This window comes from Arthrobacter oryzae (assembly GCF_030812315.1).
GTDB classification, from domain to species: domain Bacteria; phylum Actinomycetota; class Actinomycetes; order Actinomycetales; family Micrococcaceae; genus Arthrobacter; species Arthrobacter oryzae_B.
The window spans coordinates 169,760-226,985 of sequence record NZ_JAUSSM010000009.1 but is presented as its reverse complement, the minus strand read 5'-3'; the positions used below and the strand labels follow the sequence as shown (position 1 = coordinate 226,985).

54 protein-coding genes and 4 pseudogenes (2 of these 58 cut by a window edge) are annotated in these 57,226 nt (G+C 61.5%); 27 read left to right on the top strand and 31 right to left on the bottom strand.

From position 1 onward, the window contains the following. The 3 genes in view from J2S97_RS18240 to pdhA are tightly spaced (at most 4 nt apart) and all read right to left on the bottom strand, a layout consistent with a single transcriptional unit that may run on beyond the window. Nucleotides 1-688 carry the start of a dihydrolipoamide acetyltransferase family protein gene (locus J2S97_RS18240; protein WP_307051351.1) on the bottom strand. 818 nt of this gene lie to the left of the window's left edge, so 688 of the gene's 1,506 nt are visible here — the first part of the coding sequence; its start codon is at nt 686-688; its stop codon lies beyond the left edge, outside the window. Between the two features lie 4 nt (nt 689-692). Beyond that, on the bottom strand, nt 693-1,805 hold the full coding sequence (locus tag J2S97_RS18235; protein WP_307051350.1) for an alpha-ketoacid dehydrogenase subunit beta: 1,113 nt from the start codon (nt 1,803-1,805) through the stop codon (nt 693-695). Then, nucleotides 1,802-3,052 carry a pyruvate dehydrogenase (acetyl-transferring) E1 component subunit alpha gene (pdhA, locus tag J2S97_RS18230; RefSeq protein WP_307051349.1) on the bottom strand — a complete coding sequence of 417 codons (1,251 nt, stop codon included), beginning with the start codon at nt 3,050-3,052 and terminating at the stop codon, nt 1,802-1,804. Before pdhA ends, J2S97_RS18235 begins: the two co-directional genes overlap by 4 nt. 159 nt (nt 3,053-3,211) lie before the next feature. Here pdhA and J2S97_RS18225 point away from each other — a divergent pair, with 159 nt between their 5' ends. After that, on the top strand, nt 3,212-3,676 hold the full coding sequence (locus tag J2S97_RS18225) for an Lrp/AsnC family transcriptional regulator (protein WP_305942003.1): 465 nt from the start codon (nt 3,212-3,214) through the stop codon (nt 3,674-3,676). Between the two features lie 313 nt (nt 3,677-3,989). Here J2S97_RS18225 and J2S97_RS18220 read toward each other — a convergent pair whose 3' ends face one another. Next, a complete protein-coding gene (locus J2S97_RS18220) occupies nt 3,990-5,288 on the bottom strand; it encodes a glycosyltransferase 87 family protein (protein ID WP_307051348.1) in 1,299 nt (432 codons plus the stop codon). A gap of 958 nt (nt 5,289-6,246) precedes the next feature. Here J2S97_RS18220 and J2S97_RS24045 point away from each other — a divergent pair. The 5 genes from J2S97_RS24045 (at nt 6,247) to J2S97_RS24040 (ending at nt 11,928) form a co-directional block, all read left to right on the top strand. Further along, complete coding sequence (locus J2S97_RS24045) at nt 6,247-6,798, top strand: acyltransferase (protein ID WP_373460587.1); 552 nt, start codon at nt 6,247-6,249, stop codon at nt 6,796-6,798. 243 nt (nt 6,799-7,041) lie between these two features. Next, nucleotides 7,042-8,652 (top strand): polysaccharide biosynthesis tyrosine autokinase, encoded by a 1,611-nt coding sequence (locus tag J2S97_RS18215; RefSeq protein ID WP_444875935.1) that lies wholly within the window; start codon nt 7,042-7,044, stop codon nt 8,650-8,652. A 319-nt stretch (nt 8,653-8,971) separates the two neighbouring features. Beyond that, a complete protein-coding gene (locus tag J2S97_RS18210) occupies nt 8,972-9,643 on the top strand; it encodes an alpha-1,2-fucosyltransferase (protein WP_307051346.1) in 672 nt (223 codons plus the stop codon). Nucleotides 9,644-9,657: 14 nt separating this feature from the next. Further along, nucleotides 9,658-10,986: an oligosaccharide flippase family protein gene (locus J2S97_RS18205; RefSeq protein ID WP_307051345.1), complete on the top strand. Its 1,329-nt coding sequence runs from the start codon at nt 9,658-9,660 to the stop codon at nt 10,984-10,986. 63 nt (nt 10,987-11,049) lie between these two features. Then, nucleotides 11,050-11,928, top strand: a complete 879-nt coding sequence (locus J2S97_RS24040; RefSeq protein WP_373460583.1) for a glycosyltransferase family 2 protein — start codon at nt 11,050-11,052, stop codon at nt 11,926-11,928. A 354-nt stretch (nt 11,929-12,282) separates the two neighbouring features. On the opposite strand, the gene J2S97_RS18200 is transcribed toward J2S97_RS24040, so the two are convergent. The 4 genes and pseudogenes from J2S97_RS18200 to J2S97_RS18185 form a co-directional block, all read right to left on the bottom strand. Further along, nucleotides 12,283-12,519, bottom strand: coding sequence for a transposase (locus J2S97_RS18200; RefSeq protein ID WP_373460582.1), 237 nt, complete (start codon nt 12,517-12,519; stop codon nt 12,283-12,285). Between the two features lie 363 nt (nt 12,520-12,882). Beyond that, nucleotides 12,883-13,628 (bottom strand): annotated as a pseudogene (istB, locus tag J2S97_RS24155) (IS21-like element helper ATPase IstB); the annotation flags it as partial. Between the two features lie 88 nt (nt 13,629-13,716). Continuing rightward, on the bottom strand, nt 13,717-13,893 hold the full coding sequence (locus J2S97_RS24035) for a hypothetical protein (protein ID WP_373460586.1): 177 nt from the start codon (nt 13,891-13,893) through the stop codon (nt 13,717-13,719). 145 nt (nt 13,894-14,038) lie between these two features. Beyond that, on the bottom strand, nt 14,039-14,614 hold the full coding sequence (locus tag J2S97_RS18185; protein ID WP_307051342.1) for a hypothetical protein: 576 nt from the start codon (nt 14,612-14,614) through the stop codon (nt 14,039-14,041). Between the two features lie 399 nt (nt 14,615-15,013). Between J2S97_RS18185 and J2S97_RS18180 the strand changes: the two genes are divergently transcribed. Both J2S97_RS18180 and J2S97_RS24030 read left to right on the top strand, forming a co-directional pair. Then, the gene (locus tag J2S97_RS18180) at nt 15,014-15,463 is read left to right on the top strand and encodes a helix-turn-helix domain-containing protein (RefSeq protein ID WP_307051341.1); all 450 of its coding nucleotides are present in this window, start codon (nt 15,014-15,016) and stop codon (nt 15,461-15,463) included. Nucleotides 15,464-15,528: 65 nt separating this feature from the next. Next, nucleotides 15,529-16,298: pseudogene (locus J2S97_RS24030) on the top strand (ISL3 family transposase). A 36-nt stretch (nt 16,299-16,334) separates the two neighbouring features. On the opposite strand, the pseudogene J2S97_RS24025 reads toward J2S97_RS24030, so the two are convergent. The 4 genes and pseudogenes from J2S97_RS24025 to J2S97_RS18160 all read right to left on the bottom strand — a co-directional run. Further along, nucleotides 16,335-16,482: pseudogene (locus J2S97_RS24025) on the bottom strand (helix-turn-helix domain-containing protein); the annotation flags it as partial. A gap of 360 nt (nt 16,483-16,842) precedes the next feature. Continuing rightward, nucleotides 16,843-17,622, bottom strand: a complete 780-nt coding sequence (locus J2S97_RS24020; protein WP_373460580.1) for a glycosyltransferase — start codon at nt 17,620-17,622, stop codon at nt 16,843-16,845. Next, the gene (locus J2S97_RS18165; RefSeq protein WP_307051339.1) at nt 17,531-18,793 is read right to left on the bottom strand and encodes a putative colanic acid polymerase WcaD; all 1,263 of its coding nucleotides are present in this window, start codon (nt 18,791-18,793) and stop codon (nt 17,531-17,533) included. The genes J2S97_RS24020 and J2S97_RS18165 overlap by 92 nt, the downstream gene beginning before the upstream one ends. Nucleotides 18,794-18,799: 6 nt before the next feature. Then, nucleotides 18,800-19,756, bottom strand: a complete 957-nt coding sequence (locus J2S97_RS18160) for a colanic acid biosynthesis glycosyltransferase WcaC (protein WP_373460579.1) — start codon at nt 19,754-19,756, stop codon at nt 18,800-18,802. Between the two features lie 1,061 nt (nt 19,757-20,817). On the opposite strand from J2S97_RS18160, the gene J2S97_RS18155 reads away from it, so the two are divergent. The 8 genes from J2S97_RS18155 to J2S97_RS18120 all read left to right on the top strand — a co-directional run bounded on the left by J2S97_RS18155 (nt 20,818) and on the right by J2S97_RS18120 (nt 30,352). Continuing rightward, nucleotides 20,818-22,062 carry a glycosyltransferase family 4 protein gene (locus J2S97_RS18155; RefSeq protein ID WP_307051338.1) on the top strand — a complete coding sequence of 415 codons (1,245 nt, stop codon included), beginning with the start codon at nt 20,818-20,820 and terminating at the stop codon, nt 22,060-22,062. 39 nt (nt 22,063-22,101) lie between these two features. Next, nucleotides 22,102-23,130, top strand: coding sequence for a GDP-mannose 4,6-dehydratase (gene gmd, locus J2S97_RS18150; RefSeq protein ID WP_307051337.1), 1,029 nt, complete (start codon nt 22,102-22,104; stop codon nt 23,128-23,130). Further along, complete coding sequence (locus J2S97_RS18145; RefSeq protein ID WP_307051336.1) at nt 23,130-24,101, top strand: GDP-L-fucose synthase family protein; 972 nt, start codon at nt 23,130-23,132, stop codon at nt 24,099-24,101. Before gmd ends, J2S97_RS18145 begins: the two co-directional genes overlap by 1 nt. Before the next feature lie 51 nt (nt 24,102-24,152). Next, entirely contained in the window at nt 24,153-25,589 is a 1,437-nt protein-coding gene (locus J2S97_RS18140) for a sugar transferase (protein ID WP_307051335.1), read from the top strand. Nucleotides 25,590-25,636: 47 nt separating this feature from the next. After that, nucleotides 25,637-26,950, top strand: coding sequence for a UDP-glucose dehydrogenase family protein (locus tag J2S97_RS18135; protein ID WP_307051334.1), 1,314 nt, complete (start codon nt 25,637-25,639; stop codon nt 26,948-26,950). Nucleotides 26,951-27,102: 152 nt separating this feature from the next. Continuing rightward, the gene (locus J2S97_RS18130; protein ID WP_307051333.1) at nt 27,103-28,851 is read left to right on the top strand and encodes a DUF4012 domain-containing protein; all 1,749 of its coding nucleotides are present in this window, start codon (nt 27,103-27,105) and stop codon (nt 28,849-28,851) included. Nucleotides 28,852-29,022: 171 nt separating this feature from the next. Beyond that, nucleotides 29,023-29,628 (top strand): LPXTG cell wall anchor domain-containing protein, encoded by a 606-nt coding sequence (locus J2S97_RS18125; RefSeq protein WP_307051332.1) that lies wholly within the window; start codon nt 29,023-29,025, stop codon nt 29,626-29,628. Nucleotides 29,629-29,959: 331 nt separating this feature from the next. Next, entirely contained in the window at nt 29,960-30,352 is a 393-nt protein-coding gene (locus J2S97_RS18120) for a VanZ family protein (protein ID WP_307051378.1), read from the top strand. Nucleotides 30,353-30,382: 30 nt separating this feature from the next. Here the strand turns inward: J2S97_RS18120 and galU are convergent, their stop codons facing one another. Continuing rightward, the gene (gene galU / locus J2S97_RS18115) at nt 30,383-31,276 is read right to left on the bottom strand and encodes a UTP--glucose-1-phosphate uridylyltransferase GalU (protein WP_307051331.1); all 894 of its coding nucleotides are present in this window, start codon (nt 31,274-31,276) and stop codon (nt 30,383-30,385) included. Between the two features lie 141 nt (nt 31,277-31,417). Between galU and J2S97_RS18110 the strand changes: the two genes are divergently transcribed. After that, nucleotides 31,418-32,446, top strand: a complete 1,029-nt coding sequence (locus J2S97_RS18110; RefSeq protein ID WP_307051330.1) for a hypothetical protein — start codon at nt 31,418-31,420, stop codon at nt 32,444-32,446. A gap of 15 nt (nt 32,447-32,461) precedes the next feature. Here the strand turns inward: J2S97_RS18110 and J2S97_RS18105 are convergent, their stop codons facing one another. The 7 genes from J2S97_RS18105 to J2S97_RS18075 all read right to left on the bottom strand — a co-directional run bounded on the left by J2S97_RS18105 (nt 32,462) and on the right by J2S97_RS18075 (nt 38,456). After that, nucleotides 32,462-33,244 carry an enoyl-CoA hydratase/isomerase family protein gene (locus J2S97_RS18105; RefSeq protein ID WP_307051329.1) on the bottom strand — a complete coding sequence of 261 codons (783 nt, stop codon included), beginning with the start codon at nt 33,242-33,244 and terminating at the stop codon, nt 32,462-32,464. Nucleotides 33,245-33,268: 24 nt separating this feature from the next. Continuing rightward, complete coding sequence (gene paaE, locus J2S97_RS18100; RefSeq protein ID WP_307051328.1) at nt 33,269-34,495, bottom strand: 1,2-phenylacetyl-CoA epoxidase subunit PaaE; 1,227 nt, start codon at nt 34,493-34,495, stop codon at nt 33,269-33,271. 10 nt (nt 34,496-34,505) lie between these two features. Next, nucleotides 34,506-35,057 carry a 1,2-phenylacetyl-CoA epoxidase subunit PaaD gene (paaD, locus tag J2S97_RS18095; RefSeq protein ID WP_373460585.1) on the bottom strand — a complete coding sequence of 184 codons (552 nt, stop codon included), beginning with the start codon at nt 35,055-35,057 and terminating at the stop codon, nt 34,506-34,508. 8 nt (nt 35,058-35,065) lie between these two features. Continuing rightward, the gene (gene paaC, locus J2S97_RS18090) at nt 35,066-35,962 is read right to left on the bottom strand and encodes a 1,2-phenylacetyl-CoA epoxidase subunit PaaC (RefSeq protein WP_307051377.1); all 897 of its coding nucleotides are present in this window, start codon (nt 35,960-35,962) and stop codon (nt 35,066-35,068) included. A gap of 32 nt (nt 35,963-35,994) precedes the next feature. Continuing rightward, nucleotides 35,995-36,486: a 1,2-phenylacetyl-CoA epoxidase subunit PaaB gene (gene paaB / locus J2S97_RS18085; RefSeq protein WP_307051326.1), complete on the bottom strand. Its 492-nt coding sequence runs from the start codon at nt 36,484-36,486 to the stop codon at nt 35,995-35,997. After that, the gene (paaA, locus tag J2S97_RS18080) at nt 36,483-37,502 is read right to left on the bottom strand and encodes a 1,2-phenylacetyl-CoA epoxidase subunit PaaA (protein WP_307051325.1); all 1,020 of its coding nucleotides are present in this window, start codon (nt 37,500-37,502) and stop codon (nt 36,483-36,485) included. The genes paaB and paaA overlap by 4 nt, the downstream gene beginning before the upstream one ends. 72 nt (nt 37,503-37,574) lie before the next feature. After that, entirely contained in the window at nt 37,575-38,456 is an 882-nt protein-coding gene (locus J2S97_RS18075; protein ID WP_307051324.1) for a helix-turn-helix transcriptional regulator, read from the bottom strand. Nucleotides 38,457-38,593: 137 nt separating this feature from the next. Between J2S97_RS18075 and J2S97_RS18070 the strand changes: the two genes are divergently transcribed. Beyond that, a complete protein-coding gene (locus J2S97_RS18070) occupies nt 38,594-39,829 on the top strand; it encodes a multidrug effflux MFS transporter (protein WP_307051323.1) in 1,236 nt (411 codons plus the stop codon). Between the two features lie 12 nt (nt 39,830-39,841). After that, nucleotides 39,842-40,573 carry a signal peptidase I gene (lepB, locus tag J2S97_RS18065; RefSeq protein ID WP_307051322.1) on the top strand — a complete coding sequence of 244 codons (732 nt, stop codon included), beginning with the start codon at nt 39,842-39,844 and terminating at the stop codon, nt 40,571-40,573. Here lepB and J2S97_RS18060 read toward each other — a convergent pair. The 6 genes from J2S97_RS18060 to J2S97_RS18035 all read right to left on the bottom strand — a co-directional run bounded on the left by J2S97_RS18060 (nt 40,515) and on the right by J2S97_RS18035 (nt 46,330). After that, a complete protein-coding gene (locus J2S97_RS18060; RefSeq protein WP_307051321.1) occupies nt 40,515-41,459 on the bottom strand; it encodes a nucleotidyltransferase family protein in 945 nt (314 codons plus the stop codon). The two genes, lepB and J2S97_RS18060, sit on opposite strands and share 59 nt — an antisense overlap. Nucleotides 41,460-41,463: 4 nt before the next feature. Next, nucleotides 41,464-43,074, bottom strand: a complete 1,611-nt coding sequence (locus J2S97_RS18055) for a polysaccharide biosynthesis tyrosine autokinase (protein WP_307051320.1) — start codon at nt 43,072-43,074, stop codon at nt 41,464-41,466. A gap of 94 nt (nt 43,075-43,168) precedes the next feature. Beyond that, nucleotides 43,169-44,383 carry an ATP-binding protein gene (locus J2S97_RS18050; RefSeq protein ID WP_307051319.1) on the bottom strand — a complete coding sequence of 405 codons (1,215 nt, stop codon included), beginning with the start codon at nt 44,381-44,383 and terminating at the stop codon, nt 43,169-43,171. A 43-nt stretch (nt 44,384-44,426) separates the two neighbouring features. Then, nucleotides 44,427-44,708 carry a pyrroloquinoline quinone biosynthesis peptide chaperone PqqD gene (gene pqqD / locus J2S97_RS18045; protein WP_307051318.1) on the bottom strand — a complete coding sequence of 94 codons (282 nt, stop codon included), beginning with the start codon at nt 44,706-44,708 and terminating at the stop codon, nt 44,427-44,429. Next, a complete protein-coding gene (locus J2S97_RS18040) occupies nt 44,705-45,232 on the bottom strand; it encodes a hypothetical protein (protein WP_307051317.1) in 528 nt (175 codons plus the stop codon). Before J2S97_RS18040 ends, pqqD begins: the two co-directional genes overlap by 4 nt. Before the next feature lie 513 nt (nt 45,233-45,745). Continuing rightward, nucleotides 45,746-46,330 (bottom strand): hypothetical protein, encoded by a 585-nt coding sequence (locus J2S97_RS18035; protein ID WP_307051316.1) that lies wholly within the window; start codon nt 46,328-46,330, stop codon nt 45,746-45,748. Between the two features lie 247 nt (nt 46,331-46,577). Here J2S97_RS18035 and J2S97_RS18030 point away from each other — a divergent pair, with 247 nt between their 5' ends. From J2S97_RS18030 to J2S97_RS18005, 6 genes are all read left to right on the top strand, one after another. Then, nucleotides 46,578-47,204, top strand: a complete 627-nt coding sequence (locus J2S97_RS18030; protein WP_307051315.1) for an arsenate reductase/protein-tyrosine-phosphatase family protein — start codon at nt 46,578-46,580, stop codon at nt 47,202-47,204. Between the two features lie 52 nt (nt 47,205-47,256). Further along, nucleotides 47,257-48,390 (top strand): LCP family protein, encoded by a 1,134-nt coding sequence (locus tag J2S97_RS18025; protein WP_307051314.1) that lies wholly within the window; start codon nt 47,257-47,259, stop codon nt 48,388-48,390. A 77-nt stretch (nt 48,391-48,467) separates the two neighbouring features. Beyond that, nucleotides 48,468-48,614: a hypothetical protein gene (locus tag J2S97_RS18020; protein WP_307051313.1), complete on the top strand. Its 147-nt coding sequence runs from the start codon at nt 48,468-48,470 to the stop codon at nt 48,612-48,614. 8 nt (nt 48,615-48,622) lie between these two features. Then, the gene (locus tag J2S97_RS18015; RefSeq protein ID WP_307051312.1) at nt 48,623-48,826 is read left to right on the top strand and encodes a response regulator; all 204 of its coding nucleotides are present in this window, start codon (nt 48,623-48,625) and stop codon (nt 48,824-48,826) included. A 654-nt stretch (nt 48,827-49,480) separates the two neighbouring features. Then, nucleotides 49,481-50,458, top strand: a complete 978-nt coding sequence (locus tag J2S97_RS18010; protein ID WP_307051311.1) for an arsenic resistance protein — start codon at nt 49,481-49,483, stop codon at nt 50,456-50,458. Nucleotides 50,459-50,812: 354 nt separating this feature from the next. Continuing rightward, entirely contained in the window at nt 50,813-53,047 is a 2,235-nt protein-coding gene (locus tag J2S97_RS18005; RefSeq protein ID WP_307051310.1) for a S9 family peptidase, read from the top strand. Nucleotides 53,048-53,130: 83 nt separating this feature from the next. Here J2S97_RS18005 and J2S97_RS18000 read toward each other — a convergent pair whose 3' ends face one another. The 5 genes and pseudogenes from J2S97_RS18000 to J2S97_RS17980 form a co-directional block, all read right to left on the bottom strand. Continuing rightward, entirely contained in the window at nt 53,131-54,315 is a 1,185-nt protein-coding gene (locus J2S97_RS18000) for a metallophosphoesterase family protein (RefSeq protein ID WP_307051309.1), read from the bottom strand. A 166-nt stretch (nt 54,316-54,481) separates the two neighbouring features. Further along, nucleotides 54,482-54,937, bottom strand: a complete 456-nt coding sequence (locus J2S97_RS17995) for an SRPBCC family protein (RefSeq protein ID WP_307051308.1) — start codon at nt 54,935-54,937, stop codon at nt 54,482-54,484. A 122-nt stretch (nt 54,938-55,059) separates the two neighbouring features. Continuing rightward, nucleotides 55,060-55,357: pseudogene (locus J2S97_RS17990) on the bottom strand (DsbA family protein); the annotation flags it as partial. Further along, a complete protein-coding gene (locus tag J2S97_RS17985) occupies nt 55,354-56,175 on the bottom strand; it encodes a cation diffusion facilitator family transporter (RefSeq protein WP_307051307.1) in 822 nt (273 codons plus the stop codon). The pseudogene J2S97_RS17990 and the gene J2S97_RS17985, both read right to left, overlap by 4 nt. Continuing rightward, on the bottom strand, nt 56,172-56,498 hold the full coding sequence (locus J2S97_RS17980; protein ID WP_307051306.1) for an ArsR/SmtB family transcription factor: 327 nt from the start codon (nt 56,496-56,498) through the stop codon (nt 56,172-56,174). The genes J2S97_RS17985 and J2S97_RS17980 overlap by 4 nt, the downstream gene beginning before the upstream one ends. 141 nt (nt 56,499-56,639) lie before the next feature. On the opposite strand from J2S97_RS17980, the gene J2S97_RS17975 reads away from it, so the two are divergent. Beyond that, nucleotides 56,640-56,846, top strand: coding sequence for a hypervirulence associated TUDOR domain-containing protein (locus J2S97_RS17975; protein WP_307051305.1), 207 nt, complete (start codon nt 56,640-56,642; stop codon nt 56,844-56,846). A gap of 4 nt (nt 56,847-56,850) precedes the next feature. Beyond that, nucleotides 56,851-57,226, top strand: the 5' end (the start) of a protein-coding gene (locus J2S97_RS17970; protein ID WP_307051304.1) for an NAD(P)/FAD-dependent oxidoreductase. 827 nt of this gene lie beyond the right edge of the window; the window shows 376 of its 1,203 coding nt (coding positions 1-376); it begins with the start codon at nt 56,851-56,853; its stop codon lies off the right edge, out of view.

Here is a 57,226-nt window from a genome sequence, read left to right as displayed (position 1 = left end):
GATGCGGCTCTACCGCAGGGGCGGGAGCGATCGCCGCCTCGACATCCTTGCGCATGATCAGCCCGCTTGCACCCGACCCCTGGAGTCCCCCCAAATCAACTCCATGGTCACGAGCCATCCTGCGGACCAGCGGCGAAATCACCGCACCGAGTTTGCCTGGAACACGGGTGCGCAGAAGCAGGAGGTCATCGGCCGCCTTCTCCGCATCGCTGACCTTGGTTGCGACGGCACCAGTCTCGGCGTCCCCGTCAACCGGCGGCTTACGTGCGCGAGTGCGCCGGGCGACGCCGTGTCCTCCTGGTGTTCCATATCCGATGAGGACGTTGCCAGAGCCGGCCTTCTCCTCATCACGATAAGTTTCTGCCGCGACAGATGCGGAAGGCTCGGTTTCGACAGACTCCACTACCGGGGTCTTGGAATCGGCAGGCTCAGCAACCGGGGAGCCGATGGGCGTGACCGAGATCAGCGGCTTCCCGACGTCAAGGGTCTGGCCCGGTTCCCCGTGAAGCACGGCAACGGTACCGGCGTACGGCGATGGGACCTCCACCATGGATTTCGCGGTCTCAACTTCGGCGATGGGCTGGTCGACGCGGATTTCGTCGCCCACGGCCACGAGCCAGTTCACCAGTTCGGCTTCCGTGAGGCCTTCGCCCAGGTCCGGCAGCAGGAACACTTTCGTTTCGCTCATCTGATCAGTCTTCCCACTGGAGGTCGTCAACGGCGTCGAGGATGCGGTCCACGCCGGGCAGGTAATAGTGTTCAAGCTTCGGTGCCGGGTAGGGCACGTCGAATCCGGTGACGCGGCGGATCGGCGCGGCCAGGTAGTGGAAGCAACGCTCCTGCACCCTTGCGACGATCTCCGAAGACACCGATGCGAAGCCATGGGCCTCAGCGATGACCACGGCACGGCCGGTCTTGCGGACCGACGCGCAGACGGTCTCGTCGTCGAACGGCACAATGGAGCGGATATCGATTACTTCCAGCGAGCGGCCCTCCTCTGCCGCCGCGGCAGCGGCGGCCAGCGCGGTCGGCACGGACGGGCCGTAGGCGATCAGTGTGGCATCGGTGCCGGGACGGGCGACGGCGGCGCGGCCTTCCGAGGAAGTCCCCCGCTCGGCGTTCGCGGCGTGCTCGGCGCGGAGCCCTTCAAGGTCCACCAAGTCCTTGGACCAGTAAAGCTTCTTCGGCTCCATAAGCATCACCGGGTCGTCGGAGTCGATGGCTTCGCGGAGCATGCGGTAGCCGTCGGCCACGGTGGCCGGGGTGAAGACCTTCAGGCCGGCGGTGTGGGCGTAGTAGGACTCGGAGGAGTCGCAGTGGTGCTCCACTCCCCCGATGCCGCCGGCGTACGGGACGCGGATGACGATGGGCAGCTTGACCGCGCCCTTGGTCCGGTTGTGCATCTTGGCCACGTGGCTGACGATCTGCTCGAAGGCCGGGTAGGCGAAAGCGTCGAACTGCATTTCGATCACCGGGCGCATGCCGTTCATGGCCATCCCCACGGCCATGCCGACGATGCCGGACTCGGCCAGCGGGGTGTCGAAGCAGCGGGACTCACCGAAAGTCTTGGTGAGGCCGTCCGTGATCCGGAAGACGCCGCCGAGCATTCCGACGTCCTCGCCGAACACCAGCACGGAGGAGTCGGCGTGCATGGCGTCGGCCATGGCGGTGTTCAGTGCCTTCGCCATCGTGATCATCTGTGGACCGGTTGATTCGGCGGTGGCGGCCGCCTTGGCGGCGGCGCGGGCAGTTGCCGCACTGACGTTGCCGTTGACCTCGGAGGAGGTGGTGACAGTGGGGCTCATTTTGCGGCCTCCGTATCGGATGATGCGCCGGCGCCGGCGTCGCGGGCCAGTTCGTCGGCAAGCAGGGCGGACTGTTCCTTCAGCTGCGGGGTGGGGGTGGAGAAAACGTAGCGGAACAGATCCTGCGGGTCGACCGGGACGTCCTCACCTAGGCCTTCACGAAGCTGCGTGGCAACTTGCTCCGCTTTCTCCGCGATCCGCGCGGCGCCGTCGTCGTCCAGCAGTCCGCGGTCCGTTAGATAGGTCTGCATCCGCTTCAGCGGATCCCTGGCCACCCACTGGGCCACTTCGCTGTCCTGGCGGTAGCGGGTAGCGTCATCGGCGTTGGTGTGCGCCTGCATGCGGTAGGTGTGGGCCTCCACCAGGAGCGGGCCGGAGCCTTCGCGGGCCAGCTTGACCGCCCGGCCCAAAACGGCGAGCAGGGCGACGACGTCGTTGCCGTCCACACGTTCGCCGGCCATACCGTAGCCCACGGCTTTGTGCGCGAGCGAGGGCGCCACGGACTGGTGGGCCAGCGGCACCGAAATGGCGTACTGGTTGTTCTGCACGAAAAAGACGACAGGAAGGTGGAAAACGGCCGCGAAGTTCAGGGCCTCGTGGAAGTCGCCTTCGCTGGTGGCGCCGTCGCCGCACATGGCCAGGACCACGGTGTCCTCGCCGCGGAGCTTCGCGGCGTGGGCAACACCGACGGCGTGAAGCAGCTGGGTGGTGAGCGGTGTGCACTGGATGCCCACCTTGTGTTTGGTGGGGTCGTAGCCGCTGTGCCAGTCCCCGCGGAAAAGGGTCATGGTCTGGACAGGGTCCACACCGCGGGCCATAACGGCCACGGAGTCGCGGTACGTGGGGAAGATCCAGTCGCCGTCGGCGAGGCTGAGCGCGGCTGCCACCTGGCATGCCTCCTGGCCGTGGCTGGAGGGGTAGACAGCCATGCGGCCCTGACGGACCAGGGCGGAGTTCTGGTCATTGACGCGGCGGCCGACGACAAGCTGCTCGTAGGCAGCCAGCAGTTCGGCGTCGCCGGGCAGCGCGTATTCGTGGCCGGGCTGGGCGCCCTGCTCGGTGTGGGGGTTCAGGGTGCCGTCCTGGTCCACCATCTGGATCTGGTGGCGGGCCGGCAGCATGTAGTCCTCCACCGTGATGCCGAACTTGCGTACAGCCTCAGCGGCGGCGCCTTCAGTCACACGGTTCTCGGCCGGCTGTTCCGGCGCGTCCTGCCCGAGGGCGGTGTGGTCCGCGGAGATCGTCATTGGTCCGTCCTTCTGTAGCCACTATTCGTTTCCAGTATCGCCCTGAAGGAATATTCGTATCCAGTCCCGCGCAGAATCGTGGAGAAGTAGGGAATTCTGGCCTAGTCTGAAAGACGAATCGTAAGTGTGAGCTGGGTAACCGACTGGAGTTGTGGACAAATGGCAGGGACAGAAGCGGACCAGGTGGCGGTGCCGCTGGATGACGTGGACCGGAACATCATCGCGGAGCTGACCCGGGACGGGCGGATGTCCGTCACTCAGGTGGCGGAGAACGTCCATATCTCACGGGCGCACGCCTATACGCGGATCGCGAGGCTGACCGGCGAGGGCGTGCTGACCAAGTTCACTGCGCTTGTTGATCCTATTAAGGCGGGGCTCAAATCCTCCGCCTACGTGACGCTTAAGGTGCGGCAGCATTCGTGGCGCGAACTCCGCGAGCTCCTGCGTGCCATCCCGGAGGTGCACCACATCGCCCTGGTGGGTGGGGATTTCGACGTCATCCTGCTGGTGCGGGCGGTGGACAACGTGGACCTGCGACGGGTGATCTTCGACCAACTACAATCCATGCCTGGGGTGCTAGATACGCAGACGTTTTTGGTTTTTGAGGACGTGGATACGAGGTAATTTGGCCTTTGGCGCGGCTGCTCCCAGCACCCGCGGCTTCCATCAACCCGTCATCGAAACTAGCAGCGGTCTGCAAATGTCGCGCCGCCGCTGCAGTAAGTGCGTTACATAAAGTGGAGCTCTGGAAGCCAGTCCACGACATTCCTAGACGTTCCATCGACCGGATGACCGATGGCTTAGCTGTTTCCCCGTGCCGCATGAACAAGGGGGCCCTCGCTCACTGATGCACTCCCTTCGCAACATTTCGGGACACAGGACGGCGGTAACGATGACACACTAGCTCGGACCACCGTAAAGGAAGAGCAAGTTCAGGTCAGGCACTTTCGTTGAATGCTGCGGACTGCCGTACGGTGGCGCCCGGGCGCCGCGAGGCGTCGCGCCCGGAACACGTGGGCGACAAAGCAAACCAGCCGAGGATAAGCATGCCCCCGAACATGCCGAGTTCAGCTGCCACTTCCGATAATGTCGAGACGCCTACCAAGCGGTTCTCAGTGCCTGTTAGTTGAGCGGCCAGCGCCGACCCTAATGCAAACCCTCCGACCGTGAAGAGGGTCAGTACCCCTGCCCAAGATCTAGCAAATTCGCGCAGATGAAATGAGCGTGGTCTGGCCAGCGACCAACTGCCCATCACAGCGGGAATTATGACTGCCAGCCACACCCAATGGTGATCCCACGAAACTGGGGAAACTAGCAGCATTACCAATGCTGTGGCGGACACTGCAACCCACTGATTATCCGATTCCCGCTGGCGGTGGATAGCAAGTGCTCCCAGACTAATTGCCGCCACAGCCCCTATGACCCAAAGTGCAGTAGAAGTTCCATCATCAATCCTAAACCGAGCTACAAACCCGCGGATTGAAACATTTTCGTACATCAGAAGTGAGCCGACTCGGTTCGTGTCGAGAAGGGAAGATAACCAGTACTGAACTGAATACGAGGGCGTGAGTACCCACATCAGCGTTACGGTCGCGAGAAAGGTTCCCAGCATTCGCGCTGCACTCTTGAAGTCTTTTCTGATCACAAAGTAAAGCAGGAAGGTCAGCGGCGTGAGCTTGATTCCAGCGGCGATTCCCGTGAGGATACCTTGGGGCAGGAAAGCCTTTGAATGGCCCCGTGTTGGCCGAATGAGGTCCAGGACGACCAACACCATCAGCAGTGGGTTGATCTGGCCGACAGACAGAGTCACGCGCCAAGGCCCGAGCATGAGTACCAAGCCAGTGATCAACCCGACGGTCAATAGGAATTGCCCCCGAGTGTGCTCACTTCGCAGCACCCTGCAATAGACTAAAAATCGAGTAATAAGCGTGCCTAGTGTGCACGCCATCGCCAAACTCAATAGTGCTTGGCTGATCTTTACCAACTCAAACGGCAAGAAGGCCATCGGGGAAAAGAGTGCGGCCGCGAATGGAGGATAAGTGAACGCCATCCCGCCATTCAAGGTCTCTTGCAGCCCTCGGGCGTATAGATCATCACCGTTTACAAACGCCCTGGCCCCGGCCCAGTAGACCCTCAGATCGAGCCCGTTCTCCCAGGCCTTTCTCAATAAGTAGGCCGAGATAACGAGTGGGACAACTATGCGAACAATGTCCCATAACTGAATCTTCGGCTTCAAATTTCCCCCATTAGTTTTTCAATACCCGCGCCAACATTATAGGAGTGAGCAGGCAGATTCATACGCACGTGCCGTGCTCTACTTACAAGGACCTCCAGCAGCCTCACCAAGCCGGCGGTCCGACCCCTCGATCACGACCGTTTGTCCTAGCCCTGGTGCACTGCCAGAAATACGTCGATGCCGGCTCGTCAAGGCGCCGGAAGATGAAAGCCGGAACGTCGCAGTGGTTCTTTCCACAAGAACGTGTAACACACGTCCGTATGCACCGACCATCGGGAGTTGCACTTCGCACCTTAACATACCAAGAGTTTGCACGCCGAACCCGCGAACGGGGACTCGCTCAGGATGACATCGGAGGGGCAATCGCCAGGTCCATCGCGGATTGGTCCGTCCCGATCAGATGTCAGGAGGGAGACATCAACGTACGAGATGCTAGCCCGGGCAATCTTGGCGATCGCCGGTGGACGGCGTGAGTGGAGCCGGCCAGGGAAGGTAGCGGCTGTAGATGCTAGATCGGCTAACTTCATACACGGAGTGACAACTCCTTAGACCCGGAACGCCGAAGGAATAGGCTCGGATGACCGACCAGTGCTGGCTTAGTGCCGGATTCAGAATAGACGTGACAAATACGGCAGACGAGCAGTGACCGGAAACCCATCCCTGACCCAGTCAAGAGCGATCGGCGCGATGGGTAGGGCGGAGCCCCACCCAAGTACAGTGCCGGCGCCATGCGTTTCCCGCACGCTCGGGGGCCGTGTTGGTCCTTTGCTGGTGCGCGCAAAGGAGGGTGGAGTCGAGTTCGCCGGACACTCGCGGCGGCCAGCAGTCTCGCGTGTATTCTGAGGCGAACCGTCGGCAACACTTCCGCCCGCTCAGCCAAGCACGCCAACCGAATGCAACAGTAAGGATCGGCAAGCTGAGCGGGCTTGGGCCCACGTCAAAGCGCGCTGCGTTGGTCATGTACGTTGTTCATGGACCGCGGAGGAGCCCGCAGGTAATGGATAGGTTGATTCGTATGGGTGTATTGACGGAAAAGATTGCAGGCCGACTTCGGGGCTTGGTACCGAGGACGAACGTTCAGCACGCACCGAGATTTCGGCTGGGACCTAACGCGACGTTTGAAGGTCCCGTATCTATTGGTCGAGATGTCTTCGTCTCGCGAAACGCCGACATCCTGGGTCCCGTGACGATTGGAAACAACGTATTCATCAGCCGTGACTGCTACATAAGAAAAGAAACCACCATTGCAGACAAAGTCTCTATTGGCCCATTTGTTCGCATCATTACGGATGGCCACGAAATAGGATTCCCAGAGCAGCGGGCAGGAGATAGCAGGGTGGAACCAATCAGCATAGGCGAAGGCACTTGGATTGGCGCATCCGTGACTATTCTGGGGGGGGTAACCATTGGGGCCGGCAGCGTCATTGCAGCAGGAAGTTTAGTTCGATCAAATGTGGCACCCAACACACTTGTTGGTGGCGTTCCAGCGCGGTTCATCCGGAGCCTCTGAAAAGAACAAGATCTGTCCGATGCGAAAACCAGCATGCGCAACGGTGGTCAGGTCCAACTTTCGGGTGCAGCACCGCCTTAGCGCCGGGGGACGCTAACGCGTTGGATTCAGCCTTCGACCCGCCCATCTATGGGTCATGCATACACAGCCCGGATTGATGATATCTGACCTTGCACTCCCCGAAACACTGTGCCGGAACTCTCGAGATCATGCGCCGGGTACAATTGGCTAAACGCACCAACGTTGCTGACTGCTGGCAGGCCGTCTGGCTGCCCGAAGCAAACGACTCAGGGGGACCCCGGTTTGGACATACGCGATTACTTGCGCCTATTACGCCGCAATTGGATGCTGATTGTAGCGGCGACGCTAGCCGGGCTACTTCTTGGTGGAGCGACCTCTACGCTTGTGAAGCCCACTTATACATCTAAGACTCAGTTGTTTGTTTCGCTCCAAAACTCGGGGTCAGTGAGCGAACTCCAGCAGGGAAACACTTTCAGCCAAGCGCGGGTGCAGTCATACGTGCGGACGGTCACGGCGCCCGTTGTTCTCCGGCCAGCAATTGAAAGCCTCGGTCTCGATCTGACGCCAGATCAGCTAGCTGGCCGCGTGACCGCCAGCACAGAGCTCAACACGGTCCTGATCAACATCTCAGTTGTAGACCAGTCCCCGGTTCAGGCTGCCGCAATTGCACAGGCCGTTGCTAACAGCCTGATAAAAGCCGTTGATTTCCTGGAAAAACCGAAGAACAGCGACTCGTCTCCCGTGAGCCTCTCCGTCATCATGCCAGCGGTGGCCCCCGATTCCCCCTCTGCACCGAACACTCAACTCAACCTTGTGCTCGGGCTGCTCATTGGCCTAGCTGTAGGCATCGGGGGTGCCATCCTCCGCACTGCGTTGGACAATCGGATCCGCACCGAAGATGATCTACGTCAGGTAACAGATGCCTCCCTTCTCGGTGGCATCGCCTTCGATCAAGATGCGACTAAAAAACCGCTTTTGACACAAGCCGCACCACAGAGCCCTAGGGCAGAATCTTTCCGGCAAATTCGGACCAATCTTCAGTTCGCGAACGTATCCGGCCATGCTAAGTCCGTTCTAGTGACGTCATCATTACCCGGAGAGGGGAAGAGCACGACGGCTACAAACCTGGCGATAGCACTTGCGCAAGCCGGTCAAACTGTGTGCCTTGTGGACGCCGACCTTCGCCGACCGATGGTTAGTGAATACCTTGGGCTCGACAGTGGCGCAGGCCTGACTACAGCACTCGTTGGGCAAGCGGACGTCAACGACCTGCTGCAGCCTTGGGGCGAAGATGACCTGTACGTACTGGCCTCCGGCAGGATTCCCCCAAATCCAAGCGAATTGCTCGGATCCGAGGTAATGAAGAATCTGATCTCTCGCCTAGAGCATGCCTTTGATACGGTCATCATCGATGCTCCTCCGCTATTGCCGGTCACGGACGCTGCCGTGCTCGCCCAACACGTCGGGGGCGTGGTTGTAGTCGTCGGTACGCAATCGGTTCGGCGGCAAGATCTGGAAAAGTCACTGGGAGCCCTGCAGATGGTTGAAGCCGAAGTGCTCGGCGTGGTCATGAACCGACTGCCGGCCAAAGGGGGCGACGCTTATGCATACTCCTACACCTCAGAGCTCGCAGATGGGACCAAGAGCACGCGAGCCGCTGGAAAGGCTCTGTTCCATCGAACCCCGCTCTCAGCAGATGCCCGCTACCGGAATGGCAAGGCCCAGGACGCAGGCACTGACGACCCGGGTTTGACGGACCTATTCGGCAACGCCCTCAGCCCGGACTCCCGGCCACCGAACAAGTTCCCTGCTGACCGATTCACGCGCGGCTAGCACATCCGTTTGAGGGCTCAGCGCCCCATCGTTCTTTAGTGAGGCACCTTGGTTTTCGATCAGCGATCGAAATCCACCGAAGATTTTACTTGAGATCAACATGAGCTACTACTGCGCTGGCTCATAGTTACCTAGATAGAAGGCCACAGATTTGAATCGTTTGAAAGAATCTACGACGCTTTGGCTACAAGGTGGTTTGGGCAATCAACTATTTCAGTTGAATGCGGGTCGCCACATGGCTAACGAAGCCGCTACTCCATTTCTGATATCAGCTGCGAGTTTTCGGAGAAACCGCTTGCGCGATCTTAGTCTCCACGGCTTGAGTGAAACATTGCAATTCACTTCAGCTTGGGAGAATTTTATAATTGGTCCTCCTCACAATCGTCGTGGAGTCTTACGGCACCGACTCGGCCCTCTTAATCTCAGTGTCACTCAATTCATCTCGACAAATCTTGGCCCTGGTCAAGTTTTGATAGGGTACTTTCAGGATGAAGCGAGCCTTTCGTTAGACACCTGGTCAGTACGAGCACCGCTTATAGAACTGCGAAAACTACTCGAATCGTCGCGTCTTGCCGAGATGATAAAAGACCGTCCAGTGGCGCATGTTCGCCGTGGAGACTACTTGACGGCTCCAGCAGCGGTTCACACATTCGGTTCCATTCGACCCGCCTACTACCATGAGGCCTTCGAGCAGCTAAACTCACGCACCCAAGATGCCGTTTTCTTCACAGATGACCCTGCCTATGTGATGGATACGTTCCGCGTCAGGCCCGAACAAGTCGTAGGGCCAGGTCAAACGAGCACTGACTTGGAAAGCCTTCTATTCATGTCCCTGGGGAAAGCCTTGGTGATTCCCAATAGCACTTTTTCTTGGTGGGCCGCTGAACTCATGGAGAACCAAAATACGATCATTGCTCCCCAGGAATGGTTTAGAGACGACCGGAGTGAGTTTACTTTGGCGCGTAGTTCCTGGAAAAAACTCCCGAACTAGAAGCGAGAATCTTAATGAGGGATTTCTTGCGGCTAGTAAGAAAGTTCGGCTGGCTGCCCGCATCACAGGCATGCGTATTTATTCTGTCAACGTCGGGCTTTGCAGTGTTAGCCCACATATTGGGGCCGACCGAGTTTGCGCGCTTCGCCACGGTTATTTTACTCTTTTCGGTCTCTGCCCTTGTAACTGATCTGTCGCCACAAAGTTACACGCTGGTCCATGGACCTACTGCCGACGTCATTAAAACCGCAAGACGCCTTGCAACGATTTCTGGATTACTAGGAGTATCGTTCATGTCGTTCGCCGTGTTGGCTGCCGCATCCCTCATTCCTGGCGGGCCTTTGTCAGCAATCGAATTTGCTTTCCTAGTAATTGCCCTGATTGCTCAGATTGGAATGCAGGTGCAGCGTGCGGTTCTCGTTTCCAAGGCACGTTTTGGCGCCATCGCATTGAGCGACGTGGGCTCAACGCTTGTGGGCATTGCGATGGCACTGATCCTGGCCGTAAGCCCATTCGAAGAACTAGCTCTAGCTGGCCAACTAGGTGCGACAGCCGTGGCCAAAGTCCTAGGCATTTGGCTCGCTTCCAGGGAAATTGCCCAGCCCCCCCAAACGGACAATGCACGTCGGCTCTGGCCAGCTGTTCGCTATGGACTCCGGGTGGTTCCTTTGAACATCGCGTCGTACCTCGGGCGAGCGCTTGATTCCGGGATTCTTCCATCACTCGTTCCGGCTGCGGCTGCCGCAGGATACGCCCGAAGTTACCAGATCGCAGTCGTGCCCATCACGCAACTGCAGCTCTCGCTTGGCCCCGCTATCCTGAACCATCTATCTAATGCAAAGCGCGAAAACCTGACTGACCGAGAGCCGCCAAACAAGGCTTTGTGGATGTGGATGTCGAGAATCATCTTCATATCAGCTCTTAGCATTTGCGCTTCCGCGATGGTAATTGAAGTGGTCATCTTCGGCCCGAAGTGGCCCATGGTCCACGTCACCATTGTGGCCATGGCAAGTTGCCTGCCTGGTATCGCAATGGCAAGCTACGGGTCCTTGACTCTTCAGTTAAACGGAGGGCGGCGCAGGACAGTCGCTCACTTCTGCACCGTTGTCGGGACACCAATCGCCGTGATTCTTGCCGCAGCTCTCGGATCTTTTGCCGAAGCGGTGTCAACTCTGGTGGTTGTTGGCGGACTCGTTCAGCCTTTGTTATTGTCACTAGTTCATAACAAGGAATTCTCTGCTCCCATCAAGACAGCCGTCACGGTCGCCGGCCAATGGTTTGCGCTTGCCGCAATATTCTACTTTGTCGCGCAGTCTTCGTCTTTTTGGACGACAACTTACTAGGACTGCGGTCGTCATGTTACTGCACTTGAAGCAATTAACCGCTTTGAATTGAGGATACGAAAGATGATTAGCCAAGAAGTTTCCATCGTAATACCAGCGTTCAATTCCGCCTCGCATATTCGGGAGTCAATAGAGAGCGCTAAAGGAATTGCCGCGAAGGAAATCATAGTCATAGACGATGGTTCCACAGACAATACGGCCGCGATTGCTCAAAATCTTGGCTGCACCGTCATCTCCCAAGAGAATTGCGGCACAGCCCGAGCACGCCGGGTCGGCGTCGGGGTGGTTTCGACGCCGCTGACGATCATGCTCGACGCCGACGATGCTCTTGTTCCGGCCGGAGTTGCAGAATCGCTGCGGTTGGCTGCGGAGCATGAAGATTCGGCCGTTATTGCGGGGTCAACTCTGTTCGTTGGTGGTGCCACATCTCGAAAGACTCGCGCTTGGCCCGAAGGAATTTCGGTGGCCACGTTACTCGAACGGGGAATTGCACCGGGACCTCCGGGGGCCTTCCTCTGGAAGACGAGTGCCCTTCGACTGGCTCTTGACGATCCGCTGCCCGCCCTCAGTCCCCGGTACGCCGAGGACTACGAATTGCTCATCCGCGGGGCTAGAGTCGGAAAAGTGTTGTCTCACAACGAAGTCGCTTGCGCCTATGCATCAGAAGGTGGCAAGTCGGCTCTTGCTCCGCTTCGCTGTAACACCGCTGCGGAGGAAATCCGGAGATATTATGCGAAGGTTAGCGGGGCGCCAATACGCGAGCGAAGCAACGGCGAGTTACAAAGTATGGCATACCTACGGATGGCCTATTCCAGTAGAGGCGAACCGTTGAAACACCTAACTTTGCTAATGAAAGCCGCATTGCGGACACCTTTGCTAGTCCCTAGGCTTCTCGGAAGGAAACTTCGTCGGGCTTTTTTCCCACAAAGTTCAGAACTATGACGATGAACCGGATCTAAGGATATCCATTCATCCCTCCACGAAAGCACGTTTGAAACTCTTCATTTTGATAGGAATGGCTTCCTGGCTTCTGTATGCCGCTGAGCCCCAATTGCGGACTTCGCTGGCAGCCCGGCCGGTAGTTTTGTAGGGTCGTTGATCGCTTTTGTGGGTCCATCATCTCGACTGGTGTCAGATTAGGCCAGCACTTTGGTCCGGCACCTGATGTCGGCGACGGTCGAAAAATGAGCCATTATGGCGGCGGCGGATTTCAGCGGTCACTGCAACGGTCTATGAATCTGTCCTGGGGCCAATTGGTGTTCTCATTCGAGGGCGTTGCCAAGGGCTGGGGGGATCTCAGATGTAAACCGGTATGAGAGTCCGCGGGGTGAAATCCTGAGGGCAAGCCATTTCAGTACCTTGATCCCAGGTGAGGGAACGGCGCAGATGGGCCCGAAGGGCACCCATCGCTTCCACGAGCCGGGCGCGCAGATCCTCAGCTCCGCGGTTGCCCGCAAGATGCACCAGGACGATGAAACGCGTGGTCCGCTCGACCAACGTCCCTATGGCCGAGCGACTGCCCTTGCCGATCATGAGATCCTTGCCAGACCAGTCTGTCCGCCACCTCTGCGGGCCTGTCACGGATCATGACCGTGTCCGGGAAGCGCTTGGTCCGGGTGCTCCTTCCGGCGACGTAATCGGCGACCGGTCCGTCCGGACCGCAGTGAGACGGCAGGATCCGCGCCCGTACAGCGCCTGCTATGCGTTCTCAGGCACGACTTGCATTTCCGGTGGTTCAGGGAAATCAGCGCGTAGCCGGTTGCTGATCTGGCGAGGGCTTCAGCGTTTTTCCAGGTGTTCCCGCACGAACTCCCGCGCTCCGGATTGCCGGCTGTTAACGCCACCCCAAATAGGGCAAAACGGGGGCCACGGGGTTGTGTTTCTATTGTGCCGTACTGGCGGTTGGTTGGTGTTTCTTGACCGGTAGCTGTTGCCTTTGAGGCTGATGACGTCGGCGTGGTGCACGATTCGGTCGATCATGGCCGAGGAGATGGTCAGGTCTCCGAAGACGTCGCCCCAGCGGGCGAACGGGAGGTTGGACGTCAGGATCATCGAGGCATGTTCGTAGCGGCTGGAGACCAGCTGGAACAACAGGTTCGTGGCGTCCTGGTCGAATGGAATGTAGCCGACTTCGTCGGTTACCAGGAGGCTGTAGCGGCGCAGTTTGGTCAGTTCCTGAGTGAGTTTCCCGCGGGAGTGGGCTTTCCTAGAGGCGGGCGACCCAGCCGTTGGCTGACTCGAAGAGGACCCGGTGACCGGCCTTGGCAGCCTTGATGCCAATGCCGACCGCGAGATGCGTTTTGCCGGTGCCGGGACGTCCGAGCAGGACCACGTTTTTGGCCTCGGAGAGGAACACTCTGAGGCCCAGATGCGCGATGACGTTCCGGTCTGCGGAGGGCCGGTGATCGAAGTTGAACTCCTCCAGGTCCTTGTCGGCCGGGAACCGTGCGGCCTTGATCCGGGTCGCCGCGCCGGAGGCTTCGCATTCGGAGACTTCACGGGAGAGGACCGCGGCGAGGTAATCATCATGGGGACCAACCGGCACCCCGAGCCTGGTCCCCGAGCCGGCGGAACCCAACACTGATCCGCGCTGCGCGCAGGGCCCGGGCGTAATACTCGATCTGGGATGGTATACAGGTCATGAAGCCACCTCCAGAAGGCCCGGCGCCTGGCCGAGGTCGACGCCGAAGATCTCGTCATAGGCCGCCAGAGCCCGCACCTGCACGGACTCTATCGGTTCAGGACGACGCATCTTTGGGTCCGGAAGTCCAGGCGAATCACTGCCGCACGGGCCACGTGGACCGGATCAGTCACCGCCAGGTGCCAGGCCCAAGCCCGGACGTGAGTGGCGTTGATGACAGCCTCATGAGTAACCCTGACGGTGTCCAGGTCAGCGATGACATCCACGATCCGTCCAATGAACGAAGGGTCAACGGAATAGTCGTTGGAGAACACCCCACGAAGTAATCCCGCGGCAGCCGCACTGCGGTGCGGAACACGGCCTCCGGTGTCACCGGCGGCAGCTCCCGCATCTTCTCCCGGTCCAGGACAATCAGCTCGTCCGGCGACCGTGGCGGGACCTGGAATACCGGTGATTAGCCTTAGGCAGCCAGCCCTCCAGCTGGCCGTTCAAATCCGCTGGTGAGCCGAAGTCCCGGCCCGGTATGAAGCGCTGGCGCAAGAACCTGTTCATCCGCTCGACCATCCCTTGGACTCCAGATCCGCGGCACCGGTTCCGTCGGCCGGCCCTGCCGATGCCGGATTCGTTGTCCCACAACAGCCCGGACGGAACCGCCTGCGCGTCCTGCGGCAGGGTCCACATTCCGCCCAGAAGGTCCAGCGTCGTCCGGGACGGCAGCATCCGTGCCTGGATGAAACCCGAGAACGCCGAGGTCATCACCAGCACCGGAGACGTGTCGCTCTGGCCCTCGCCAACGGGCAGTGGATCATGCGGGAACCACAGGTCGCACTGGACCAGGAATCCCGGCTCGTGGACCAGACGGTCGGCCGGCTCAGGCGGGGCGTATTCCAGCCGGATCGCGGCGACCTTCGCCCGGAACAGCGACGCGGAACCGGACCAGCCAACCCGCTCTGCGAGCGTCGCGACCGGCATCGTCGGCGTCTTCACAAACAACTCCCGAACCCTGGGAGCAAACGCATCAAAACTCGACACTTCCGCTGCCGCTGATACTTCGGCGCCGGTCCGACTCCAGCGCCCGGTCGACCGCGGGAAACTGCCACGATCCTGCCGATCTCACGCTTCGAGTGCTTGCCCGTCGAAAACAGGTGGCGTATCTCCGCCCAATCGTCCCAAATGTTCACCTTCCATAGTGGTCGGTGGCCCTGTTTTCAGTTGGCGCTTCTGGCCCTATTTTCGGGCTCTTCGCAGATGAGCATGGATAGGGCGCGCTGAGGCCGGCGCCGCTGTGGTGGATCGTTTGGTTGCGGCGTGGTGCCGTGGGATAGAGGTCAGGGCCTCTTTGAATTGGTAGCGACCAAGCAAACCAATCCACAAAGAGACCCTGACATGAATAACTCTATGTCGTGTTCTTCGGATCGCTGGTGCATGCGTGCGGACGCGCTGCTCGGTGTCGAGGGCATCCACGTTAGCGCCGTCGCGGAGACCACGAAGGCCCTGGTTCTGCGGGTGGAAACCGGGGAGGACATCACGGGCTGTCCGGAGTGCGGGGTGGTCGCGGTCGGCCACGGACGCCGCCTGGTCCGTCTGCTCTGGGCCAAGCGCCTCTGGCGCTGCCTGGATCCTGACTCCCCGCGGGCCACGTTCACCGAGGACCATCAGCTGGCAGGTTCCCGGGCGAAACTCACCACCAGAGCCGTTGCCTGGGCGGCTGACGCCTTGGCCCGGTTCGACACCTCGGTCTCGGCCCTGGCCCACGAGCTCGGAGTGTCCTGGCACACCGTCTGGGACGCAGTCAGGGCAGAAGCCAGCCAGCGCACTGTGCCCCGGACCGGTTGAAAGGTGTGGACGCGCTCGGCGTGGACGAGCATGTCTCGTCCCACACCGGCCCGCCAGGCACCGGCATGGTCACAGGCATCGTGGACCACACCCGTGACGTGAACGGGGTCGTTCATGCCCGGCTGCTGGACCTTGTCCCGGGACGGTCCGGGAAGGCCTACGCCGACTGGCTCAAAGAACGCGGGACCGAGTTCACCGCCGGCATCAGAACTGCTGCCCTGGATCCGTTCCGCGGCTACGCGAACGCGACCCATGACGAGCTCCCCGAAGCGGTCACCGTGCTGGACGCGTTCCACGTTGTCAAACTGGGTTCGGCCATGGTCGATGAGGTCCGCCGCCGGGTCCAGCAGGACACCCTCGGGCACCGCGGCCGCAACGGCGATCCGCTCTACGGGATCCGTTGGACCTTCAGATCGGCGCCGAACACCTCACCGGAAAACAGGCCACCCGGCTGGACGCGAAGCTCACAGCCGGGGACCCCGGCCACGAAGTCACCCTCGCCTGGCAGTGCTACCAGAAGCTCCGCAACACCTACCACGCCAGATCCGAGCGGGGCCGTGAGCTCGTGACCGAGGTGATCGCCTCATTCCCGTCCTGCCCGATTCCGGAAGTCGCCCGCCTCGGCCGGACACTCAATCAATGGAAGATGGCAATCCTGGCCTACTTTGATACCAACGGGGCCTCCAAAGGACCCACGGAAGCAATCAACGGCGTCATCGAAACCACCCGCCGCATCGCCCGCGGCTTCCGCAACTTCACAAACTACAGACTCAGATGCCTACTCGCCGCGGGCGGCCACCGGCCGTACCGGATCAGACAGACCAACCATGCTTAACTGCGAAGAGCCTATTTTCGGTTGGAGTTAACAGCCTGCGATTTTCCCGGTTCGCTGACGGTTCCTTCTGCGCTCGGCGCTGCGCTGGGCCGTCCGCGGACGGTAGTTGAATGTTGCGGCGGATCTCCCTGGTCACGGTCGACGGACTCCGCCCAAGCTCCATAGGGATGGCACGGATGCTGCGCCGTGATGCAACGCCTACCACAGGTCAGACAGCCGGGCGGCTGGGCGTACACGACAATGACCCGGCACCTGCAGTCGTCCAAGATGGTGGCTGAGATGACATGGTAGTCGGCCAAGTTGAAGATGCTAGTAACAGCGTCGGCCGGTGGGCTCAGCCAAGGCTCATGGTCCGGTTCCTGGTTGGATACATAGACACACTCACCCCAACAGGGCCACGGCTACCATTTTTACGACGAGGGATCAATTCCGCACCCACTGAGAGCCCCTTGGGGAGCGACTCGGAGCGGTAGCGGACGCGGTAGGGGTGAGCGAATGTCCCTTGCCATCGGCCAACACGGAGTATCCGAAAACCACTATTGCATCAAGAAGTGCGCTCCGGTTGCGGCTTAGCAAGAAGCCTGCGCCGGATCCTGCTGGCAAGATGCAGTATTCGGCTAATCGTTCTTGGAACCCGTCCAAGCTGTAGAATGTGGGCTTGAACGTGGCTGGCTTCGGATGCAATTACCTCTGCATGCGTATATGACGTACCCCCAACGCGAAACGTCGCAAACGGACGTTGCGTGGTCACGACACCGCACCTTTGGCTCATTTTCGCGGTGAAGGCATAGTCGCCGGCAACTTTATACCGAGTGTCGTATAGCGTTGATCTGGCACAATCCCCGGGATAGAGAATCGCTTGGTGCGAAGTCGGCAATGCGTGCCAGATATATGACATTCTGCGAGGAAGCCTCAGTACCCGGCTCAGCCCTAGGTCCAACCAGTAAGCGCCCAAAACCATCGATCCGGGATCCGTCGCAAGAAGCTCGGCGAGGTCACGCCACTGCTTGATGGTGGACTCGTCCCCTCCATTCAGGAACCAGATGTAGGAACCCCTGGTTCTGATCAGGCCCCTATTCATTGCATCGTAAATTCCGTTGTCGGCTTCAGACTTAAACTCGACCCAATCGCCGTAGGATTGTTGAAGCCCCCCCAACTCCCCCGAGCTGAGTCCATCTTGGACCAAGACTTCCATCTGGCCGTTCGACGACGAGTAAAGTTCAAGGAGCGAATCAAGGGTTCTGGCGAGACCAACTGGGTCGTTGTAGGTAATCGTGACGACTGAGAGCGCTGGCCTCTCTGGGTTCTTGGACAACTCTCGCACCTTTCGCAGGTTCAAAATAGTTAAAGGCAACGACCACAAACCACGTCATTAGAGCAAACTCGGGCAACATAATGCCACCGCTGAACAAGAATGATCCTGCTAGCCAAATTGGGGCAATCCACGAGATGCCCCTATCAATCCTGGCTCTTCTGATTGACAGGACCAGCATAGCTATCACAAATGCTACTAGTGCTACAAGCCCGATCCAGCCGAAGTAAAAAATGAGCACATAGAATCCATTGTCTAATGATGTACCCTGCGTCGACCCATTTTGGAGACCGTACCTTTCGAGAACAGTCGCGATTGAACCCAGCGGCTCACCCAATGGTGTATTCAGAAGTACGTCAGACAATACATCCAGTGGCGCAACTATTCTATAGTTCGCGCTAGTCCCGGTTTCGTCAAGCGTACTTAGTCTCACCAATAGATATGGTCCCGCCAATCCACCAACCAAGGCAAGTATCAATACAGAGACAGCTCCGGTAGCGGGTCGTGCACGAAAGACGACAAAGATAAGGGCTAAAGCCAGAAGCAGTAGCCCAGAGGCGGACTGGCATGCCAACAGCCCAAGTGTTACCAGTACGGCAGCAAGTTTGCGTGATTTGTTAAGGCAGAAAAGAATTACCGACAAAGCACAAATAACAAAGGCATCGTAGGAAGGCTCCAAGTAGAAACCTTGGGCGCGCGGAAATTGCACAAACTCAAGATGCGGATTGTACTGGTAAAGGTATTGAAAACTTCCAAAAGGATTAAATAGAACGAGGGACCCCATGGCCCCAAGGATGACCTGGCCTACCGATAATGTAACTATAAGAAACAGAGCTAATAAAACGGCTCGATGGAAGGCGTTTGACTTCAGAAACTCCAAGTCTGTTCCCGACCAGCCCAGAGCTACAACTGAGAAAGCCAGAACAAAGAGTGTGAGTGTTCTGACATACTGAACGAGATCCGCATCAGCTGACGAGAACATTGCTGCAGTACTGCTTACAGTAATCACGGCGCAAGAAACACCAATAACACCCGTGAAGCCGCGCGGTCGGGAGACAAGAATCAATAATGCAATTCCACATCCGGCTCCCAGCGTGACAGGAAATCCAAAAAGGGACATTAGCTGTAGATGCTGGCCCACAAAAAATACAAAAGCTAGAATGCCCGCAATTTTAATTCTCAATGGAGATCAGCTCATTCCCTCGTATAGTTCGAGGTATTCATCAACCATACGATCTGGATTGAAGAAATCGATGCCGGGCCGGAGCGCATCATCCTCCTGCTGCGCACCGGTCAAGGATCGGACACTCTCCAAGAGCGAATAGCCCGTGTCGAACAACTCCACTAGGTGACTCGTTTCGAATTCTTGTGATGCGCGCGAACTAATTGCGAACACTTTCAATCCGGCAGTGAGAGCCTCGGCAATGGTCAACGGATAGTAGTCGACGGTAGACGTGAAAATAAGTCGGTCGTGGTCCGACAGAATCTGGGCCAATTCAAAACGATCAGACGTCGCAGGAATGTATTCAACGCCTGGAATAAGCGTTGGAGCATGATCACCCACGATCGTAAGACGCTGTCCCGGAATCCCGGCAAGGCGCTCCAATAGCTTCCAGTCGACTTTAGATCGGTCTCGAAGATCTCTGCAAATAAATATATTGCCCTGCCCTACATTCGAGCGTGGGCGGTTAGGACTTTTCGCAATGGAGCGCGTTGCCTCCCAGTACGTCCTGTCGACGGAGTTCTTGATGACCTGGATATTTCGCAGACCAGACTTTTCAGCGTCGATTGCAAGCCAATCAGCACAAGGAACTATTGCGGTCGGCACGCTGGCTTGAAGTCGAGCAATACCGTCCCGTCGCTCCTCCCACCTCTTTGAGGCCAAGTCGAGCTTCGCCGGAGGATAAGCCCGCAGATTCGGGCAGGAGGGGCAGCCCTTCGCCCACTGTGTGCAGTCGTCCGGCTGTGCGCACCTTCCAGTCATCGCCCAGTGGTCGTGAAGCGTCCACACTAAGGGCTTTTTCAACCTCACTATTAGGTCGAAGAGATAACTGGTCTGTAAGAAGTAACTGTGAATAACATGGAGATGAACTACGTCACTCTCTAGCATTACCGCTTCGAGTTGCTCGGCCGCTGAACCAGCCATGAGGCGAGTTTCCCTGCCCGCCAGCGAGTAGCTGATCCGGTTAGCAGCCGCTATGTGCTTTGGTGTAAGTCGGAAGCTGTCGGAGTTAGATTCCAACGGCGATGATCCGCCATGCGGGCCATATCCATAGGCGAAAGGGGACCTGATGCCGCGCACGGCCAGCTCATCGGCTAGAGTGCGTGCCACTCCAGCGGCCCCCCCCTCGGAGAGCCGTACATTAATCTGAAGTACTTGGGAAATACCCACACTCACCCTCGGCGTTTCTCTGAATTCGCAAATATAGCGAATGTTGTTCGTTTGGCTAGTAATGCCCGTAAAGTGCCTCAGCCCGCCGAGGGCGGCCACTCGGAGGCGTGCGGACGCTGGGACAAGCCACACTGAACTTGGCCCGGACGTGTTATTATCCCTCGGGATATATCAGATCTCGTCGAATCTTCTGCCGATGGGCCCGGCTTCAGGTTGCCCCCACACCGTATTTTCCGGAATTTGGGCCCTGACTACCGTCCCGGGCGTGACAATGGAGCTCCGACCGATGATCGAGCCACCCAGCACTATACACCGCGATGTTACCCAAGCCCCATCGCACACCACCACGGGCCTCGTCAGGAGCCCCATGTCAACGCGATGCGCGTGCGTCCCGGTCGTAACGAATACCTCCTGAGAAAGCACTGAATTTGCGCCTATGAGAACTGAGTTCTGATTGTGGATCCACACGCCTTCGCCAATCCAGGCGTTGTCGCCGACTGTTAACTTCCAAGGAAATTTAACCCGAGTCCTAGGGCGAAAAATGACGTTGGCACCGATCTTTGCACCGAAGATGCGAAGCACTGCGACGCGCAGACCTGAGCTAATCTGCCATGGATTGGTTATGAACAGGAGCTCCGCAATTGCCCAAAGATAGACCATGCCTCTAGGCCGATCCCAAGCCTGCTGTTCCCCCGGGGCCTTCGACAGGTCGACGACACGCACTCCTGTAGGCCCGCCGCGTAGGTCATCTAACGGATTAGTCACAGTAGTCCCCTGAAATGTAAAAGGTGCTCTCAACACCTATTCTTGCACCTGTGACCAACCCTAAACTTCGAATAACCATACTGGCCATCAACTACAGCCCTGAGCCGACGGGAAATGCGCCGTACACCACAAGCCTCGCTGAAGGGCTCGCGGCCTCCGGTCACTCGGTGCGCGTTATCGCAGGGTATCCTCACTATCCGGAATGGAGGCTGCAGGAAGGGTATACGGGGTGGACTAAGACCGAAGTCGTCAACGGGGTTCGCCTGAAGCGTCTGCGCCATCATATTCCTCGATCGCCGTCATCTTGGTCCCGGTTACACATGGAACTGAGTTTCGGCCTGAGGCTGATGTTCGCGCGTTGGGGCTCTCCCGATGTCGTCTTGGTGGTGAGCCCCGCCCTTTTCTCGAGTGCGCTCGCGATCTTACGCAACCGGCTGCGGCTTCGACGACCCCCAGTAGGGATTTGGGTGCAGGACATCTATAGTCGCGGGATCGTCGAAACGGGAACAGGTACCGATGGGCAGGCTCAGGCAGCGGCACACCTAGAGTCTCTTGTGCTTCGGTCAGCTGACGGCGTAGTTGTGATACACGAGCGCTTTCAGCAATTCGTAGTCAACTCACTGCAGGTACCGTCCACAGCCGTCGAGATTATTAGGAATTGGACGCATCTTCCCCCCTCGCCCACTTCAGATCCTGCTGAAATGAGAACGCAGCTTGGCTGGTCCGAAGACGACATCGTGGTCTTGCACGCCGGAAACATGGGCAAGAAGCAAGGCCTTGAGAACGTCATCGAGGCCGCAAGGCTAGCCCAGGAACGCCAAAGCAAAGTGCGCTTCGTTCTCATGGGCGATGGTAATCAGCGACGTACATTAGAAGCCATGGCAGGTGGCCTTTCATCAATCCAATTCGTATCTCCTCTCCCTGGGGAGGCATTCATGATGGCTCTGGTGGCCGCTGACATACTGCTGGTGAACGAACTTCCAGGGGTGAAGGACATGTCTGTCCCAAGTAAGTTGACCTCTTATTTTAATGCCGGAAATCCGGTGATTGCGGCCACGGATGATGGCAGTGTGACCGCCGCAGAGCTGAACGCCTCCCACGGAGGCATTCGCGTGAATGCCGGCGATCCGAGCGCCCTCCTTGAGTCCGCTGAGGTTTTGGGGGCCGATAAAGAGAGGGCAAAGGCCATAGGTGCGCGGGGTCTCAAGTTCCGGCACGAAACATTGTCCAAGACTGCTGCCGTTGGCCACTATGATGATTTCATCACCAGTCTGGCAATGTCGCGCGGCCGCTAGGTTGCGCGATTCTTCTTTTCACACTAATGGGGGGGCACTTTGACTAAGCGCGCACTTATAACAGGGATCACTGGGCAGGACGGCTCATACCTCGCGGAGCTACTGCTAAGTAAGGGCTATGAGGTTCACGGACTGATCCGACGCGCATCGACGTTCAATACATCAAGGGTGGACCACTTGTATGTGGATGCACATGATCCAAATGCAAAACTTTTCCTGCATTACGGAGACCTGAGTGATGGCGCACGTCTGGTCACCCTGCTAGCCCAGATCAGGCCAGATGAGGTCTACAACCTCGCCGCTCAATCTCACGTTCGCGTTTCGTTTGACGAACCGGAGCACACGGGTAACACGACTGGCGTTGGGACAATTCGGCTTCTGGAAGCAGTCCGCATGGCAGGTATCGAAACCAGGTTCTATCAGGCTTCATCCTCCGAAATGTTCGGTGCTACTCCCCCTCCCCAGAACGAGGAGACGCCGTTCTATCCGCGCTCGCCCTACGGGGCGGCTAAAGTATACAGTTACTGGATAACCAAGAATTACCGCGAGGCCTATGGAATGTTCGCGGTAAATGGAATTTTGTTTAATCACGAGTCGCCGCGCCGCGGTGAAACCTTTGTGACGCGCAAGATTACCCGAGCCGTTGCGGCCATCGCCGCCGGCAAGCAGGACTTGCTGTACATGGGCAACCTGGACGCTGTCCGCGACTGGGGCTATGCAGCCGAGTACGTCGAGGGCATGTGGCGCATGCTCCAAGCGGATGAACCGGACGACTTTGTACTGGCAACAGGCGGCAACTACACGGTTCGAGACTTCCTCCAGATCTCCTTTGAACACGTTGGCCTCAACTGGGAAAACCACGTGCGTTTCGACGAGCGTTATCTCCGCCCCACTGAGGTCGATGCACTTGTCGGCGATGCGTCGAAGGCACAGGAAAAGTTGGGTTGGAAGGCTTCTGTTCACACGCCTGAATTGGCACGAATCATGGTTGATGCCGACGTTGAAGCCCTAAAACATGCAGGCAACCACTGGATTGACACTGTGAATCTTGAGAGCTGGAAGAACTAGTGGGAGACACAAATTTCGCGCTTGGCAGGCTTGATCGTGCGTCCACTTTCTACGTGGCCGGCCATCGGGGACTTGTGGGGTCAGCGATTTGGCGCAACCTCGAAAACGAGGGCTTCAAAAACCTCGTTGGGCGGTTGTCATCTGAGCTCGATCTGAAAGATCGCGAAGCTGTCTTTGCCTTCTTTGCGGAGACGAAGCCGCGCTACGTGGTGCTGGCCGCCGCAAAAGTCGGCGGGATTCTGGCAAACAGCAAGTTCCCTGTCGACTTCCTGAGCGATAATCTCAGAATTCAGGTTAACGTGCTCGACGCTGCGCGCGTTCACGGAGTTGAAAGACTTCTCTTCCTCGGATCCTCATGCATTTACCCCAAATTCGCGGAACAGCCGATCCGCGAAGACTCGTTGCTCACTGGCCATCTGGAACCGACCAACGATGCTTACGCTATCGCCAAAATCGCAGGAATCATGCAGATCCAGGCCGTCCGTCGGCAGTACGGGCTTCCCTGGATCTCTGCGATGCCTACGAATCTCTACGGGCCTGGCGATAACTTCTCGCCGGAGGGGTCGCATGTCCTCCCCGCTCTGATTCGTCGATACGACGACGCTGCAAAGAACGGGTCGGACAGCGTGACTAACTGGGGCTCTGGATCACCCCGGCGGGAGTTCCTGCACGTCGACGACATGGCCGCGGCGTGCCTTCACCTGATGGAAAACTATGACGGGCCCTCGCAGGTAAATGTAGGGACGGGGTCCGACGTCACGATCAAGGAGCTCGCTTCAATGGTTGCCGACGCCGTGGGTTTCAAAGGAAACATAGAGTGGGATGCAAATAGGCCTGACGGAACACCTCGCAAGCTCCTCGATGTTTCAAAGTTGGCCAAGGCTGGTTGGTCATCGTCCATTGGACTCGAAGAGGGCATTCGGACAACAGTAGATTGGTACCGGGCAAACCTCGAGTCCATTCGACACTAAAAGCCCCTTGCTGTTAGTTCGTATATATCGCTTCGAAGTGGGGGAACTTTTGTGACTGGGGGAAGCGATTGGCGCACGCGCTCTTCCCGACTACTCAGGGTAGTAGACGCGTTTGTAGTAGTTTGGGCTGTCTCAGGCGCCTTCATCGTTAGATTCGGATTGGAACCTGACTTTGTCGTCGCTGGCCAGGAATTCACCTACGCTTGGCTCTCGGTGGCTCTGGCCATCGTTTGGTGGTTAATGCTCGGTGCATGGAACAGCAGACAGACCCGGGTATTGGGGGCTGGACCGGACGAGTACAAACGCGTGGCCGCGGCTTCACTTTGGTTATTTGGCTTAGTCGCAATCGTTTCATACGTGCTTCGCGTTGACACAGCCCGAGGATACGTAGGGGTAGCCCTTCCCGCTGGTTTGCTCGGCCTGCTCCTAGGCCGGTGGCTGATTCGCCAGCATCTGGGGATAAATCGCCAACAGGGGCAGAGCATGTCGCGACTGCTCCTCTTGGGTGGGCCCAGCGCGGTTGCACACCTGGCTGCTTCTCTGGAGAGAGCCAAGCATGCTGGCTACCTTCCGGTTGCCGCCTACACTCCTGGATCGCATGAAGGACCCGCCGTGGAACCGGAGTCCGGATTGCCAATTGTAGGCTACCGGCCTGATGCTCGGTCGATCGTCGACGCCATTACTTCATGCGGCGCAGATGCCGTCGCAGTCTCGGCTGGGGTGCAACTTCATCCGCAAACGCTAAGACATCTTGGCTGGGAACTGGCGTCCCGAAACATTGGACTCATCATGGCCCCTGCACTGACGGACATCGCAGGGCCACGCATCCACACGCAGCAAGTAGCCGGCCTGCCACTGATACACGTAACAACGCCAACTTTAGAAGGCGGCCAACGCGTCGCGAAGCGACTCTTTGACGTTTTGGTGTCGGGGCTTCTCATCGTTCTTTCGTTGCCGGTCATGGCACTGGTGGCAACACTCGTGAAGGTGGATAGCCCGGGACCTGTACTGTTCAGACAGGATCGAGTGGGCATTGAGGGTAAGCACTTCAGCATGCTCAAATTCAGGTCGATGATGGTCGACGCTGAGCAACAACTCGCCGGTCTAAAGAATCGCAATGAAGGTAGCGGACTCCTCTTCAAAATGAAGAATGATCCTAGGATCACGCGCGTTGGCGGAGTCCTGCGAAAGTTCAGTCTGGACGAGTTGCCGCAACTTTTCAATATTTTCGTGGGGTCCATGAGTTTGGTAGGCCCACGCCCTCCGCTCCCCTCAGAGGTCGCAGAATACGAGCACGACGTACGACGGAGACTTCTCGTCAAACCCGGTCTCACTGGACTATGGCAGGTTAGCGGACGTTCCAATCTCTCTTGGCAGGACTCTGTGAGACTGGACCTTTATTACGTCGAGAACTGGTCGTTGGCTGGCGATCTGATCATCCTAATGAAAACCTTTCGTGCCGTCTTCCACGGCGCCGGCGCCTACTGACCCCGTTACCTCCTAGTCAATTTGCCCTTTGGGGAAGGAACATAATCATGCGAATATCTGTCATTGGCTGCGGCTACCTGGGTGCCGTCCACGCCGCATGTATGGCGAAACTTGGTCACGAGGTTGTTGGCATCGACGTGGACGAGCGAAAAATTGATGAACTTGCTAACTCCACGGCCCCGTTCTACGAGCCTGGTCTCGATGAACTCCTGCGAGACGTCCAAGGCACAGGCCGGTTGTCCTTCACCACAGATATGTCTGCGGCGGCTGGCAGCGACGTACATTTCATCTGCGTCGGCACGCCGCAGAAGAAGGGTGAGAACGGCGCTGATATGACCTACGTTGACGCGGCGACGCTTGCGCTTTTGCCGCACATTTCGCCGGGAAACGTAGTTGTCGGCAAATCGACTGTTCCCGTCGGAACTGCATCGCGTCTGGCTCAACTGGTAAGCGTCCAGGAACCTTCGGCCCACTTAGTATGGAATCCGGAGTTTCTGCGCGAAGGCCATGCGGTGTCAGATACTCTGAGCCCGGACCGTCTTGTGTACGGCGTCGCCGGCGGCTCAGAGGAGCACCCGGCCGTCTCTGTGCTAGACGAAGTCTATGCGCGTTCCCTATCTGTCGGGACGCCACGATTGGTGACGGACCATCCGACCGCTGAACTTGTAAAGGCCGCAGCCAACTCCTTTCTGGCCACAAAAATTTCTTTCATCAACGCGATGGCTGAGGTTTGCGAGGCTACAGGGGCAGACGTCACCCAACTCGCCGACGCCATCGGCATGGACGACCGGATCGGCCGCAAGTTCCTCCATGCCGGTATCGGCTTTGGAGGAGGGTGCCTCCCCAAGGATATTCGAGCATTTATGGCTCGGGCCGGCGAACTCGGTGCCGACCAGGCACTTACATTCCTGAGGGAAGTCGACGCTATTAATATGCGCCGCCGTTCTCGGGTAGTCGAACTGACACGCGACATCTGCGGAGGCATTCTGTTAGGGAAGCGAGTTACCGTTCTCGGCGCGGCATTCAAGCCTGAAAGTGACGATGTCCGTGATTCACCAGCCCTTAGCATCGCTGCTCAGCTTCACCTTCAAGGTGCCGTCGTCACCGTGACCGATCCTAAAGCCGTAGCAAACGCTGCCAAGCGGTTCCCCGAGCTGCAGTATGAAGTCGACGTAGAAAAAGCCATTCACAACGCCGATGTCCTGCTACTTCTGACGGAATGGCAGCAATACCGGAGTCTGGACCCATACGAGCTAGGATCCCGGGTGGCGACCTTGCGCATACTTGACGGACGCAATGTACTCGACGCGGCCAAATGGCGCGCCGCTGGCTGGACATACCGCGGTTTGGGGCGACCCTAACTGTGGCGGGCACTGAAGCAGAGTCAGAGACGGAAACGACACCTAACAAGAAGAGCGGCGACTCCTTGAGCTCAGTTGAGAGGCAAACTCGCCGTATCCAGAAACGTGGTCTGAAAATCGCGGCAGTATGGCTAGGCGCTACAGCAATCCTGATGATTTCTGCTGTCCTTTGGCTTGGCGCCAAGGCAAACGTCGTCAAGTCCGAACTTGAAGCCGCAACACAGTTGATTCCGCTTCTCAAGGAAGACGTTGCTGGCGACAGGCCGCAAGACGCCGCCAAGACAGCCGAACGGCTTCGTGCTCACACGGGGGCGGCCCGCGAAGCGGCTGACGACCCCCTGTGGACATTGGCCTCAGCTGCGCCCGGAGTCGGTCCGAACTTTAGTGCAGTCGCAGAAGTTGCCCGCTCGGCAGACGACGTGTCCACCCTGGGTGTGGGTCCGCTGGTCAAAGTATTTGGCTCTCTTGATTGGGACAGCCTGCTACCCAATAGCGAAGGAACGAACTTGGAACCCATCCAAGATGCGTCTCCTAGTGTGACTTCCGCAGCTCATGCGGTTAGAGTCTCAGCCGACAGGTTGGCGAGAATCGACACCAACGGCCTCTTGCCTCAGGTAGCGGAACCACTAGTCCGGGCACGTGAGCAATTGGAGTCGGTGACGGGGGCATTGGATGCAGCCGCCAGCGCTTCACAGGTCGCCCCCGATATGCTGGGAGCGCAGGGCACTCGTAACTACTTGCTCATGATCCAAAACAACGCCGAAGCACGCGCCTCCGGTGGCATCCCAGGCGCGCTTGCGGTCTTAACGCTCGACCAAGGGAAACTTTCGCTCGGCCTACAGAGCAGCGCCGGAGAAGTTGGCGTAATGCAACCCCCTCTGGCCGTTGACGCTGAACAGCAGCAAATCTATTCTGTTCGGCTCGGTAAGTACATGCAGGACGTAAATCTGACGCCAGACTTTCCGACATCGGCTACTAGCGCCCAAGCAATGTGGGAGAAAAAGACTGGACAGCGTGTTGATGGTGTGATTTCAGTAGACCCAGTTGCGTTGAGCTACATACTGAACGCGACGGGATCGATCAAGATCAGCAATCCTGAGTTAGACGCGTTAGCCAGCGGCGGTCTGCCAACAGAACTGAACGGCAACAACGTTGTTGCAACCCTTTTGTCAGATGTCTACGCCAAGATCGAGTCACCCCGGCTTCAGGATGCCTACTTTGCCGGAGTAGCGCATGAAATCTTCTCGGCACTTTCGAGTGGCAAAGCCGATGCCAAGGGGCTTCTAGAAGGCGTCACACGCGGAGCATCAGAGGGTCGTGTACTCATCTGGTCCAGCAACCGAGATGAACAATCAGTTTTAGGAAAGTATCCCCTTAGTGGTTCCATCGCGGGTCCCAGTGTCTCCCCCGCACAATTCGGCGTTTATTTCAACGATGGCACCGGGGCGAAAATGGATTACCACATGAAGCGGTCTGTACAGCTCATTGAGGAATGCACGGGTGACGAGTATGGACAGGTCAGGGTACGCATCACGAGCACCAACAACGCTCCGGCGGACGCGGCGACTTCGTTGCCTGCCTATGTAACTGGGGATGGTGTGTTCGGCGTCCCGCCAGGAATGGTCCGAACGAACGTCATAGCCTACGGACCTGTCCAAGCCAATGTAGAAACAGTCATGGTCGACGGCAAGAGGACGGACTTTGCCGCGCACCAGCACAGCAACCGGCCGGTCGGATCGGTGACCGTCATGTTGGCGCCGGGGCAGAGCAGCACCGTGGAACTGACATTTGGGAAAATTGTTCAGCACACGGAACCTAACCTGGTTGTTACACCGACCGTTCAGCCTGTCAAAGACGTGGTTCTAGGCAACAAACGAGCCGAATGCGCGCCAGAGAAGTAGACATTGCGTTAACAGTATGTAAAGCGACTTGATTCACTTTGGTAACATCCGTCACGGGATGCTAACGTCTACTTGGGCACAGCAAATGAGATTTCAACCTACGGTCACTCGGCGGATCGGAATCTCCACCAATCACGTGACACATCGTAATTACGGTCTCAGGGGGACACATTGAAGAAAACACTTGCAGCAATCGCACTCGCAGGATCCATTGCACTCATTGGGGCGGTCCCGGCAGCCGCCGACAGGCTTTACCCGCCGCGGCCGTCCCAGGCCGCCGTATCTGACGGCACTGTAGGCCCGGGCGAGCAGTTTGTCTTCCGTGGTCAGGGCTTCCTTGCCGGTGAAGGCCTCACCATCTCTGTCACTCCTGGCAACCCGCCGGCTGCAAACGGTTCCAGCGTCTCTAACGGTAGCCGCACGGTACCGACCAAGATCACGCTGCCGCTTGCACCTCAGAGTATTCCCGCGACGGCAGACGCAAATGGCGCCTTCGCTGTCACCCTGAGCATCAACGAACCCGGGACCTACAACCTGACTGCCACCGGCACTTCCGGCCGCACCGTTGGCCCCGTCACCGTTGTGGTTGTAGCCTCGGCTGGTGGGACCAACACCGCTGGCGCTCCGCTGGCTAACGCCGGCGGTGCAGGCCTGGCCAACACCGGTGCAGACGCCAGCCTTGTTCTCTGGTCGCTGGTGGGCGCAGGCGCACTGGCTGCCGGAGCAACCTCCGTAGTTGTGGTTCGCCGCCGCGCCAAGGCTGACGCCGCAGCGTAAGGCTAAACCAGCAAGCACCAAAGAGGGTGGGCGGTTCTCCGGGAAACCGGAGAACCACCCACTCTCTGCTTTAACCAGAAACCGCGGGCCAGACTTCTGAACTTTGTGGTATTCATAAATGTTATGGGGAGACATTGGCGCCGACCACGCTGGCAATTCGACTTTTCTTTGCCTTCGCTCCCTTTGGACGCGTTCCCCTACATCCTCTTGACGCTCCTGGCGATCGCTGCTCTCGGTGTGTCCTTCGTAGCCGTTCTGAAGACATCCTGAGGCCTGCTTGACGCGCCTGGAGCAACCCCAGCTTTGGCGGGCAGTCCTCGTTGCCCTGTTGGTGCCGCTGGCGCTGGTGGCTTTCTGGCCGAGCCCGGTGGACAAACCCGTTCAGGGTGAACTCGAGGGATTTCTATTTCTGATCCACGCAGTGGGAATTCCCCACTGGATTAATTACTCCGTCGTAGAAGCCGCAGCCAACATTGTCCTCTGCGTCCCTTTGGGGGCCGTCGCATCACTGGCCTTCCCAAGCAAGCGATTTTGGCAGCTCGGCGCGTTAGGATTAGCGGTCTCTGGTTGCATGGAGCTTGGCCAGCAGCTTTTTCTTTACGAGCGCTTCGCGAGCCCTCTGGACCTTGTCACAAATACAGCCGGCTGTGTCATTGGTGCACTGGCCGCCCGGACCAGTATCCGTCGACTTAGCGGCAGACAGGCTCTACGCCGGCCGGAGTAGAGGCTGTCTGAAAATTGACCGTGAATTGACCTATTCGTTCACGAATTCCTTCATCCACGCCTTCAGGTCTTCGCCGAAGTCCACGCGCTCCGACGCAATGGAAATAACGGCCTTGATGTAGCTGAGCTTGTCTCCCGTGTCGTAGCGGCGGCCACGGAACACCACGCCGTACACACCGCTGCCTTCGCCCTCCGAAGTCGCGAGGGTCTGCAACGCGTCCGTCAGCTGGATCTCTCCGCCGCGGCCGGGCTCGGTCTCCTCCAGTACGTCGAACACGGCGGGGTGCAGCACGTACCGGCCGATGACGGCCAGGTTCGAGGGAGCCTCGTCCACAGAGGGCTTCTCCACCAGGCGGTTCACCTGGAAGTAGTTCTCGCCGTCCACGGGCGTGATGTCCGCGCAGCCGTAGGCACTGATCTGCGCCGGATCCACCTCGATCAGGGCAATGACAGAGCCGCCGGTCTTGGACTGGACGTCAATCATGGTGCTCAGCAGCTCATCACGAGCGTCGATGAGGTCGTCACCCAGCAGGACAGCAAACGGCTCGTCCCCTACATGCTGACGGGCACACAGCACTGCGTGGCCCAAGCCCTTCGGGTCTCCCTGACGCAGGTAGTGCAACGGGGCAAGGCTGGAGGCGTGCTGGACGGCCTCCAGACGGTCCAGGTCGCCCTTGAGCTCCAAGGTGCGCTCCAGGTTCGGTGCGCGGTCAAAGTGGTCCTCCAGGGCCCGCTTCTGGCGCCCCGTGATCATGAGGAGGTCCGTCAGGCCTGCCTTGACGGCTTCTTCCACTACGTACTGGATTGCTGGCTGGTCAACAACCGGCAACATTTCCTTCGGCATCGCCTTGGTGGCGGGCAGGAAGCGAGTTCCCAATCCGGCAGCAGGAATGACGGCTTTTCGCACTGATTTCCCCAGAGTCATAGCTGAACCATACAAATCCTTGGAGGAAACTGGCAATTCACGGCCTAGATTACGCGGCTGATGGGGACCCCTGCCCATCGCTGGCCGTCGGTTTTCAGGACATACTTCTGGTTGCACCATTTACAAATATTGGGGGACAACTTGAACAACGATCAGCAGCCCGGAACTCCGCAACAGCCAGACCAGCACGGATGGCAGCAGCCCGACGCTCCGGCGCCGGGACAGGAAGGCCAGCAGCAGCCGTTCCCGCCCTACCCGCCGCAGCCCGGCCAGCCGTATCCGCCGCAGCAGGGGCAGCAGAACCAACAGGGCCAGCCGGAGTTCGGCCAGCCGCCCTATCCCCCGCGAGCGGACCAGTACAACATCGGCCAGCCGCCATACGGCGAGCCCGGACACGGACAATACGGGCAGCCCGGACCGGGTTCGTTCGGCCCGACCCCGCCGAAGCGCGGCATCCCGGTCTGGGGCTGGGTTGCTGGCGGCGTTGGCGTTGCGGCTGTCCTGGCACTGGGCGGCGTGATGGTCCTGGGCGGCATCGTCTCGGCCAACGATCGGAAAATAACTCCGGCGCCGACGAAGACCGCCGGAAGTACAGCGTCTGCCGGGGCTACCGAGGAGGCCACCACCGACGAGTCCTCGGCCGCAGCCTCCGGCGAAGAAGACCTGTATCTCTTCCAGACCGCCGACTTCACCTCGCCGCCCGTCTGGTCCGTCCAGATACCCGACGGCTGGACCATCTCTGAAGTCAAGGACGGCACCACCAAGTACCGCAACAGCAACAACCCCTGCCTGTTCACCACGCGCCAGATCGTCATGCCGCCCAGCAGCGCCATCTCCGATGAAGATGCAACGAAGGCCTCCATGGAGGGGGAAATCGCGGGCATCAAAAAAGCGGTCGGATCCCCGGTCACCGTAGTGACGGATAGTGACTCGCTCTACGCAAAGCTTCGGAACGCGGATGGCCGCGTCATTGAACTGCAGGAAGCCGAAATGCGGTTCAAGAACAAGAGCGACGTGGACCTCGTAGTCCGGCTGGCCCTGCGGGCTGTGCCTTCCGCAAACGCCCTGATGGAACTCGACCTCGCCTGCCCTGCCAACTTGCCGACAGAGTCAGACGTCTGGATGGAACTGGCAGACAGCGTCACCATGGTTGACGATCCCGCGGTCTGATTTCAACGGGCTCGGTTACCGGCCTTTGAACTCCGGCGTCCGTTTCTCCTGGAACGCCTTGAAGCCCTCTGAGTAGTCCTCGGACTTGCACAGCCGGGCCTGCTCCGCGTTTTCCTCCTCCATGGCCTCCCAGAGGCCAAGGCGCTGGTCGCGGATGTGGGCCACCAGGTCCTTGCTGGCATTGAAAGCACCCGTGGCGCCCGTGGCAACCTTCGCCACGATGCCGCGGGTGTTTTCCAGCAGCTCGTCCTTGGGCATGGCCCGGCTGAACATGCCCTGCGCCACTGCCTCGGCGCCGGTCATCAGCTCGGCTGTGTAGATCAGGTCCAGCGTGCGGTGCATGCCCAGCCGCTCGGTGAAGTACCAGTGCCCGCCGGAGTCCAGCGTGGCGCCCAGCTTGGCGAACGGCGAGCCGAACTTGGCGTCCTCCGCCACGTACACCACGTCCGTAGCTAGCAGCAACCCCAGCCCCACGCCCAGGCACGCACCCTGGGCCGCCGCGAACGTCGGAGCTGGGAAGGCTGTCATCTTCTTCAACAGCGGCTGCAGCAGCCCGCCCAGGTACCCCTGGACGTCATCAGTCTCCGGCGTGACGCCGGCAATGTCCCGGCCCGCGCAGAAGGCGCGGCCCTCTCCCCTGAGCAGCAGCGCCCGCACCTCACCGCGCGAGGCGGCGGCAGCGGCGTCGTCGTACGCCTGTGTTAAATCCCTGAGCGCCTGCTCGTCCAGTGAGTTCAGCTTGTGCGGTGCGTTCAGCACAACCTCGGCGACGCCGTCGGTAATGGAGAGCGAGATCATGGGGCTCCTTGCTGTTCGAAAGACTTAGACGTCGAAGTCGACGGTGACTTCAGGGGTGGTGGGGTGGGACTGGCAGGTGAGCACGTAGCCCTTGTCCAGTTCATCCTGCTCCAGGGCGTAGTTTTCGTCCATGGTCACCTTGCCCGTGACCACCTTGGCGCGGCAGGTCCCGCACACTCCCCCGGCACAGGCGAACGGCACGTCCGGGCGCACGCGCAGGGCGGCGTTGAGGATGGACTCGCGGGCGTGCGTGGGGCTGGCCACCTTGCCCTCGAGGCCGTCCAACTTGAACGTGATCTTGTACGTCTCCTTGGATTCGTCATCGATCACCGGCCGGCCGATGTTGCCCTCGGGGCGGTCCGGCTTGCCCGAGGTGAACAGCTCGAAGCGGATGTGCTCCGGCTTCACCCCGCGGGATGCCAGGGTGTCACGGCACAGCTGCACCAGCTCGAACGGCCCGCACAGGAACCACTCGTCCACATCGTCCGCGTGGATGGCGGTGCCCAGCAGCTGCTGGAGCTTCTCGGCGTCGATCCTTCCGCTCAGCAGCGGCGCGATGCGCTGCTCGCGGGACAGCACGTGGTGCAGCGCCAGGCGCGACGGGTACTTGTCCTTAAGGTCCGCCAGCTCCTCCAGGAACATCACGTCCATGGCTGCCTTGTTCGCGTAGATCAGGTCGAAGCGGGTGTCCGGGTTCGCGGCCAGCAGCGTGCGGGCAATGGCAATCACGGGGGTGATGCCGGAACCCGCGGCGATGGCCACGAAGCTGCCGGGCTCCCCCACCAGGTCCTCCGGATGGTTCATGGAGTTCATCACGTTCTGCTCCACGGCCTTGCCGTCCCGGCCGTGCTTGGAGACGAACGCACCCATCGGGCTCATCACGTCCAGGACGTCGCCGGCCCTCAGCTCGGCGTTGGCCCACGTGGAAAACTGGCCGCCCAGGTCTTTCTTGATGGCCACCCGGATCTCGCTGCTGCCGTCCGCGAAGCTCCGCGGCTCGGCGCAGATGGAGTAGCTGCGGCGCACCTCGTGCGGCTGGCCGTTCTCATCCGGCATGGTGGTGCGCAGGGCCACGTACTGGCCCGGGAGGTAGTCGTACTGCCCGGCCAGCTCGGCCGGGACGCCGAACGTCACCTCGATCGCATCGTCTGTGAGCCGGCGGACTTCATCCACCGTCAGGGTGTGGAAGGACGCACGACGGCGGCCGGTGGCTGCCGCCTGCTCGGCGGCGGTCTGGCGGACAACAGGCATGGGGGCTTCCTTACAGGACTTTGAAGTAGTCGAACGGTTCCTTGCAGTCCTGGCAGACGTACAGCGCCTTGCAGGAGGTGGAACCGAAGCGGGTGAGTTCCTTGGTGTTCAGCGACGAACACTGCGGGCATTTGACGGCCATGCTCAGGCGGATGGGGCCGGCGTGCCTTGCAGCATCGGAGCGGCCCGTGGGCGGCGCAATGCCGTACTCCTCCAGCTTGGCCTTGCCGGACTCGGTCATCCAGTCCGTGGTCCACGCGGGCGAGAGCACCAGCTCCACGTGCACGGTGGGGTAGCCCTCCTTGGCGAACGCCGCGGTGAGGTCGTCGCGGATGGCGTCCATGGCCGGGCAGCCCGAGTACGTGGGCGTGATGGTGACCTGCACAGCGGGCACCATCCCGCCGTCGTCGAACAGCCTGACATCCCTCAGGATGCCAAGGTCAGCGATGGTGAGCACCGGGATCTCCGGATCGCACACCGTGGCGGCGAGGTCCCAGGCTTTTTGCTCCGGACTTCTGCTGTCCGCGCGGCTGGTGGCCGCAGTTGGGTGGCTGACGTACATCGGCATGGCTACCAGCTCGCTCCGGGGAACTGGCGGGCCAGGACCTGCATTTCGGCCAGGAGGTAGCCCAGGTGCTCCGAGTGCTTGCCCTGGCGTCCGCCGCCGCTGGCGGCCGGCACCTGCGGAACGTCCAGTTCCGCTTCGGCCAGGACCTCGCCGGTGAGGCGGTCAAAGTCCGTGCGCAGGCTGGAAGGCTCGACGGCGGCGCCCGCCGCTGTGAGGCGGGCGGTGAGTTCATCGTCGCGGAACAGCTCATCGACGTAGGGCCAGATGACCTTGAAGCCGTGGATCATCTTGGCGCGCGACTCGTCCGTGCCGAGGGCCAGGCGCAGCACCCATTGGGTGCTGTGGTCCCGGTGGTAGTCCACTTCCTTGACGGCCTTGGCGGCGATGCCGGCCAGGGTGGCGTCCGTTGACTCGGTCAGCCGGCGGTAGAGCTCGAACTGGTAGTAGCTCACCACGAACTGCCGGGCGATGGTGACGGCGAAGTCCCCGTTGGGCTGCTCGAAGAGTTCAACCGAGCGGAATTCCTCTTCGCCGCGGAAGTAGGCGAGGTCGTCCTCGCTCTTGCCGTTGAGTCCGCCGGCGTAGCTGAGGAAGGAGCGGGCGTGGCCCAGCTGGTCCAGGGCGATGTTGCCCAGGGCCACGTCCTCCTCCAGCTCCGGGGCGCGGGAGATCCAGTGGCCCAGGCGCTGTGCCAGGACCAGCGCGTCATCGCCGAGGCGCAGGGCGAATTCGGCTGCATCCTCGCTGGGCTTGGCTGTGCCGCGGCTGACGGCGAGCGCGATGTCCTCGGGCCGGAGGGCGTTGCCCGGCGTGATGCGGGTGGCGCTGGCGTTGGCGTCTCCGCTGGTGCCGGCAGTGGCGACGCCGACGGAGATGTCCCCGTGGCCGCCGTCGTGCATTTCAGTGGTGTTTTCTGTTTCAGGTGTGGTGCTCACAGGTGCTTCACGCCCTCACTCTTGGTGTAATACGTGGCGTGCCGGTAGTCCTTGCCCTGGGGCGACTCGAAGAAGGAGCCCTTGGCGTCCGGGTCGCTGGAGGCGATGGCGTCCGCGGGGACAACCCAGATGGACACGCCCTCGTTGCGGCGGGTGTACAGGTCACGGGCGTTGCGCAGCGCCATCGCGGCGTCCGGCGCGTGCAGGGATCCGGCGTGCACGTGCGACAGTCCGCGGCTGGAGCGGACAAAGACTTCCCAGATGGGCCAGACGTTGCCGGCGGGGCGGATCTCAGTGGCTGCGGGCGCGGAGCGTTCCGGTGCCGGTGCCGGTGCCGGTGCCGGTGAGGCAGCGACTGCCTTGTCCGCTGCCGGGACGCCCGTGGGCGCGTTCGCCTGGTCTGCTGACTGGTCTTCCGCCTTGTCAATGGAGCGGGAGCCGCTGTCTGCGGTACTGGCCGGGAACTCCGGGTTGCCGTGAGGGCTCATGCTGCAAATTCCTTCTTTGCTTGCTTGCGGGCGTACGCGGCTGCTGCTTCGCGCACCCAGGTTCCGTTCTCGTGGGCTTCGCGGCGGCGCTCCAGGCGCTGGGCGTTGCAGGGGCCGCGGCCTTTCAGGACCTCGTGGAACTCGTCCCAGTCCAGCGGGCCGTGTTCCCACTTCTTGGTTTCCTCGTTAAACCGGATGTCCTTGTCCGGGAGGGTGAGTTCCAGAACCTTGACCTGCTCCATCATCATGCCGACGAAGCGGCTGCGCAGTTCGTCGTTGCTGAAGCGCTTGATGTTCCAGGCCATGGACTGCTTGGAGTTGGGTGAATCGTCATCCGGCGGGCCGAACATCATCAGGGCCGGGGCGTACCAGCGGTTCACGGCCTCCTGTGCCATCTGCTTCTGCTCAGGGGTGCCGTGGGAGAGTTCCAGCAGGATCTCGAAGCCCTGGCGCTGGTGGAAGGACTCTTCCTTGCAGACGCGGACCATGGCTCGGCCGTAGGGACCGAACGATGCACGGCAGAGCGGCACCTGGTTGGCGATGGCGGCGCCGTCCACCATCCAGCCGATGGCACCCATGTCCGCCCAGGTGCGTGCGGGGTAATTGAAGATGGAGGAGTACTTGGCCTTGCCGTCCATCAGGTCCTGCATCATCTGGTCGCGCGGCTGGCCCAGGGTCTCGGCGGCCGAGTACAGGTACAGGCCGTGGCCGGCCTCGTCCTGGACCTTGGCCATGAGGATGGCCTTGCGCTTCAGGCTGGGGGCGCGGGAAATCCAGTTGGCTTCCGGCTGCATGCCGATGATCTCCGAGTGCGCGTGCTGAGAAATCTGGCGGATGAGGGTCTTGCGGTAGGCAGCCGGCATCCAGTCGCGGGGCTCGATGCGCGAGTCCTCCGCCATGACGCGGTCAAAGTACGCCTGACCTTCTGCCTCGTGCCGGGCTGCCTCTGCAGCGCTGATTTCTTGCCGTCCCGGCGTACCTTCAGCGGGCACTGACTGCAGGGTCTGCGATGCCATGGTTGCTCCTATGCATATCCGATAAATAATTACCGACCGTTCGTTCAGGATATGCGGAAGCCGTGAGATGCGTCAAGAAGGCTGGGCGACTGCCATCTCTTGGATTCGTTCGGTTGCGCCCCAGCTGGCGAGCAGGCGGAGCCGTTCATCGGAGGGGGATCCGGGCACCGCCGGGTAGACAGTGAGCGTGAAGCCGGGGTCTTCCGCCAGTTCCATGGCTTCGTAGGCGAGTTCGAGCTCCCCGACCACCGGGTGGTGAAAGACTTTTGTGCCGGCGTAATGGCGCCGCACGTTGTGCGCCGCCCAGCGGGTCCGGAACTCTTCGCTGCGCACTGACAGTTCACCGACGAGGTCGGCCAGGCGTTTGTCGAACGGGTTGCGCCCGCTCTGCGTCCGCAGGATGGCCACGTTCGTATTGGCCGCCAGCTCCCAGTTGGGGTAGAAGTCCCGGGCCCTGGGGTCGAGGAAGATGAAGCGGGAGTGGTTGGCGGGCCGTGCCGGGCCGCGGTACATCTCCGAGTACAGGGCGTAGCCCAGCTGGTTGGCCGCCACGATGTCCATCTGGTGGTTGCCGATGAAGGCCGGCGCGGTGGTGATGGAGTCGAGCATGAACTGCAGGGTGGGGCGGACGGTTCCGCTTTGGAGCGGACGGCGCTGGCTCCTGCCGGACGGGCTGGCTGCGCGGGCCAGGTTGTAGAGATGGTCCCGTTCGGCCTCGTCCAGCTTCAGCGCCCTGGCGATGGCGTCGAGCACACTTTCGGAGGTGCCGGCGAGGTTCCCGCGTTCAAGCTTGGTGTAGTAGTCAACGCTGACCCCGGCGAGCATGGCCACCTCTTCACGGCGCAGGCCGGGGACCCGGCGTCGTCCTCCATAGAGCGTCAGCCCGGCCATTTCGGGAGTGATTTTGGCCCGCCGTGAGGCGAGGAATTCGCGCACTGCCATCCTGTTGTCCACTCATCCACGCTACCGCCCGGGAGCCGCCCCAGGGAGGTACTGCCAGAACCCGGATAAGCAGGGCACTCGCTACGGATGATGCGGCCCTGTTGCATTGAAGGTGAACGGGTTATCCCCACAATGCGAACGGAGCCAGCGTGACAGCCATCGACACACCGACGTCCACACCTGCACAGACCGTCGGCCGCCCACTGGCGATCGTCCTCGGCCTGCTGACAATCTTCGGTCCGATCTCCATGGACCTCTACCTGCCCGTTCTGCCGGCGCTCACCGCCGAACTGCAAAGCACGACGTCGGTGGCCCAGCTGACCATCACGGCCTGTCTGCTGGGACTGGCGATAGGCCAGATCATCGCCGGCCCCCTCTCGGACCGTTTCGGCCGCCGGACACCGCTGCTCATCGGAGTCATCGCCTACACGGTCACCTCGGCCCTGTGTGCGCTCAGCCCGACCGTCGAAACGCTCATCGCCGCCAGGTTCGTCCAGGGCCTCGCTGGCGCTGTGGGCATCGTGATCGCGCAAGCTGCCGGTCGGGATGTCTACTCCGGCGGCAAGCTGCTCCGCTACTACGGCCGCCTGACCGTCCTCGGCGGGCTTGCCGCGATCGTCGGCCCCGTCATCGGAGGCCAGCTGGCAACCGTCACGGACTGGCGCGGAGTCTTCCTCTTCCTCGCAGCAGTCGGCGTCGCCATCCTTGCGGCATGCCTGCTGGTTTTCCGGGAGACGTTGCCGGCAAACCGGCGCACCACGGGAGGCCTCTCCCACACCCTGGGCGCCTTCCGCCGCCTGCTAGCCGACCGGGTGTTCGTAGGCGCGGTTCTGGTCACCGGCTTCACCTACTCAGCCATCTTCGCCTACCTGAGCGGAGCGACCTACATCCTCCAAGGCGTGTACGGGCTCTCACCCCAGGGCTACTCATTGGCGTTCGGACTGAACTCCCTGGGTTTCGTGATCTTCGGGTTCATCGCCGGACGCCTGTCCGAACGATGGTCCGAACGGGGCACGCTCGCCGTGGGACTGGTCATGGCCCTCACCGGGGCCCTGGGCCTGCTGGCCACGGCACTCCTGCACCTGCCGCTGATTGCGATAATCCTGTCCCTGTTCACGATGGTCAGCGGCGTGGCCGTGACCAGTCCCCCGGCCACCTCCCTTGCGCTCAAGGACTATCCCGACATCGCAGGCACAGCCTCGTCACTCCTGGGACTGGCGCGGTTCGCGTTCGGCGGACTCGCCGCACCCCTGGTGGGCATCAGCGGCGCCAACGACCCGGTACCGTTCGGCCTCGTCACAGCCGTCGCCGCAGCGGCGGCAGCACTCAGCCTGGGGCTGGTGCGGACGAGCAGGGCCAGTAGGCTCGTGGCGGGACCCCGGTGATAGCTTGAGAGCGTGAAAACCAGCACTGGCAATAGGCTTCCGCTTTGGGCATCCGTCCTGCTCAACATGCTTATCGCTGTGGCTGTTATCGCCCTGGTCCAAGCCTTCCTGGTGAAGGTCTACCGGGTCCCCTCCGGATCAATGGAACAGACGTTGCAGGGCTCCGAGGCTGGAGGGGACCGCATCCTGGTCAACCGGCTCGCCTATGCGGGCAGTTCACCGCAGCAGGGCGACGTAGTAGTTTTCACCAGACCGGATTCATGGAAGCAGGAATCTTCGGTGCCCGACAGTGGCGGGATGGGATCGGTGGCACGCGCCTTCGGCGACTTGACTGGAATCGGTGTTTCCAACGAGCAGTTCCTGGTGAAGCGGGTCATCGCCGTAGGCGGCCAGACAGTCAGCTGCTGCGGCAGCGACGGCAGGCTCAGTGTGGACGGCCAACCGTTGGACGAACCCTACATTTACAATGACTACCCGTTTCAGGCAGGAGTCCTGAACTGCGGCACGGTGCCGAGTTCCGCCCGCTGCTTCCCGGAGTTCGCGGTCCCCGAAGGCCAGCTGGTGATGCTGGGCGACCACCGTTCCGGTTCAGCGGATTCAGTGGTGGACTGCCGGACGCAGGCCGGGAATACTGCGTCCGGGAGCGCGCCGTCAGATTGTGTCCGGACGGTAACGACCTCTTCTGTTATCGGTGAAGTGGCCCTGCGGATCTGGCCGCTGGACCACGCCGGCGGAGTTGGCTGAGGTCCCGCGCTATCTGTGGAGCCGCGCGCAGGAACCGGCCCCACCTGGCTTTGTGCAACCGGAACCGGCCACGCAGCGACAGGTCTGCATAGATGTTGCCGGTCAAAAAGAGCTCCGTTGGAGGGAAGATCGCGCGAAAAAGGATACCAGGTTTTTCCCGCAGTGGAGCCTGAACCATTGCGATAATCCGACCACTGCCCGACTCTCTTGCCATCAGGCGGTTGCTCCACTCAGTGGATGGTTCGGGCCACTGCACCGCTGCTGGATCCGGAACGAGATCCTCCAGGAACGGCCGCATGGCCGCAAGAGAGCCTGTGGCAGCAGAGGCTTCCAAGATCGTGGCAGTGTGCGATTCCTTTTCCACTAGGTCATGCAGGAACTCAAGTTCCTGTCGGCACGCCGGCAATTGCGGTGAACGGAGGGAATGCAGGGCAAGGATGAGGATCCCCAGCGCCCTTGACGGAACCTGCACTTCCTGCCCGGCAAGTTCCAAGACCTCCGTGCGCGCCCACATCACATCGAAATTGTCACCGGGCGTACCCTCCATTCCCGGAAACCGGTAGTGGACGTCTATACAGCAGGGCCAGGACGGATGGTCGAGCGTAATGGAGTGATTGGGAAATATCCTTTCGTCATGTGCAATGACCCGCTCCCGCCAGCCCCGCTCCCGCAGCCCTGAAATGAGCGGCTTGAGGTCCGCCGGAGGGACAAAGACGTCCACGTCCGCCGAAGTCTTGGGCAGGCGCAGCCCTTGGATGACGCTGGCCGGGCCCTTGATAAAGAACGCCTGGATTCCCAGGCTGCCGGCCACGCGTGCCACCAGCGCGTGGCCCAGAAGCACGGCTTCGGGAATGCTCAGCTGCGTTTCATCTGCCGGGGTTGGCACGGGCCTAACCCTTAACCCGGCGGCCAGCCGGCACGGGTTCCAAACCGCCAGCGTCTTCGTTGGCCCACTGGGCTCCGCGCAGAGTGGCGCCCGGGAGGGCGGTTTCAGGCACAGCCTCGGATTCAGGCAGTGCTGGTTCGGACGCGGACGTGTAGGTCCCGTAGTAGGAGTAGGCGTCCGTTCCGCGGCTTGGCACATAATTGAGGACGGCGCCCAGGACGCGGCCCTTCACCTTATCCAGGTTTCCAAGGGACTGCCCGAGCTGCTCCTGGGTGGTTTTGCCGGTCCGGATCACCACGATGGCACCGTCCGCGGCGCGGGACAGAACGGCGGCATCCGTGACCGGAAGCAACGGCGGGGCGTCGATTAGGACGATTGCGTTCTGGGCAAGAGCCTGGAGCATGTTCTTCATGGCCCGGGACCCGAGGAGCTCGCTGGGATTCGGGGGAATGCGGCCCGACCCGAGCACGGAAAGGTTGGGGAGGGCACCCCAGGGCTGTAGGACGTCCTGTAGTTCAGCAGCGCCGGTCAGAACGTCGGTGACGCCGGCTCCCGGAACCAGGTTGAAAACATCCACCAGCGTGGGGCGGCGGAGGTCGCCGTCGACCACCACCACATTCTCGCCGGCGGCCGCCATGGTTACCGCCAGGTTGGCCGTGACGGTGGACTTGCCTTCCGCCTGCATGGAGCTGGTGACCACGATGATCCGTGGCGGCTGGTCAACGTCCAGGAAGCTGAGGTTGGTACGAAGTTCGCGGAGGGCCTCGGCCATCGCGCCGCCGGCGTCGTGTAGCTGCGTAGCAGCGCCTGCGTCCAGGATGGTGCTTTTGCCGTCCAGGCGATGGTCCACGGGAAGGGTGCCGATCACGGGAACGTCGAAGAGCCGCTCGATTTCCGCGGCGTTGCGGATGCGCCGGTCCAGGTGCCGGCGAATCAGTGCATAGGTCACACCAAGGGCAAGTCCGATGAGTGCGCCAAGGGCCAGGGTGAGCTTGACGTTGGGGGAAACCGGGCTGGTGGGAAGGACTGCCTTGCCCAAAGGGAGGACCCGCACTGCTGAGGCCGTAGCTGCTGCTGGCGTTCCGACGTCGACCGTTGCTTCCGAACCGGACGCAGCAGGCGTCTCGGCGGGAGGCGCTGTCTCGATCGCCTCCACCTGGGCCGCGAGGCCGTTGACCCACGCGTCGGCCACTCGCTGGGCTGTGGCCGGGTCCGGCGACTGGGCTGTCACCCGGATCTCTGCGGTATCCAGCGGAACTTTCACGCTGATGGTACCGAGCAGGGCGTCTGCTGTGGTTTTCAATTCCAGGGAGGCGATGACCCTGTCTGCCACGAGCCGCGATTTCGCCACGGACTCGTAATTCTTGACCTTAGCCTTGGCCAGGCTGTCACCGGCAAGTGAAAGGCTCACGTTGTCCGATCCCGGGGTGACCACAATGCCGCTTGAATCAGAGGAGTAGATCTTGGGCTGAAGAACCGTCCAGCCGAACGCAGTCAACGTGGCCATGAGCGTGAAGGCGACGATCGCCTTCCAGTACACCCTGACGACGCGCAAATAGTCTGAGAGGTCCAGGCCGGCCGGAGTTTCCCCGCTGGCGGCAGTGTTAACGCTCATGGTGGTTCCTTCCACTCATTTGAAGTCAGGTGTTCATCAGTCCGGTCGTCGTTGCCCGGTTCCTGCGTCGAGTGGTCCCCCACCCGGTTGGCGGCTATTCGCCGCCCTGTTCCAAAACCGATTTAGCGATGAGCTGTCCCACTGCTGCGGCGACTGCTGCCCGGTAACCTTCCGGCCGTCCGTGCACGCTCCCCATTTCGTTGGCCAGGTGCTCCAGCGGTACTGCGCTTGCTGTGGCCTCCCAGATGGCCGGTCCGATGCCGCTTAGCCGCACGATCTCCGTATCCAGCATCACCAGCAGGTCATCGCCGACACTCACCGCATCCTTTGCTGCTGCCCGCCGGATCCATCCGCCGGGGATTGATCCAGGCTCGGCTTCGATTCCGGCGGCTGCCCACTCCGGCTTCGATCGACGCCGCTTCCGGAAAAGCGGTTCCAAGGCCTGAGGCAGGTCCGCGGCCTCCGAATAGGTCACCTGCCAAACGCCCCCAACGCTGTCAATCAACCGGCACAGCGATTGGAGCGGCTCGTCGATTTCGGCCTGCGAGGACGAATCCGGAACCAAAGCCAACAACGCATCGGCCAAGGGCAGCTGGCGCAGGACCGGAGCGGCTGGACGATACTGACCGTCAGGACCCAGTTCCGCCCCCTGGTCCGCGTCTACCCGGTCCAACAACACGATGGACTGGATGTACGGCTTGGCCGGCGCCGGTTGGAGCCCCAGTTCGTCCGGACCCACCTGTCGTTTGGGCGTCCCGGGTTCCTGCTTCACGGACAACGGCTTGGGGTAGGGAACCACCGATGCGTCCGGGCCGATGGCAATGGTTTCGTCCGAGATATACCCGTACTTCCCGGCCAACACCGATGCTGCGGTGGTTTTGCCCGTTCCGGACTTGGCCACGAGCGCCACGACGGCCCCGGTCTCGAGCGATGCCACTCCGCAGGCGTGGAGCATCATCAGCTCGCCGGCGTTCTCCAGGATGGCGGCAACCGTGAGCCGGGACGTGAGGTTCTCAGCCAGCTCCTCAAAGGAGGCTGCCTGCAGGGCGAATGTCCCGCCGCCGTAGGTCATCGATAAATAGGAGACAGAAGCAGAGAACGGCAGTGATTCCGGGGGTTCCTTGGGCAGCGGAGGAAGCGAGGGAGCCCCGCCGCTGGCACATCTCGCCCAGGCCTTGCGCATGCTGTGCTGCTGCTCCTCCGTAACCGACCGTCCCCAACGAACGGCGAACTGCGTGCCCAAGACGTCCAGGCAGAGCAGGTTGCCCGCGCCGAGGAGTTCCTCGAAGTGCCGCGAATCCCACGCCATCTGTATATTCCCGCCGCTCATGATTCCCCCGGATCTAACGCTGCTAGTGCGAAGTTTTGTGAGCAGCTTCGATCAGCCGCTGTGCTTCAAGGCTTGCCAGGAAGGCCTCAACCTGATGGGCCAACTGTCCGGCCGCGTCCTCGAAGGCAGCCTCCAGCTCGGCGATGACTTCGGCGTGGTCGCGGCGGCCGTCGATCAGTTCCCAAATGGCCGCGGCAGTGCCGTCCAGGACCACCGGCTGGGTTGCATCCAGGTGAAGCAGCGCAACCCTGCCGGCTGGTTCAGTCCGGACTTCTGCAACGAGGGTGCCGTGGCGCCAGATCATTTGAATCTGATGGTGAGGTTTGTCTCGGCGCGAACTGCCGGAGAGCCATTCAAGAGCACGGTCATCAAGTAGGTGTATTCGTCGGTGGGCTTCGGCTTGTTGGGAGCGCTGTCCTCCAAGTTGAAGAAGCCCACCGAAATGTCGATGGCCTGGCCGGTGCCCGTGCCGGCGGAATATGTCGTAGTAGAGGTATTGCCGTCGAAGGCGCTCGTAGAAAACATGCTGGCAGGCTGAATTCCGATCCTTGCGTGCACAGTGCCGACTGGGGTGATGATTATGGTTCCGCTGACGGCACCGATGAGGCCCGAGATCCGGAAGCCCGTGGGGGCGGTGCCACTGCGATTCCCTCCGCTGTAGGTCACGGCTGAACCAGCGCCTATGAAGGTCACCGTCGGGCCCGAAGCCGACGCCGCCGGAGCTGCAATAGCGGCCGCGATGACCGGCAGGGACCACGCCGCACCCTTTACTACCGCTCGGCGGTTGAGGCCCGCCTTCTTGACATTTTGATCCACGATTTCTGACATGTACGTCCCCAGATTTCTTGTCACCGAGACCTGCCCATATGGCACGCCCTTCGCCTGAACGGCCTCTGCACCGACTTGGGAATACTGTCTCCAACGGACCTTCGGAATTTCTGCAACTATCAGTCAAGATCTCCTCAAGATCTCTCACGGACGCTTTTGCAGTTGTCAAATCGATCCGCGGAGGCGGGATTGATCGGGTGCGTCGGAGGCCGCTTCGAGCCGGGTACGGCGGACGCGCAGCACCGCGTAGCCAACCGCCAGAATCATCACAGCCAGCAGCATGACAGCCAGTCGGTGAGCGTCGACGCGCCCAGCTGCATGAGGTCCGGCAGGGCAGTTCAGGCTCGACGGGCGTGGTGGCGGGAGGAACTGGTCCGGCTGGTCCGGCCACGCCGGCCGCTCGCCCACAGGCTGCGGCCGTGGAGTACATCCGGCAGGCCAGCCCCTGAATGGCGGACTCAGGAGATCCGCCCTCTCCAAGGTTAAGCCGCTAAGGGTCCCCGGACAGCGGTCCTAAAGACTAATGAGGGAGCTGGAAACCAGAATTGTCGGCGTCTGCTTCCCATGCTCCTGGAAAGTGATCACTGCGGTCACCGAGAAGTCGCGGTGACCGTTATTCCCGCCGCAGTATCCGTAACCGTCGATGGCGAAGTCCACCTGCGCGAGGCCCGCGGTAGCGGCATACATGAGATCCGCCGTGAACGTGCTACCGCTCAGTTTCAACCTCGGCGAAGCGCATGCTGTGCCCACACCTATGGATGAAAAGGACAGCGCCACACCGTCGGTCACCGGAGCAAGGCGACCGACCGGCGAAACCGACGTCACCGGCGCTACCGGGCTCAGGGTCATTTGAACGCTCACAGACCCGGCGAGGTCGCCGAGTCCACGCAGGCTGAGCGTGACGGGGACCTTGACGGCGGGCCGCAGGTGGCCGGCCTCATTGGGATGCGTGATCGAAGGAATGGCCCGAATGCCTGAAACCAGAGCGGCGGAAGCCTGCGTTGCCACACCTACCGGGACGGACCATGCGCCGTCCCACGTCGCCCTGCTACGGGTGGCTTCGGCAGGATCCGTGGCGCGACATGCGAGTTCTGACATCTTCGTCCCCCATAACATCCGGTTGGAGATCCCTGACGGACCTCCCAGCTGCTGTGGCCGGGGATCTTCACCGGTTGACTCCACTGTGCACACTGCACCTCTAGTCTCCCTCAGCCGAACCGCAAGACTCGGTCAATATCTGCGGATACCTCTGGCGATTCACCCCCGGACCGGAGGTGCCGTGCGTGTTAAGTTGAATATCCGGGATCGCACCGATCTGCCAGCAACTCCGGAAAGAGCCCTCACTGTGGAATCGCCAACGCCCGTACGGATCCTGACAGTCTGCACGGGAAACATCTGCCGCTCCCCCGTGGCCGAACGCCTGCTGCAGGCCGGCCTGGACCAGGTCCTGCCCGGCGGCTTCGAAGTGCGCAGCGCCGGCACCCGCGCCATGGTGGGCAGTCCCATCCAGCCGCTCTCCGCCGACATCGTCCGGATGTACGGCGGCACGGACAAGGGTTTCGCCGCGCGGCAGCTGACGCCCAAGATCCTCCGCGACACGGACATCGTGCTGACCATGACGTCCAAGCACCGCGGCGAGGTGCTGCAGCTGGACGCTTCCCTGCTCAAGCGCACGTTCACCATCCGCGAGTTCGCCCGGATGCTGGAGGCACTCGAGGAACGCGACGCCGCCGGGGAAACCTCCGCTGAAAAGGCGTCCGGCGAAAAGGCGTCCGACGCCGGCACGCTGTGGCGCGGGCTGTCCGCCCGCCTCGCCTCCGTCCGGCACCTCGCCCTGGCCGCGGACAGCGCCGACAACGAAGTGATCGACCCCTACAAACGTGAGCCCGAGGTGTACCGCCAGATGGAAGACGAACTGGCCCCGGCCATCCTCACCATCCTCCGCTACGCCCGCCTCAACACGCCCACATAAACAGGACCTTCGGCGTCGTTCTTTTCGGTGTCCGCGGTGGTACCGTCCGGATATGGACAACCAGTCTGATCCGGAAAGGGCGGCTGAAAACAAGCCGCCGTGGGGAATTTCCGCATGGCTTCCCGCCTGGCTGCGCCGGCAGCCCACCTGGCTCAAAGCGGTCCTTGCCATGGTCCTGGTGATCGCCCTGGGCAGCACCGCCTACGCCTTCTCGCAGGTGGGACGCGGCGGAGCGCCCGCCCCCACCGCCAGCGCGGTGGCGACGGCGGAAGGCGCCACCGCGCCGCCGCCAACGGAGGCTCCGGCCCCGGCGCCTGCCCCCGCACCGCCACCGGCACCTGAACCGCCGCCTGTAGCCATGAACATCCTGATCATCGGAAGCGACAGCCGCGGCGACTCGCGGGCAGAGGAAGCCCAGGCCGCCGCCGGAACACCGGCCGATCAGCGCGCCGACGTGCTGATGCTGGTCCATGTTCCCGCCGACCGGCAGAAGATCTACGGAATCTCCCTCATGCGCGACATGTGGGTGAACATCCCCGGCCGCGGCGAAGCGAAGATCAACGCTGGCCTGGAACTCGGCGGCATCCCGCTGATGGTCCAAACCGTGGAGTCGCTGTTCAGCACCCACATCGACCACACCTTAATGGTGGACTTCCCGGGCCTGTGGGCCGCCACCGATGCCCTAGGCGGCGTGGACGTGAACGTCACCGTGCCCTTCACCTCCACGCACGACAACCGGCACAGCTTCCCGGCCGGCATCAACCACCTCACCGGCGGCCAGGCCCTGGAGTTCGTCCGCGAGCGCTATGCGTTCGTCGACGGCGACTTCCAGCGGATCCGCAACCAGCAGACGTTCCTCAAAGCAGTGATCAGCAAGTTCATGAGCGCCGGCACCCTCACCAACCCGGCCACCGTCCTGAACGTGGTCAACGCCGTGCGGCCGCACTGGACCGTCAGCCCCGGCCTCACCGTGGAAACCATGGCGCGGCTCGGCTTCAGCCTGCGCGAGGTAGGGCCGGAGGACGCTATCTTCTTCCGGCTTCCCGACGGCGGTTTCGGCTTCAGCACCACCGGGCAGTCGATCGTCTTCCAGAACCCCGCCGCGGTGGGCGCCGTGTCCGCCGCACTCGCCAGCGGCACCCTGGCGGACTACGTGGCGACCAACGGGTTTCAGGGCGGTAATTGAGCGTTCACCATTAGGACGCCATGGCGACACCGGGCGTAAGCTAAGGGCCTACTGAGGGGGCTGGGGAGCTGATGGGAATGCACGCGCATTGCGTGGTGATTGAGGAGGATCCGGACATCCGGAGCCTCCTTTCCCTTGCACTCTCCCGGGCCGGCTTCGAGGTGACCACCGAGTCCACCGGCGTCAATGCCGTAGCTGAGGACAAGGACCTCTGGAGCTGGTAACGGTGGACGTGGCCCTGCACGATCTCCTGGGCAACGACGTACTGCACGCTCTCCGTGGGGTCTCCCGGGCGCCCATCCTGGTGATCTCGGCCCGCGCCGAACCTGTGGACCGACTCACGGCCCTGGAGTCAGGCGCCAGCGCCTACCTCACCAAACCGTTCCGGCTGCGCGACCTGCAGGACCTGGTCCACACCCTGGCGCCGGCGAGTTAGCCGGGATTCGCCAACTCCATGACCAACTGCAGGCGATTAGGTGCCTACACAGCTGGTTCGTGGTGATGGAGTTCTGGCGGACGCCCGCCGTCGTAAGTGCCGTCGTCGTGTGCGCGGCCGGAAGTCCGCCGCTTAGGCGGCGAGGCTCATGGCCCGGCTCCTCATTCCTCGTGCCGTCTCGGAGCCCATTGATGCGGGAGCCAGGACGCTGATGTTGCATTCGGACTGTAGCGGGTCGATTGACGCCGGGAGGTGGTGCGATTTCGAACATGCCTGCAGCTGCTCCATTGCAGCTGGTTCAACACGTGCGTGGCTTACATCCACAACGAGGTGGAGTCCTTCTCTCAGGTGGTTGGCGCGCTTTACAACTACATACAGTGCCTGGAGGCTTTGAGCCGTCACATGACCCTGTGCTGCTACTTCTGCTTCACCACAATCGAGGTCGAGCCGGACTAGAACCTTGAGCTTGTCGTTCAAGTGCTTCCCCTATTCATGCATGGCCGCGACGCTGCGACCTCGTTTAGCCTATGGGTCCAATGTGACCTACGCAACACCCCGCGTCACATGCGAGTGGAGTCGCGTTACGAACGGCGCGGGCTGTTGAAGCGGGCTGCGCCGTGGGGTAATGGGTCGCCTACGATGGAGCCGGTGAGGATGAGGACGTTTGTGGCACGGATGGAACGCCACCAGATCGGCCTGTATCTCGCCGCAATCGCCGCCGGCGTGGGCGCGGGTTTCCTGGCGCCGAACTCGGCCTCAGTTCTGGAACTGGCCATCAATCCGGTGCTGGGGCTGCTGCTTTACGCGACGTTCCTGGGGATTCCGTTTGCGTCGCTGGGCCGGGCCATACGTGACCTGCGGTTCATGGCGACCGTGCTGGTGCTCAACTTCGCCGTGGTGCCGCTGGTGGTCTTTGGGCTGAGCCGGTTTGTTGCCGGGGACCAGGCGCTGCTGCTGGGCGTGCTGCTGGTGCTGCTGACACCGTGCATCGACTACGTGATTGTGTTCACCGGCCTGACCGGTGGTGCCAGCGACCGGCTGCTCGCGGCTGCGCCGGTGCTGATGCTTGTCCAGATGCTGCTGCTGCCGGTGTATCTGCTGCTATTTGTGGGCCCCGGCGTCGTGTCCGCGATCGACCCGGCACCTTTCGTGCAGGCCCTGGTGGGGCTCATCATCATCCCGCTGGCCCTGGCCGCGCTGACGCAGCGACTGTCTGGCAAGTTCTTGCCAGGCCGCCGGGTCATGGCAGTTATGCAGGCCCTGATGGTCCCGCTCATGATGGCAACCCTGGCCGTGGTGGTGGGTTCGCAGATCGTGGGCGTGGGCCGGGGGCTGGGCTCACTGCTGGCGGTGGTGCCGCTCTACGCTGCATTCCTGCTGGTGATGGCGCCGCTGGGCCTGCTCGCAGCCAGGGCTGCCCGCCTGGAGGCCCCGGCAACCCTGGCCCTGGTGTTCAGCGGCGCCACCCGCAATTCCCTGGTGGTGCTCCCGCTCGCCCTGGCGCTCCCCGAGCCGCTGGCGCTTACCGCGCTCGTCGTGGTCACCCAGACCCTTGTGGAACTGCTCGGCATGGTTGCCTACGTGCGCTTCCTGCCGCTGCTGGTGCCAGCCGATTCGCGGCTCCGGCACTGAGGCGTGGACGTTCGGTAGCGCTGAGGCATTTCACGTGAGCTAAGGGCCGGCGGCGCCTGGGGAAGCCTCGGTCTCAGAAGGCTTGTCACCGCCGGCCCAGCTCAACGTGATCCGGAAAATAATCCGGGCCAAGTATCGATCCGGCGGGGCCTTCCCAGGGGGACCTGGATGTCCGTCGACCGACTCCTAAAGACTATTTACAGCCGTCATTCCGTTCTTGAGTGACGGCTACTTGTCTTTAAGTTGCAGAAGTGACGCTGTGTGCAGGGCGCTACCCACGGCGAAAGCGGACCACTCTATACCCCCGTAGCGAACGCGGGTGCCCGCAGCGGAATAGCTTTATATATTGAGTCAATGACCCAGACTTCAGTGCAGCATCCTGCCGACAACACCCCAGCGGCCGCCGCCCCCGTAGCCAGGAAGGTCCCCACGGAACGGATCCACCACGGCGACACATTCGTGGACAACTACGAATGGCTGCGCGCCAAGGAATCCGTGGAAGTGGTGGAGCACCTCAAGGCTGAGAACGCCTACCAGGAGACCGTCACCGCCCACCAGGAACCGCTCCGCGAATCGATCTTCCAGGAAATTAAGGGACGCACGCAGGAGACAGACTTGTCTGTCCCGAATCGCAAGGACGGCTGGTGGTACTACACCCGCTCCGTGGAGGGCAAGGAGTACGGCATCCAGTGCCGGGTCAAGGCCCAGAACACCGGGGACCCGGTGGCTGACTGGACGCCCCCGGCGGTGGAGGCCGGCGTCGAACTTTCCGGTGAAGAAGTCCTGCTGGACTGCAACGTGGAAGCTGAAGGCAAGCCGTTCTTCGCGGTGGGCGGGACCGCCGTGACAGTGGACGGCAACCTCTACGCCTACGCCGTGGACAACGCCGGCGACGAACGTTTCACGCTGCGCTTCAAGGACCTGCGCACCGGTGAAATGCTGCCGGACGTCATCGAGAACATCTTCTACGGGGTCTCCTTCTCCCCCGATGGCACCCGCCTGTTCTACTCCGTGGTGGACGACGCCTGGCGCCCCTACCAGGTGAAGTCCCACGTGCTGGGCACGCCCGTCACCGAGGATGAGGTGCTGTACCAGGAGGACGACGTCGCCATGTGGCTGGGCTTCGACCTGTCCTCGGACCGGCGCCACCTCGTGCTGAGCATCGGCTGCTCGGAGTACAGCGAGACGCGGCTGCTCCGGTTTGATGACTACGACGCCGGACTCAGCACCGTGATCTCCCGCGACGAACGGGTCCTGTACGAGGCCGAGCCTTTCCTGTTGACGGGTCCGGACGGACAGAAAACAGAGAAGATCCTGGTGACGCACAACCGGAACGCCATCAACTCCATGGTGTCGCTGGTGGACGCGGCCGAGCTGGCCAAGCCGCTGGCCGAGCAGGAGTGGACCACCGTCGTCGCGCATTCCGACCAGGTGCGGGTCAACGGCGCGGGGGTCACCGCCACGCATGTGATTGTGTCCGTCCGCAAGGACACCATCGAGCGCGTGCAGGTGCTGGCGCTGGCCGGACTGGGTACACCGTCGCAGGGCGACCCGGTGGAGCCGGCGTTCGACGAGGAGCTGTACACGGCCGGTGTGGCGGGGTCGGACTACGAGGCGCCCGTGATCCGGATGGGCTACACGTCCTACTTCACGCCGTCGCGCGTGTACGACTTCGTGCTGCCCACCGCTGCTTCGCCCGCGGGCGAACTGCTGCTCCGCAAGGAAAGCCCTGTGCTGGGCGGCTACTCCCCTTCCGACTACGTGGCCACCCGTGAATGGGCGACGGCGGCCGACGGCACGCGCATTCCCCTTTCGGTACTGCGGCACGCGTCCGTTGCGCAGGATTCCTCGGCAGCGGGCCTGGTGTACGGGTACGGCTCCTACGAGCTGAGCATGGACCCCGGCTTCGGCATCCCGCGGCTGTCACTGCTGGACCGCGGGATCGTGTTCGTGATCGCGCACATCCGCGGCGGCGGCGAGCTGGGCCGGCACTGGTACGAGGACGGAAAGAAGCTGCGCAAGAAAAACACCTTCACGGACTTCGTGGCGGCCACCGACTGGCTGGCCGGCTCCGGGTGGGTCTCGCCGACCCGGATCGCAGCAATGGGCGGCTCCGCAGGCGGGCTGCTGATGGGCGCCGTGGCCAACCTGGCACCGGAAAAATACGCCGCCATTGTGGCCGCCGTTCCGTTCGTGGACGCGCTGACCACCATCCTGGATCCGGAGCTGCCGCTGTCCGCCCTTGAGTGGGAGGAATGGGGCAACCCGATTACGGACCCCGAGGTCTACGCGTACATGAAGTCGTACACCCCGTATGAGAACGTGCACTCGGTGGCGTACCCGAAGATCGCGGCCGTGACCTCGTTCAACGACACGCGCGTGCTGTACGTGGAGCCTGCCAAGTGGGTGCAGGCCCTGCGTTCAGTTTCCACCGGGACCGAGCCGATCGTCATGAAGATCGAGATGGACGGCGGCCACGGCGGAGCCTCAGGGCGGTACGTCCAGTGGCGCGAACGGGCCTGGGACTACGCCTTCGTGGCCGACTCCGTGGGTGCAGTGGAGCTGCTGCCGGGGGCCGGGCTGAAGTAGGGTTTCCTGCCCGGGGAGGCCGGCGATTTGCCACTAATGGCCGGAATGCGTCGGGCATTCCGGCCATTTTTGTCAAACGGGTGTTAGCTCTGCGCCGGGTCCAGCGGCTTGGGCACGATGGGCTGGTCATTGGCCGTGAGGTCGATGCCCAGATCCTTGGCGAACACCAGGCGGGTGTCCTTGTAGATTCCCGGGTGGCCCTCGTCCAGTTCGAAGACGCGTGCGCCGCGGAGCCGGTTCCGCTCAGCGCCGGAGAGTCCGTAGGCGCCGAATCCTGTTCCTGGTGCGTAGCCCAGCTGGACCCCGTAGTAATTCCCCACGTAGGTGTTGACGTGGTCGTGCCCCACGAAGTACCCCAGCACGTCCCCGCGTTCCAGGAAGGCGCTGAACAGGCCGGAGTTGATGGGTCCGGGGCATTCGTCTTCGTTGCGTTCGCCCACAATGTTGTGCTTGGTGAGCGCCCGCGCGTGATCTGCCTCCGTCCGTGAGTCCAAACTGGCGAACCACATGTTGCGGTGCTCGTGAAGCGCGATGTGGCCCCACATGAGGGACGGGATCTTCTTGCCGTACTTGGTCTCGGTGGCGATGGACTGGTTCCGGTACCAGGTCACCTGGTCCATGCGCACCCAGTCCCAGTCCGGGTAGCCTGCGAAGTCCTGGCCGTTGATGGCGTCCGGGGCGTAGCGGCCGGTGTCAATGAGCCACAGTCCAAAGGCCGGTGCCTTGGTGCGGGAGGACTGCACCAGCAGTTGCGAGTTCGACGTACCTGTCAGGCCCGGCGTGGAGTCGGCGTTCAGGTTGTACTCGTAGGTCTGCAGGAACTGCAGCATCTTGGCTTCGGTCATGCCCGTCTTCTGCGCGGAATCCTCGTCGTGGTTGCCAAAGGTCACGGCCCAGGGGATCTTCCGGCTTTCCATCGGCTGGACCACGTGGTTGAGCGCCTGCTTGACCTCCAGCTCGGAATCCATTCCGCCGTTGACCACATCGCCGTTGATCACCACGAAGTCCGGCTTTTCCGCATCCAGGGTCCGGTCCATGAGTTCGATGGTGCGGCGGTCCGTCTGCTCGTCGTCCTGGGTGTCGTTGAACTGAACGATCTTGAACTTGCCGTCAGGGCGGAAGACGAGGCTCGGCTTCGGCGCCTTGGCTCCGGGCGCTGCCTGGCTCCCGGTTGCAGCGGCCACGGTGATTCCCAGTGCCCCGAGCGTTCCGGCAGCGGCCAGCGCCGCGCGTCTGCTGAGTTGGGGCTGGTGGATGGTGGTTTTCATCGAGACCTCTCCTTGCTGATGCAGTGATGCGGCCGCAATTCCGGGCCGCCGTTATGCCCAGACAGTAGGAGAGGGAAGCGTCCCGCCCTTAAACGGGCGGTGAACGCACAGTGCTGCCCGGTTCCGTGATTGCACCGGACGTGATGGTTCTTGCCGCAAGTGGCGGTTATCCGCCGTCCGGGTGCTCGGCCAGCAAATCGGCAAGGGTCTCCAGGTTCGCACGGACCGTCCTGGTGTGGGCCTTCTGTACAAACGGGTCGGCCAGCTTGCCGAACACGCCGCCCAGGCCGGATGGCGCATCGACGCGGTACGTCAGGCGTGTCCCGTGGTCCTGGGGTTCCAGGCTGTAGGCGATGGTGAAGTCGAATTTGCCATCAACGGACTGGATCACCGTCCTGTTGGGCGGATCGAAGTACGTGTTCTCCGTGACCCAGTCGAAGTGCCTGCCCATGATCTTGCTGGTGCCCTCGGACCGGGTTCCCACTCCAACAGGTCCGTCGCCGATCTGTTCTGACCGGATCACGGACGAATCCCACACGGGGACGTTCTCGCTCCTGATCAGGTAATCGAAGACTTCCTGGGGCGGGCGGGCGATGAAGACACTCTCTTCTATAACGGCCATGGGATTCTCCTGGGGAACGGCCTGATGACGGCATTGCTCGGCCGACAGGTAGGCTCAGCGCCAGTGTGGTCCGACGCCGGCTGAGGTGTCAACGTGCTGCGTCGGCTCGGCGAGTCCGACCTGCCCCACTGCGGCTGGGTCTCAAACAGCTTGGCAGCCATCTGTTCGTACTTCCCCTGCTGAGCGGCGGCTTCACATTCGAAGTCCAGAAACTCCACCAGCTGGGCCTTTTCCGTCGCCGGGTTCGTGAGGCGGTGGCTGTCCTCCCGGACGAGCTGGGCGTCGGCGACCGCCAGAGGCGCGCCGGGGCGGGTTTGTTGGCGGTCAACGCGGCGTACCAGATCACTCCGGCACCGACGAGGACCGCAAGGCAGTCCAGATGGCGATGCGGACGTTCCGCGCGACAGTGACGGCGCTCATCGATCAGCCGCTTTCGTTCCTAGGGTCACAGCGAGCGGCACGGACTTGATGTCTGCCTCGCACCCTGCGCAGCATGAACCGGCTACTTCCGTCTGCTCAACGACGACCGGGGCAGTTCCAGCCACGTCCGTTGCCGGGGAGACGGCAGGCACGCAGCAGTCATCGTGCTCTTCAGCTTCGTCCGCGGTGTGCGGGATGGCGCAGCAGGCTTCGCCACGCCAAGCGTTCATGCCTTCCCGAACCGCAATACCCGCGATGACGAGGGCGGCCCCGGCGTCGGCCCACCACCAGCCCAAGGCGCTGTTCAAGACCAGGCCGACCAGCAGGACGGCGGAGAGGTAAGTGCAGAGCAGTGTCTGTTTGGAATCGGCCACGGCCGTCCGGGAACCGAGTTCCCGCCCGGCCCGGCGCTGCGCCCAGGACAGTAAGGGCATGATCGCTAGGCTCAGCGCGGCAATGACGATCCCGGGGGTGGAATGCTGCGCCTCTTCTCCGCCAGTCAGGGCCCGGACTGCGTCCACGGTCACGAATGCGGCGAGGGCGAAGAAGGAGATCGCGATGATCCGCAGGGTCAGGTGCTCTCGCCGTTCCGGGTCTTTGGCGGAGAACTGCCAGGACAACGCCAGGGCAGACGTCACCTCAATGACCGAGTCCAGGCCGAAGCCGGTCAGCGCCGAGGAATCAGCGACACCGCCCGCCCAGAGCGCCACCACCGCCTCGATGAGGTTGTAGCTGATGGTCGCAGCCGCGAACACCCGGATCCTCAGGCTCAGCACGGCACGGCGTTCCGGGCTTGGTGCGTGCAGCAGCGCCGTCACGGGAAACACTCCCCGTCCGGTGCGCAGCAGGCCGGATCCACCGCAAGGACAACACCAATCAGGTCCTTGATCGCGTGACCGAGCCGGGCGTCCGCCAATTCGTATCGGCTCCGCCGGCCATCGGGAACGGCAACAACGAGGCCACAGCCGCGCAGGCACGTCAGGTGATTGGACATGCTCTGCCGGGAAACCCCAAGCGAATCCGCCAGATCCGAGGGATAGGACGGGGTAGCCGAGAGGGCCAAAAGGATCCGGGCTCGGGTGGGGTCCGAGACCGCGTAACCGAACCTGGCCAACACGGGAGCGGAGGTGAGCGTTTCCATGCCACCAAAGTACATCTGACGATGTATTCACGCAAACGTGTATATAGGAACCGGTACAACAAGCCCGTGACCCGCGAAACTAACCATGCTTACTATTGTGTGCACCGCCTTTCCAGTCCGGGTCCAACCGAAGGAGAAGACATGTCGCTACGCAAGGGAACGTCCGTGGAATGGAACACGCCCCAAGGACCCACCCACGGCAAGGTGGTGGAGAAGAAGACCAGCGACTTCGAGCTGGAGGGAAACCAACACCGGGCCAGCGAGGCGGAGCCACAGTACATCGTGGAGTCCGCGAAGACCGGTGCACGCGCCGCCCACAGGGCGTCCGCCCTGACCGAGAAGGACTAGTGCGATGACCGCCCAGGAGCACCACGACGTTCTGATCATCGGCGGCGGAAACGCCGGAATCTCCCTGGCTGCACGCCTGCACCGTTATGGCGTTACTGACGTGGCCGTGGCTGAGCCCAAGGATCACCACCTCTACCAGCCGCTGTTCTCCCACATTGCCGGCGGCCGTGCCAAAGCCTCCGAGGCTATCCGGTCCCAGGCCTCGGTCACGCCGCCGGGGGTAAAGTGGATCCGGGACGGCGCCAAAGGAATCGACGCCGCCACCAACACCGTGACGCTTGCCTCCGGCGCCCAGGTGACCTATGGCCAGCTGGTGGTGTGCCCCGGCCTGCAACTGGACTGGGACAAGGTTCCCGGGTTGGCCGATGCAGTCCACTCCC

Excerpts from the sequence above, each read along its gene's own strand:
- J2S97_RS18235 (WP_307051350.1), bottom strand. The coding sequence starts at position 1,805 with ATGAGCCCCACTGTCACCACCTCCTCCGAGGTCAACGGCAACGTCAGT.
- pdhA (WP_307051349.1), bottom strand. The coding sequence starts at position 3,052 with ATGACGATCTCCGCGGACCACACCGCCCTCGGGCAGGACGCGCCGGAA.
- J2S97_RS18225 (WP_305942003.1), top strand. The coding sequence starts at position 3,212 with ATGGCAGGGACAGAAGCGGACCAGGTGGCGGTGCCGCTGGATGACGTG.
- J2S97_RS24045 (WP_373460587.1), top strand. The coding sequence starts at position 6,247 with ATGTACGTTGTTCATGGACCGCGGAGGAGCCCGCAGGTAATGGATAGG.
- J2S97_RS18205 (WP_307051345.1), top strand. The coding sequence starts at position 9,658 with ATGAGGGATTTCTTGCGGCTAGTAAGAAAGTTCGGCTGGCTGCCCGCA.
- J2S97_RS24040 (WP_373460583.1), top strand. The coding sequence starts at position 11,050 with ATGATTAGCCAAGAAGTTTCCATCGTAATACCAGCGTTCAATTCCGCC.
- J2S97_RS18200 (WP_373460582.1), bottom strand. The coding sequence starts at position 12,519 with ATGATCGGCAAGGGCAGTCGCTCGGCCATAGGGACGTTGGTCGAGCGG.
- J2S97_RS18180 (WP_307051341.1), top strand. The coding sequence starts at position 15,014 with ATGAATAACTCTATGTCGTGTTCTTCGGATCGCTGGTGCATGCGTGCG.
- J2S97_RS18160 (WP_373460579.1), bottom strand. The coding sequence starts at position 19,756 with ATGGCTGGTTCAGCGGCCGAGCAACTCGAAGCGGTAATGCTAGAGAGT.
- J2S97_RS18135 (WP_307051334.1), top strand. The coding sequence starts at position 25,637 with ATGCGAATATCTGTCATTGGCTGCGGCTACCTGGGTGCCGTCCACGCC.
- J2S97_RS18130 (WP_307051333.1), top strand. The coding sequence starts at position 27,103 with ATGATTTCTGCTGTCCTTTGGCTTGGCGCCAAGGCAAACGTCGTCAAG.
- galU (WP_307051331.1), bottom strand. The coding sequence starts at position 31,276 with ATGACTCTGGGGAAATCAGTGCGAAAAGCCGTCATTCCTGCTGCCGGA.
- J2S97_RS18105 (WP_307051329.1), bottom strand. The coding sequence starts at position 33,244 with ATGATCTCGCTCTCCATTACCGACGGCGTCGCCGAGGTTGTGCTGAAC.
- paaE (WP_307051328.1), bottom strand. The coding sequence starts at position 34,495 with ATGCCTGTTGTCCGCCAGACCGCCGCCGAGCAGGCGGCAGCCACCGGC.
- paaD (WP_373460585.1), bottom strand. The coding sequence starts at position 35,057 with ATGTACGTCAGCCACCCAACTGCGGCCACCAGCCGCGCGGACAGCAGA.
- paaC (WP_307051377.1), bottom strand. The coding sequence starts at position 35,962 with ATGCACGACGGCGGCCACGGGGACATCTCCGTCGGCGTCGCCACTGCC.
- paaB (WP_307051326.1), bottom strand. The coding sequence starts at position 36,486 with ATGAGCCCTCACGGCAACCCGGAGTTCCCGGCCAGTACCGCAGACAGC.
- paaA (WP_307051325.1), bottom strand. The coding sequence starts at position 37,502 with ATGGCATCGCAGACCCTGCAGTCAGTGCCCGCTGAAGGTACGCCGGGA.
- J2S97_RS18055 (WP_307051320.1), bottom strand. The coding sequence starts at position 43,074 with ATGAGCGTTAACACTGCCGCCAGCGGGGAAACTCCGGCCGGCCTGGAC.
- J2S97_RS18050 (WP_307051319.1), bottom strand. The coding sequence starts at position 44,383 with ATGGCGTGGGATTCGCGGCACTTCGAGGAACTCCTCGGCGCGGGCAAC.
- pqqD (WP_307051318.1), bottom strand. The coding sequence starts at position 44,708 with ATGATCTGGCGCCACGGCACCCTCGTTGCAGAAGTCCGGACTGAACCA.
- J2S97_RS18040 (WP_307051317.1), bottom strand. The coding sequence starts at position 45,232 with ATGTCAGAAATCGTGGATCAAAATGTCAAGAAGGCGGGCCTCAACCGC.
- J2S97_RS18035 (WP_307051316.1), bottom strand. The coding sequence starts at position 46,330 with ATGTCAGAACTCGCATGTCGCGCCACGGATCCTGCCGAAGCCACCCGT.
- J2S97_RS18025 (WP_307051314.1), top strand. The coding sequence starts at position 47,257 with ATGGACAACCAGTCTGATCCGGAAAGGGCGGCTGAAAACAAGCCGCCG.
- J2S97_RS18020 (WP_307051313.1), top strand. The coding sequence starts at position 48,468 with ATGCACGCGCATTGCGTGGTGATTGAGGAGGATCCGGACATCCGGAGC.
- J2S97_RS18010 (WP_307051311.1), top strand. The coding sequence starts at position 49,481 with ATGAGGACGTTTGTGGCACGGATGGAACGCCACCAGATCGGCCTGTAT.
- J2S97_RS18005 (WP_307051310.1), top strand. The coding sequence starts at position 50,813 with ATGACCCAGACTTCAGTGCAGCATCCTGCCGACAACACCCCAGCGGCC.
- J2S97_RS18000 (WP_307051309.1), bottom strand. The coding sequence starts at position 54,315 with ATGAAAACCACCATCCACCAGCCCCAACTCAGCAGACGCGCGGCGCTG.
- J2S97_RS17995 (WP_307051308.1), bottom strand. The coding sequence starts at position 54,937 with ATGGCCGTTATAGAAGAGAGTGTCTTCATCGCCCGCCCGCCCCAGGAA.
- J2S97_RS17980 (WP_307051306.1), bottom strand. The coding sequence starts at position 56,498 with ATGGAAACGCTCACCTCCGCTCCCGTGTTGGCCAGGTTCGGTTACGCG.
- J2S97_RS17975 (WP_307051305.1), top strand. The coding sequence starts at position 56,640 with ATGTCGCTACGCAAGGGAACGTCCGTGGAATGGAACACGCCCCAAGGA.